Raw genomic sequence first — 55,708 nt, 5'->3', positions numbered from 1 at the left:
CTGGGTCATCCGCAGCCTCACGGCGATGAAGATCGGCCAGCCCATCCGCAGCTACGGCGTGCAGCAGCACCTGGCCAAGAGCGGCACGCCCACGATGGGCGGCGTGCTCATCCTGATCGGCATCGGCGTGTCCACGCTGCTGTGGTTCGACTGGAGCAACCGCTTCGTCTGGGTCGTCATGCTCGTGACCATGGGCTTTGGCGCCGTGGGCTGGGTGGACGACTGGCGCAAGGTCGTCGACAAGAACCCCGAAGGCATGCGCAGCCGCGAGAAGTTCTTCTGGCAGTCGCTGATCGGCCTGTTCGCCGCGCTGTACCTCGCGTTCAGCGTGTCGGAGACGTCGTTCCTCGGCGTCGTGCAGCTGTTCTTCCGCTGGGTGTCCAGCGGCTTCTCGACCGAGCTGCCGCCCAAGGCCGACCTGCTGATCCCCTTCTTCAAGACCATCTCCATGCCGCTGGGCGTGTGGGGCTTCGTGGCACTCGCCTTCTTCGTCATGGTGGGCACCAGCAACGCGGTGAACTTCACCGACGGGCTGGACGGCCTGGCCATCATGCCGGTGGTGCTGGTGGGCTCGGCGCTGGGCCTGTTCGCCTACCTGACCGGCTCGTCGGTGTTCGCCAAGTACCTGCTGCTGCCCTACATCCCGGGCGCCGGCGAGCTGCTGATCTTCTGCGCCGCGATGGCCGGCGCGGGCCTGGCCTTCCTGTGGTTCAACGCGCACCCGGCGCAGGTGTTCATGGGCGACGTCGGCGCGCTGGCACTGGGCGGCGGCCTGGGCACCATTGCCGTCATCACGCGCCAGGAAATCGTGCTGGGCATCATGGGCGGCATCTTCGTGGCCGAAGTGCTCAGCGTGATGCTGCAGGTCAGCTGGTTCAAGTTCACGAAGAAGCGCTTCGGCGAAGGCCGGCGCATCTTCAAGATGGCGCCGCTGCACCACCACTTCGAGAAGAGCGGCTGGAACGAGACGCAGGTCGTCATCCGGTTCTGGATCATCACGATGCTGCTGTGCCTCATCGGCCTGTCCAGCCTGAAGCTGCGGTAAGCCGACATGAAGCTGGACCTGCCGCAACTCCTGGATCAGCGCGTGCTGGTGCTTGGCCTCGGGGACTCCGGTCTCGCGATGGCCCGCTGGTGCGCGCGATTCGGTGCACAGGTCACCGTGTGGGACTCGCGCGCGCAGCCGCCGCAGCTTGCAGCGCTGGGCGACACGGCGCAGTTCATCACCGGTGAACTGACGGCCGAGATCGTCGCCGGCTTCAACGCGGTGCTGAAGAGCCCGGGCCTGTCGCCGCTGGATGCGCGCCTGAAGGCGGTCTACGAACACGGCCCGGCCGTGCGTGGCGAGCTGGACCTGTTTGCCGACGCGCTCGCGGCCTTGAAGGCGCAGCACGGCTACGCGCCGGCCGTGCTGGCCATCACCGGCACCAACGGCAAGACGACCACCACCTGCATGACCGGCCTGCTCGTCGAGTGTGCCGGCCGGCGCGTGGCCATCGCCGGCAACATCGGCCCGACGCTGATGGACACGCTGACCGACGCACTGGCGAAGGAGCCCGATCCCGATCCCGCGCCGGCGCTGACGCCGCAAGAGGTCGTGGCGGCCGAGATCGAAGACGTGCCCGTCGCGGAAGCCGCCGCCGCGGAAGAAGCGGCGCCCGCCGTGCTGCCCGACGAGGACACGCCGCTGCCCATTGACCCGCCACCGCCGCGCGGCCCGGTGTTCCAGACGCTGCCCGAGGTCTGGGTGCTGGAGCTGTCCAGCTTCCAGCTCGACGGCGTGGCGGGCTTCGAGCCCACCGCGGGCGCCATCCTGAATCTGACGCAGGACCACCTGGACTGGCATGGCGACATGGCGTCCTACGGCCGCGCCAAGGCGCGCATCTTCGGCCGCGGCATGGACAGCCCGACGGTCATCGTGTCCAACCGCGACGACGCCGAGGTCGAAGGCCTGGTGCCGCAGCCCGTGTTCGTGAAGGGCACGCGCGGCAAGCCCGGCCGCACGGTGTCGCGCCGCGTCGTGCGCTTCGGCCTGAACCCGCCGACCGCGCCGGGCGACTTCGGCCTGACGGAAGAGGGCGGCCTGGCCTGGCTGGTGCGCGCCCGCGAGCTGGACCCGACGATCAAGAAGCGCAAGGGCGACGATGACGAGCCGCTGTCCATCCAGCGCCTGATGCCCGCCGACGCGCTGCGCGTGCGTGGCCGCCACAACGCCGCGAATGCGTTGGCGGCGCTGGCGCTGGCGACGGCCGCCGGCTGCGAGCTGGCGCCCATGCTGCACGGCCTGCGCGAGTACCGCGGCGAGCCGCACCGCGTGGAGCCGGTGGGCAGCATCGACGGCGTCGAGTTCTATGACGACAGCAAGGGCACCAACGTCGGCGCCACGGTCGCCGCCATCTCCGGCCTGGGTGCGGACCGCGCGCCGGCCAAGCTGGTGCTCATCCTCGGCGGCGATGGCAAGGGCCAGGACTTCTCCCCGCTGGCCGATGGCGTGCAGCGCCACGCGCGTGCCGTCGCGCTGATCGGCCGTGACGCGCCGCAGATCGAGGCCGCGCTCGCGCACACGGGCGTGCCCCAGCAGCACCACGACACGCTCGAAGCCGCCACCGCCTGGTGCCTGGCGCAGGCCCAGAGCGGCGACAGCGTGCTGCTGAGCCCGGCCTGCGCGAGCCTGGACATGTTCAGGAACTACGCCCACCGCGCCGAGGTCTTCGTCGCGACGGTCCAGCAGCTTGCCGACGACCGCGGGGTGACGTTGTGAGCGCAGCGCGAAGGGTGCATCAATGAACGCGGTGCTCAACGGCTTCACCGCCAGGCTGCAATCGTTGTGGAAGCGCAGCGACGCCGAGTCCGCCGGCCCGGTGCCGGTGCGCGACTGGGTGGCCACGTCCGCCGGCCGGCCCACGCAGCTGCAGGGCTTCGACATCACGCTGGTCTGGGTGGTGCTGGCGCTGATGGCGCTGGGCCTGCTGATGGTCTATTCGGCGTCCATCGCGATGCCGGACAACCCGCGCTTTTCCAAGTACCAGCCCACGCACTTCCTGACGCGGCACATGGTGGCCATCGGGTTCGGGCTGGTCGCCGGGCTGGTCACGGTGCAGATCCCCGTGTCGCTGTGGGAACGCTATGCGCCGTGGGTGTTCATCGCGGCGCTGGTGCTGCTGGTGGCCGTGCTGGTGCCGGGCGTCGGCAAGGTTGTCTACGGCGCGCGGCGCTGGATTCCGCTGGGCGTCATGAACTTCCAGCCCAGCGAGCTGGCCAAGTTCGGCATCGCGCTGTACGCGGCCAACTACATGATGCGCAAGATGGACGCGCGGGAGAACTTCTTCCGCGCCGTCACGCCGATGGCGATCTCGCTGGCCTTCGTCGGCCTGCTGCTGCTGGCCGAGCCGGACATGGGTGCCTTCATGGTCATCGCGTGCATCGCGATGGGCATCCTGTTCCTGGGTGGTGTCAACGGCCGCATGTTCTTCCTGATCGTCGCGGTGCTGCTGGGCGCCTTCGTGCTGATGATCACATTCAGCGAGTTCCGCCGCGAGCGCATCTTTGCCTACCTCAACCCCTGGGACGAGAAGTACGCGCAGGGCAAGGCCTACCAGCTGACGCACAGCCTGATCGCGTTCGGCCGCGGCGAGTGGCTGGGCCAGGGCCTGGGCGGCAGCGTCGAGAAGCTGCACTACCTGCCCGAGGCGCACACCGATTTCCTGCTGGCCGTCATCGGCGAGGAGCTGGGCTTTGCCGGCGTCGCCGTCGTCATCCTGGCCTTCTTCTGGCTCACGCGGCGCTGCTTCCTGATCGGCCGCCAGGCCATCGCGCTGGACCGCGTGTTTGCCGGCCTGTACGCGCAAGGCATAGGCATCTGGATGGGCGGCCAGGCCTTCATCAACATGGGCGTGAACCTCGGCGCGCTGCCGACCAAGGGGCTGACGCTGCCGCTGATGAGCTTCGGCGGCTCGGCGATCCTGATGAACTGCGTGGCGCTGGCCGTGGTGTTGCGCATCGACCTCGAGAACCGGCAGATGATGAGAGGAGGGCGCTCGTGAGCGATCGTCATCTCGTCGTGATGGCCGCCGGCACGGGCGGCCACGTCATTCCCGGGCTGGCCGTGGCCGAGGAAATGCAGCGCCGCGGCTGGACCGTGTCTTGGATAGGCACGCCGCATGGCATGGAGAACCGGCTGGTGCCGGCACGCGGCATCGAGCTGGACGCGCTGCCGTTCGCCGGCCTGCGCGGCAAGGGACTGAAGCACACGCTGCGCGGCATCGTCGGCTTCTTCAAGTCGCTGGGCGAAGCCCGGCGCGTCTACGCGAAGCGCCACGCGACGGCCGTGCTGGGCATGGGCGGCTATGTCTGCGTGCCGGCCGGCCTGTCGGCCGCGCTGACCGGCCGGCCCCTGATGCTGGTGAATGCCGACGCAGCCATGCTGAAGAGCAACTTTGCGCTGAAGCCGTTCGCCAAGCGCATCGCCTTCGGTTTCGACGGCGCCGCTGCCGCGTCCACCCGTGGGGCCATCGTCAGCGGCAACCCGGTGCGCGCCGAGATCGAGGCACTGCCGTCGCCTGCTGAGCGCATGGCCGATCCGAATCGCGTGCAGGGCCCGCTGCGCCTGCTGGTGCTGGGCGGCTCGCTGGGTGCCCGCGCGCTGAACCAGGCGCTGCCGAAGGCGCTGGCGCTGTGGCCCGCCGAGCAGCGCCCGCAGGTGCTGCACCAGGCGGGGCAGGATCACCTCGGCGCCGTCTGGCAGGCCTACACCGATGCCGGGCTGTCCGCCGAGGTGCGGCCGTTCATCGACGACATGGCCGCCGCGCTGGCCTGGGCCGATGTCGTCGTCTGCCGCGCCGGCGCCATCACCGTCAGCGAGCTGTGCGCGGCCGGCTGCGCGGCGGTGCTGGTGCCGCTGGTCGTCAGTACGACGTCGCACCAGCGTGACAACGCCATCTTCATGACGCAGCACGGCGCGGCCATCCACCTGCCGCAGACGGAACTGACGCCCGAGAAGCTGCACGAACTGCTGGCCGGCCTGGACCGTGGCGCGCTGCTGGCCATGGGCGAGAAGGCCCGCTCGCTGGCCCGCCCCCGCGCCGCCGCGCGCGTGGCCGATGAAATCGAGGGGATGTTGAGATGAGCCTTGGTGAAGGCCGTAGTGCATGGCGGGCCGAGCGCCGGGCCGCTCCCAAGCCGGCCCGCATCCCCTCGGGGGATCGGCCGACGTACTCGTCGGACGAGGGGCTGACATGAAGCACGCGGTTCAACGACTGCATTTCGTGGGCATCGGCGGCGCCGGCATGAGCGGCATCGCCGAGATCCTGCACAACCTGGGCTTCACGGTCAGCGGGTCGGACGCGGCCGAGAGCGCGACGACCGAGCGGCTGCGCTCGCTGGGTCTGCGCGTGGAAATCGGCCATGCGGCGCCGCACATCGGCGACGCGCAGGCGCTGGTGACCAGCACGGCCGTGGCGGCGGACAACCCCGAGGTCGTCGCCGCCCGTGCACGCCACACGCCCGTCGTGCCGCGCGCCGTGATGCTGGCCGAGCTGATGCGGCTGCGCCGCGGCATCGCCATCGCCGGCACGCACGGCAAGACGACGACGACCTCGCTGGTCACGGCCATCCTCGTCGAAGCCGGGCTGGACCCGACCTTCGTCATCGGCGGCAAGCTCAATGCCGCCGGCGCGAACTCGCGCCTGGGCCGCGGCGAGTTCATCGTCGTCGAGGCGGACGAGAGCGACGCCTCCTTCCTGAAGCTGAGCCCGGTGCTGTCGGTCGTCACGAACATCGACGAAGACCACATGGACACCTACGGGCACTCGGTCGAGAAGCTGCACGCGGCCTTCATCGAGTTCCTGCACCGCATGCCGTTCTACGGCGCGGCCGTGGTCTGCGCCGACGATGCCGGCGTGCAGGCCATCCTGGGGCGCATCGAGCGTCCGGTCGTCAGCTACGGATTGAACGAAGGCGCCAGCGTGCGGGCCGTCAACGTGCAGGCACTCGCCGGCGCGCAGATGCGCTTCACCTGCCAGCGCGAGGACGCCGCCGACCTGGACGTGCTGCTGAACCTGGCCGGCGAGCACAACGTGCGCAATGCGCTGGCTGCCATCGCCATTGCGATGGAACTGGGCTGTGACGACGTCTCCATCCAGAAAGCGCTGGCCGGCTTCTCCGGCGTGGGCCGCCGCTTCGAGAAGCACGGCGAATGGCCCGCCGCCGACGGTGGCCGCTTCACGCTGATCGACGACTACGGCCACCACCCGGTCGAGATGGCCGCCGTGCTGGCCGCCGCGCGGGGGGCCTACCCCGGCCGTCGCCTGGTGCTGGCCTTCCAGCCGCACCGCTACACGCGCACGCGGGACTGCTTCGCCGACTTCGTCCACGTGATGAAACGTGCCGATGTGGTGCTGCTGACCGAGGTCTATTCGGCTGGCGAGGCGCCGATCGATGGCGCCACCGGCAGCGCGCTCGCGCAGGCCGTCGGCACGCCCCACTTCGTTGCGACGGTGGCCGACATGCCCGCCGCACTCGCGACGCTGACGCGCGATGGCGATGTCGTCATCGGCATGGGTGCCGGTTCCATGAGCGCGCTGCCGCGCGGGGTGGCCGCCCATTTCAAGGGAGACGCCGCATGACCGCTCCTATCGACCTGAACATCGATGCCCGGGCCCTGGGCAAGGTGGCCGTGCTGTTCGGCGGCACGAGCGCCGAGCGGCCCGTGTCGCTGATGAGCGGCAACGGCGTCATAGCGGCGCTGCGGTCCGTCGGCGTCGACGCCCATGCCTTCGACCCCGCCGAGCGCCCCTTGCAGGCGCTGCAGGACGAAGGCTTCGATCGCGCCTTCATCGCGCTGCATGGTCGCGGCGGTGAAGACGGCACGCTGCAAGGCGCGCTGGAGTGGCTGGGCATCCCGTACACCGGCTCCGGCGTGACCGCCTCCGGCGTCGCGATGGACAAGACCATGACCAAGCGTGTCTGGGGTACCGAAGGCCTGCCGTCGCCGCAGTACGTGGCGCTCGCCCGCGCGGAGCTGACGCGTGAGCGCATCCGCCAGATCCCCGACGAACTGGGCCTGCCCGTCGTCGTCAAGCCGCCGCACGAGGGCAGCAGCATCGGCATCACGAAGGCCATGGGCTACTCCGACATGCAGGGCGCCGTCGACCTGGCGCTGGGCTTCGACGACGAGTTGCTGTTTGAGCAATGCATCGAAGGCCCCGAGGTCACCTGCGCCGTGCTGGGCCAGGGCGAGTCGGCCGTGGCACTGCCGGTCGTCGAGATCCGCGCCGAGGGCGGCGACTACAGCTACGAGAACAAGTACGTGTCCAACGACACCAAGTATCTGTTCGGCACGCTGCCCGCGGCGCTCGAAGCCGAGATCCAGCAACTGGTGCTGAAGGCCTACCGGCTGCTGGGCTGCCGCGGCTGGGGCCGTGCCGACCTGATGCTGCGCAAGGCCGACATGAAGCCCTTCCTGCTGGAGATGAACACCAGCCCGGGCATGACGTCGCACTCGCTGGTGCCCAAGGCGGCGCAGGCGGTGGGCATCGCCTATCCGCAGCTGTGCCTGTGGCTGCTGTCCCAGGCCCGGCTCGACAGGAAGTGAAGCGCGCTTGAACTCCGCCCTCGCCACCGCCGCATTGCCGCCCGACGTTCGCTTGATGAACGCGGTGTCGGCGCTGCTCGTCGCTGCCCTGCTGGGTACGGCGGCGTGGACGGCGGTGCGTTGGGTGGTGCGCCTGCCAGTGTTCAACTTCCGCGCCATCCAGGTGGAGGGCGATGTCACGCGCAACAGCGTCGCGTCGCTGCGCGCCAATGCGCTGCCGCGTCTGCACGGCTCGTTTCTCAGCATGAACCTGGCCGCAGGCCGGGCCGCGTTCGAGGCCGTGCCCTGGGTCAGGCATGCCCAGTTGCAGCGCGTGTGGCCCATGCGTCTCAAGGTCAGCCTGGAAGAGCACCGCGCGGCCGCCTACTGGGAGGCGCGCACCGACGGCGCCGACGCCGCCACCGAGGCCACGGCCGAGCGCGCGCTGGTCAACAGCTTCGGCGAAGTCTTCCAGGCCAACCTCGGCGACGTCGAGGACGAAAACCTGCCCGTGCTGGCAGGTCCCGCCCACGCGGCCGGCGCCATGCTGCAGATGTGGCGGGCACTGTCGCCGGCGGCCGAGAAGCTGGGCGAGGGCATCGAGCGCCTGGACCTGTCCGGCCGCGGCTCCTGGCGCGCCACGCTGGGTACCGGCGCCGTCATCGAACTGGGGCGCGGCAGCGAAGCCGAGGTCGTCGAGCGCTTCGGCCGCTTCGCCCATTCCATCACGCAGGTCACGGCGACCTACCGCAGCCCGCTGCTGTCCGCCGACCTGCGCCACGCCGACGGCTACGCGGTCAGGCTGCGCGGCGTGACGACCCAGACTCCGGGGAAACCCGTAAATAGAAAACGTTGAGGACGCACATGGCCAAGGAATACAAGGATTTGGTCGTCGGGCTGGATATCGGAACCGCGAAGATCATGGCCGTGGTGGCCGAGGTGCTGCCGGGCGGTGAATTGCGCATCGCCGGCCTGGGGGTGGCACCTTCGCACGGCTTGAAGCGCGGCGTCGTCGTCAATATCGACGCGACGGTGCAGTCCATCCAGCAGGCCTTGAAAGAGGCCGAAATGATGGCCGACTGCAAAATCTCCCGGGTTTATACGGGGATCACCGGCAGCCATATCCGCGGCCAGAACTCCACCGGCATGGTCATCGTGCGCGACAAGGAGGTCACGCCCGTCGACGTGACCCGCGTCGTCGAAACCGCCAAGGCCATCAATATTCCCAACGATCAGCGCTTGCTGCTGGTCGAACCGCAGGAATTCGTCATCGACGGCCATGAGGTCAAGGAACCCATCGGCATGAGCGGTGGCCGGCTGGAGGTCAAGGTCCATATCGTGACCGGCGCCCAAAGTGCCGCCGAAAACATCGTCAAGTGCGTGCGCCGCTGCGGTTTGGAGGTCGACCAGCTGGTTTTGAACCCGAGCGCCTCCAGCCATGCCGCGCTGACCGCGGACGAGCGCGACCTGGGCGTGGCGCTGGTGGATATCGGCGCCGGCACCACCGATGTCGCGATATTCACGGGCGGTTCCATCCGCCATACCGCGGTCATTCCGATTGCCGGCGACCTGATCACGTCCGATATCGCGATGGCGCTGCGCACGCCGACCAAGGACGCCGAGGAAATCAAGGTCGAATATGGCGTCGCCAAGCAGCTGCTGGCCGACCCGTCCGACCAGGTCGAGGTGCCCGGCCTGGGGGACCGCAGCCCGCGCATGCTGTCCAAGCAGGCGCTGGCCGGCGTCATCGAGCCGCGCGTCGAGGAAATCTTTTCACTCGTGCACCAGGTCATCCGCGAGAGCGGGTATGAGGAATTGCTGTCATCCGGGATTGTGCTGACCGGCGGCTCGGCGGTCATGCCCGGCATGGTGGAACTGGCCGAGGATATTTTTCTGAAACCTGTCCGGCGTGGCCTGCCCACGTATTCGGGGGCGCTTTACGACATGGTCGCCAACCCGCGGTCGGCGACGGTCATGGGGTTGTTGGAGGAGGCCCGGCTGTCGCGCAGCCGAGGTTTCAAGGCGGCACAGCAGGCGGGCTCGGTGCAAACCCTGCTCGGCCGCATCAAGGATTGGTTCATGGGGAATTTTTGACCCCCCAAAACCACGGTCTGCCACGAAAAAGTTGTTTCAGCAACTAGTCATTCATTCTGTGCCACGGCACAATTGCACCAGTTAGGAGGTTTCATATGCCCATCGAGATGATCGAAGAGTTTGACCAAGGCACCCAAATCAAGGTGATCGGGGTTGGTGGCGGCGGCGGCAACGCCGTGGACCACATGATCGCCCAGGGCGTCCAGGGCGTCGAATTCATCTGCGCCAATACCGATGCACAGGCATTGAACCGCTCCAAGGCCGACCAATTGCTGCAACTCGGCTCCACCGGCCTGGGCGCCGGCGCCAAACCCGAAATGGGCAAGTCGGCGGCCGAGGAAGCCGAATCCCGCATTCGCGAATCCATCGCCGGCGCCAATATGCTGTTCATCACCGCCGGCATGGGCGGCGGTACCGGCACGGGCGCGGCACCGGTGATTGCGCGCATCGCCAAGGAAATGGGCATCCTGACGGTGGGCGTCGTCACCAAGCCGTTCGAATTCGAAGGCGGCCGCCGCCTGAAGGCCGCCGACGCCGGCCTGGCCGAGCTGGAAGCCAATGTCGACTCGCTGATCGTCGTGCTGAACGACAAGCTGCTGGACGTGCTGGGCGACGACGTCACGCAGGATCAGGCCTTCGCGCACGCCAATGACGTGCTGAAGAACGCCGTTGGCGGCATTTCCGACATCATCCACATCCCTGGCCTGGTCAACGTCGACTTCGAGGACGTCAAGACGGTGATGAGCGAACCCGGCAAGGCCATGATGGGTACGGCGCAAGCTACCGGCCCTGACCGTGCCGCCAAGGCCGCTGAAGCCGCCGTCGCCTGCCCGCTGCTGGAAGGCATCGACCTGTCCGGCGCGCGTGGCGTGCTGGTGCTGATCGCTGCCGGCCGCAGCAACTTCAAGCTCAGCGAGTCCAAGAACGCGATGAACGCCATCAAGCGTTACGCGTCCGACGACGCCCACATCATCTACGGCACCGCCTACGACGAAAGCCTGGGCGACGCGCTGCGCGTGACCGTCATCGCCACGGGCCTGACCGCCGGCCGCGCGCGCCAGCAGGCGCCGCTGCAGGTCGTGCAGACCCAGCAGGTCGTGCGCAACGGCACCGACGGCATGGCCATGCCGGTGCTGACGCAGGCCGTCGCGATGCAGGCCGCCACGCCGACGGCGGCGCAGGCCAACGTCGGCCTGGGCCTGGGCGACTTTGCGAATGCCAACGTGCCCAGCGTGTGGCGCCACGGCCGTTCGGGCAGCGCCGCCGCCAAGGTGGAGGCGCTGTCCTCCAACGGCATGGACGAGATCGAGATCCCGGCCTTCCTGCGCAAGCAGGCCGACTGAGATCACGAGCTGGAACCAGCAAGGGCGGGCCGACGGGCCCGCCCTTTTTTGCTTTCAGGAGGCGCTAACGACGGCTGTGGGTCTGCCCCAGCCCGAGAGCAGGGCCAGCACGCCGCCGCCGGCGAGCACGGCGGCCAGCGCATCCATGCGGGCCATCGGCAGCGTCGCGGCCACCGTCGTCAACAGCGCCGCTGCTGCCATCTGCACAAAGCCCAGCAGCGCCGAGGCTTGCCCGGCCTGCGACGCGAACGGCGTCAGCGCCAGCGCCGTGCCGGTGGGCGACACCAGGCCCATGCCGAACAGGAACACGCAGCCCGCCACGGCGAAGCCGGGCAGGCCGGTCCCAGGGCTCGCGAGCATGGCCAGCCCGCCGGCAACGGCCATCGCGGCGCCCAGCCGCAGCACGGCGGGCGCACCCCAGCGGGCTGTCCAGCGCGGCGCCGTGCTGCCGGCCGCGAAGACGATGAACACCGTCGCGGCAAAGAACAGGCCCACCTGCAGCGCCGAGAAGCCGAAGTCGCCGGCCAGTACCAGCGGTGTGGTGCCGAAGAACGCGAACAGCGCACCGAGGATGGCCGCCGTGGCCAGCGCGGGCCGCATGAAGCGGGCGTCGCTCAGCAGCGTCAGGTAGCCGCGCGCCAGTGCGGCCACGGGCTGGCGGCGGCGGCGCTCGACCGGCAGCGTCTCGCCAACGATGCGCGCGTAAGCCAGCGCCAGCGCCACGCCCGTGACCACCAGCACGCCGAACAGCGCGCGCCAGCCCCACGCGGCCTGCACCAGCCCGCCCAGCAGCGGCGAGAAGCCCGGCGCGGCGGCCATGACGACCATGATGCGGCCCAGCAGCGCGGCGAGCTGAGGGCCTTCGAACCGGTCCCGCGCGGCGGCGCGCGCCAGCACCGACGCCGCGGCCACGCCCACGGCCTGCAGCACGCGGCCCGCGAGCAGCGCCGGCAGCGTCGGCGCCAGCGCACCGAGGATGCTTCCCGCGACGAACACGGCCAGCCCGCCCAGCACGACCGGCCGGCGGCCGAGGCGGTCCGCCAACGGCCCGACGACCAGCTGTGCCAGCGCGAACGCCGCCAGGAACATGCCCAGCGCCGCCGCCGTCAGCCGTGCCTCGTCGACGGCCAGCGACCGTGCAATGACCGGCAGCGACGGCAGCAGGATGTTGGTGGACAGCGTGCCCATCGCCGACAGCGCGGCCAGCGTCAGCAGCCAGGGGCGCGGCACGGCGCTCATGGGCGCAGCCCTTCGGCGACGAAGGCCACGCTGCGCGCAATGACGCCGGCATCGGTGAGCAGCCGTCGGTGGCCCAGGCCCGACACGGGCTCCAAGCGCGAGCCCGTCCAGGCCGCGTGCAGCGCTTCGGACGCGGCGAACGGCACGGTGCGGTCCTCGGGGTCGTGCACGATGAGGCCGGGGTGGCGCAGGCCGTGCTGCAGTCGTTCCAGGTCGACACTCGCGATGGGCGTGCCGATGAAGCGCTCCACCCAGCCGGCGAACGCGGCCGCGTCGGCCGGCCCCAGGCCCTGTGCGCGGGCCAGCCCCTTGACCATGGGCGTCAGCGACGATGGCCCCGCCAGGTGCACGCTGCGCCGCACCGCCAGCCCGTGTGCAAAGGCCAGCAGCGCTGCCGCCGAGCCCATCGAGTGACCGATGACGCCGTGCACCTCGCCGAGGTCCGCCACCACGGCACGCAGCGCCCGGCCCGCGTGCACGACGCTGGCCGCGTGGCCGCCGGAGTCGCCGTGGCCGGGCAGGTCGAACAGCGTCACCGAGAAGCCGGCAGCCACCAGGGGCTGCGCGAAACCCAGCAGGTGCGAGCCGCGGCTGTTCCATCCGTGCACGAGCACGACTCGCGGCCCGCTGCCCAGCGTCCAGCGCGCAAGCTTGTGGCCTTCATGGCGCAGCGGCGCCTGCTCGGCGGCGGCCAGCGCGGCGCGCTCATCGGCCGTCGGCGCGATGCGCTCGGGGGTCGAGAAGGCATGGCGTGCGGCGGCGAGGTGGCCGTCGGCATGGGCGTCTTGCGGCGGGCCCAAGGCGGTGGGCGGGGTCATGGGCGCCTCCGAAGAGAGTCAGGCGTAGGCCGGTGCGGCGCCGGACAGGCTTTGCTTGACCTGGCGGCTGATGTCGTCGGCCAGCACCTCGATGGCGCCGGCTTCGACGCCCTGGAGTGCCAGGCGCGCCACGTCGGCCGGCGCGGACTTGGGCGCGTCCAGGCCGCGCGTCATGTCGGTGTCCATGTAGCCCACGTGCAGGCTGGTGACCTGCGTGCCCTGGGCCTTCAACTCGGCGCGCAGGCCGTTGCTCAGCGCCCAGGCAGCGGACTTGCTGGCGCTGTACGGCGCCAGGCCCGGCAGCGTCAGCCAGCTCAGCACCGACAGCACGTTCAGCACCGCACCGCCTCCGTTGGCCTGCAGCACCGGCGCGAAGGCCTGCGTCAGCGCCCAGACGCCGAACACGTTGGTTTCGAAGTGATGGCGTGCCGTGGCGATGGCGTCGGCGGCCAGCACGCCCGAGGCTTGGGACACGCCCGCGTTGTTGATGAGCAGCGTCACGTCGCTGCACCGTGCGGCCGCGGCGGCGACCTGGCCGGAGTCGGTCACGTCCAGCGCGACGGGCACGACGCCGGGCAGCGTGATGGTGGCCGGGTCGCGCGCGGCGGCGTACACCTTGGCGGCACCGGCGGCCAGCGCCGCCTCGGCGAAGGCGCGGCCCAGGCCGCGGTTGGCACCGGTGATGAAGACGATGGCGTTCTTGAGCTGCATGGCGATTCCTTCTTGATCGGCTTATTCATGTCGATTGACATGATTGAGATAAATGTCGTCCAACATATAAAATGTGTCAACCGCAAACCGAAAGACCCCGCAAGGAGGCTGCGATGAAGGTCACCCGCGCCCAGGCCGAAGAAAACCGTGAACGCATCCTCGACAACGCCGCGCAGCTGTTCCGCGAACGCGGCTTCGACGGCATCGGCCTGAACGACCTGATGCAGGCCGCCGGCCTGACGCGCGGCGGCTTCTACGGCCACTTCGAGTCCAAGGACGACCTCGCTGCCCAGGCCACGCAACGCGCGCTGCAGGCCAACCGCACGCAGTGGAAGCAGCAGACCGAGCGCAGCCTGCCGGCCTGGGTGAAGACCTACCTGTCCGACGCCCATCGCGACCACCCCGGCGCCGGCTGCGGCCTGGCGGCGTTGGCCGGCGATGCCGCGCGCGGCGGAGCGGCGGTGAAGGGCGTGTTCGCAGAGGGCGTCGAGAGCCTGGTGGCAACGCTGCAGGGCCAGATGCCGGCGGCTGATGAGGGTGGCCGGCGCGAGCAGGCGCTGGCCATGCTGTCCACGCTGGTGGGGGCGCTGCTGCTGTCGCGTGCCGTGGGCGACGGCGCGCTGTCGCGCGAGCTGCGCGAGGCCGCGCGCAGCCAGCTGCCGGCCGGCGGCTGAACGGTCACCCGCCGGGGGCGGGCGGCGCGTGCGGCGGAACCCCCTGTGGCATGCTCGCGCCCCATGTTGACGCCTAGAAGACTTTGCAGGCATGCCTGAGGTGGGGCCGCTGCTGCGCCGCTGGCTGATGCTCCTGCTGCTGCTCGGCACCTGCGCGCTGGCGCAGGCCCAGCGGCTGCCTCAGCCCACGCCCCGGCATGCTGGCGACGACGCCGCGCCCGCCGAGCTCGCCACCACGGCGTGGCGGCGCGACCAGCTGGACGCCTGGTGGAGCGCGCTGCGCCGCCAGTCCCTGGCTGCGAGCGACCAGCTCGCGCTGCCCGCCGACCTGTTGCCGCCCGAGGACGCCACGGCCTGGCGGCCGGTGACCATGCCCGATGTGCGCGCCCGCCCCGGCGCGGCCGTCGTGAACGACGCGCGCGGTTATGAGATGCGCTGGTACCGGCTGCAGCTGCCGGCTGGCGTCGACGAACCGCAGGCGCTGTACCTGCCGCGGCTGGTGACGCTGTCGGCCGCCGTGCTGGCGCGCCACCCCGGCGGCGGCTGGCGACTGCTGCTGGACAACCAGCACGCCGAGCGGGAGCAATGGGCGCAGCCGCTGTGGCTGCCGCTGCACGCCACCGGCACCGAGGGGCTGGAGCTGGTGGTGGCACTGCCGGTGCCGGCGGGCAGCTTCCATGCGGTGTCGCGCATCTGGGTGGGCCCGCGCGACGTGCTGGAGAAGCGCTGGCAGTGGCGCGTGCGCATGCAGGCCGGCCTGCCGCAGGCCGTCAGCCTGACGCTGGCCGTGCTGGGCCTGTTCGCGCTGACGCTGTGGCTGCGCCGGCCCGACGAGGCCATCTACGGCCTGTTCGCCGCCGCGGCGGCCGCCTGGATGGTGCGCAACCTGCATTACTACGTCAGCCTGCCGGCGTCGCCTGTGGCGCAGGACTGGTTCTGGTGGGCCACGCACGCGTCCATGGCCTGGGTCATGGTGACGGCGTTGCTGTTCGCGCTGCGCTTCGCGCGCCGGCGCGCGCGCTGGCTGGAGCGCGGTCTCATCGCCGCGGTGGTCGTCGTCAGTGTCGTCAGCATGCCGATGTGGCTGCGGCAGATCGACATGGTGGTGCTGCAGTACGGCGTGACGGCTGCGGTCGCCGCCGTCGGCACGCTGTGGCTGACGCTGCTGGCCTGGCGCGAGCGCTGCACCGAGCTGCGCGTGATGGCGCTGGCACTGCTCATCGGCGTGGCCATCGGCGCCCACGACCTGGCGGTGCTGGCCGGCTGGGCCTGGCCTGAGCACTTCTTCTGGATGCCGTTCGCGACGCTGACCGTCATGCTCAGCTTCCTGCACGCCGTGCAGCGCCGCTACGTCGGCGCTGTCGAGCAGGTGCAGGCCGAGAACAGCCAACTGCAGGAAGACCTGGACGAGCAGGTCTCGGTGCTGCAGGCGCAGAACGCGCAGCTGCGCGAGGTCGAGCGCCAGCAGGCGCTGCTGCTGGAGCGCCAGCGCATCATGGCCGACATGCATGACGGCCTGGGCTCGTCGCTGCTGTCGGCGCTGGTGGCGATGGAGCAGGGCAGCATGTCGCACGAGCAATGCGTGGAGGTGCTGCGCGAATGCGTGGACGACCTGCGCCTGGTCATCGACTCGTTGGAGCCCGTGGGCCACGACCTCGTGTCCCTGCTGGCGACGATGCGCTATCGCCTGGGCAAGCGGCTGCAGACCGGCGGCCTCAAGCTCGACTGGGACGTGCAGGACCTGCCGCCGCTGGCCTGGCTGGAGCCGCCCGATGCGCTGCACGTGCTGCGGCTGATGCAGGAGGCGCTCAACAACGTGCTCAAGCATGCCGGCGCCAGCCGCGTGCGCATGGTCACGCGCCACCATGGCAGCTACATCGAGATCCGCGTCGAGGACGACGGTGCGGGCTTCGATCTGCAGAGCATCCAGCACGGCCGGGGACTGAAGAGCCAGATCAAGCGGGCCCAGCGCCTGGGCGGCAAGCTGCGCATCGACTCCTCGCCAGGACATGGCACCAGGCTATCGCTGCGATTGCCCGTGGAGCGCAAGAACCCGGGCTGATTCCCGGACAATCCGGGTTATGAACCAGCCTCCACGCTCGCTTCGCTCACTGTCCCCCGCGGGGGCGCGTCAGTGCCTTCGGGCGGCCGGGCGCCACTGACATGGTCAAGCAACGCACCCTGAAGTCCATCACGCGCGCCGTCGGCGTGGGCATCCACAGCGGCCAGAAGGTCGAGCTGACGCTGCGCCCGGCGCCCATGGACACGGGCATCGTCTTCCGTCGCGTGGACCTGTGCCCGCCGGTGGACATCCCGGTCGGCGTCCATTCGGTCAGCGACACGCGCATGGCCACCACCATCAGCCCCGGTGGCGACCCCGGTGCGCCGAAGGTGCAGACCATCGAGCACCTGCTGTCGGCCTGCGCCGGGCTGGGGCTGGACAACCTCTACGTCGACATCAACGCCGACGAGGTGCCCGTGCTGGACGGCTCGGCCGCCAGCTTCGTGTTCCTGCTGCAGTCGGCCGGCATCGCGATGCAGGACGGCGCCAAGCGCTTCCTGAAGGTCAAGAAGCCTGTCGAGGTGCGCCAGGGCGAAGGCAAGAAGCTGATGTGGGCCCGGCTGACGCCGTACCACGGCTACACGCTGAGCTTCGAGATCGAGTTCGACAACCCGGCCGTGGCGGCCACCGGCAGCCAGTACGTGTTCGACATGGGCTCAGGCGCCTACAAGAAGGACATCGCGCGCGCACGGACCTTCGGCATGACGGCCGACATCGACCTGATGCGCTCACGCGGCCTGACGCTGGGCGGCTCGATGGACAACGCCATCGTCGTGGACGACTACAAGGTGCTGAACGCCGATGGCCTGCGCTATGACGACGAGTTCGTGAAGCACAAGATCCTGGACGCCATCGGCGACATGCAGGTGGCCGGCATGCCGCTGCTGGCGGCCTACACGTCGTTCAAGGGTGGCCACGCGCTGAACAACAAGCTGCTGCGCGCGCTGCTGGCGGACAAGGAGGCCTATGAAGTGGTCGTCTTTGAGGATGACCGGGACGCGCCCAAGGGGTTCGCGGAGCTGGCGCCAGCCTGGTAACCCATGCTCATCGCCCGCCTCGTCATCGGCCTGCTGCTGTTCGCGGCCATCGTCTGTTTCGCGCTCTCCATCGCCACGGGCCAGCCGCGCTGGCGGCGGCTTGGTGTCGTCATCGTCAAGTGGACGCTGGTGGCGGGCCTGGGCTTTTTCGCCGTGCTGATCCTGGAGCGGCTCGCGTTGATGCTGTGACGCCGTTCACACGCCGGGCGGGCCACCCCTGGGCTTGCGGGGATGCCGTCGCGCGCCGAGGTGCTCAGAATGGCGTCACGGTCGCTGAACGAGTTGCGGCGGCCGAGCCTGGCAGACAACAATACGCCGGGCGCCACGCGCGGAGATGGCCGGGGGGCCGGGGAAGCGCGATGGATGGAAGAGAGATCGTTCGAACCGAACTTGGGCCGCTCCGCTGAGCGGCCCTATTTTTTAGCTGTCGCGAAGCTGTCTCAGGCGTAGCGGGAGCGCAGGTGGGCTTCGAAGTGCGCCGGGTTCAGTGCCTCACCGCTGGCGCGCCTGACGAGTTCCGGCGTCTCCCAGCGGCTGGCGGCCTGCCACACATGCGTGCGCAGCCAGTCGAACACGCCGCCCAGCTCGCCCCGCGCGATGCGCTCGTCCAGGTCGGGCTGTTGCGCGCGCATCGTCGCGAACCATTGCGCCGCGTACATCGCGCCCAGCGTGTAGCAGGGGAAGTAGCCGAACAGGCCGGCCGGCCAGTGCACGTCCTGCATCGCGCCGTCCTTGAAATTGCCGCGCGTGTCCAGGCCCAGCAGTTCGGCCATCTTCGCGTCCCACAGCGTGGGGATGTCGTCCACCTCGGCGTCGCCCTCGATGAGGGCGCGTTCGATGTCGAAGCGCAGCAGGATGTGGGCGGGGTAGGTCACCTCGTCGGCGTCCACGCGGATGAAGCCCGGCTGCACGCGCGTCAGCAGCTTGTGCAGGTTGCCGGGCTCGAACGCGGGCTGGCCGCCGAAATGCTTCACCAGCAGCGGCGCGAGCAGGCCCGCGAAGGCCGGGTGGCTGCCGAGCTGCATCTCGAAGCTCAGGCTCTGGCTCTCGTGGATGCCCATGGAGCGCGCACGCGCAATGGGCTGGCCCAGCAGTTCGCGCGGCAGACCCTGCTCGTAGCGGCCGTGGCCGGTCTCGTGGATGGTGCCCATCAGGCTGGGCAGGAAGTTGTCCTCGCGGTAGCGTGTCGTCATGCGCACGTCCTCGGGCACGCCGCCGCAGAACGGGTGTGTGCTCTCGTCCAGCCGGCCGGCGTCGAAGTCGAAGTCCATCAGCCGCATCGCGTCCAGCCCCAGCGCCTTCTGCGCCGCGGTGGGGAAGGGGCCGACGGGCTCGATGACAGCCTCGTTGGACTGCTTCGCCGTGACGTCGCGGATCAGCCCCGGCAGCCACTGGCGCAGCGGTGCGAAGGCCTGATCCACGTCCGCGCTGCGCATGCCGGGTTCGTACAGGTCCAGCAGTGCGTCGTACTTGCTCAGCCCCGCGCTCTGCGACAGCAGCTCGGCCTCCTGGCGCGCGATCTTCAGTACCTCGCGCAGGTTGGGCGCAAAGCCCGCCCAGTCGTTGGCCGGGCGCTGCGTGCGCCAGGCGTGCTCGCAGCGGTTGTTGGCCAGGCTCTTGGCCTCCACCAACGCCTGCGGCAGCGCGTTGGCGGCACGCCAGGCGCGGCGGATCTCGCGCAGGTTGGCGCGTTGCGTGTCATCCAGCGGCTCGGCGGCGGCGGCGTCCAGCAGGCCGGGCAGTGCGGGGTCGGTGGCCAGCTGGTGCAGCAGGCCGTCCATCTCGGCCAGTGCCAGGCTGCGCGCCTCGTTGCCCTTGGCGGGCATGTTGGCGGCCTGGTCCCATTGGGCGATGGACTGCAGGTGGGCCAGGCGGTGCAGGCGCTGCTGGCGCGAGGCCAGGTCTTGGTAGGCGGGTGTGTTCATTGCATCCATGACATCCAGGATTCGGGAATCAGCCACAGCAGGGCGGCCGTGAAGCAGAGGAAGCGCAGGCCCTTGCCCAGCGCCATCCAGCCCACGCAGGGCCAGAACGGCAGTCGAAGCCAGCCGGCCACGGCGCACAGCGGGTCGCCGACGATGGGCAGCCAGCTCAGCACGCAGGCCCTGGGGCCGAAGCGCTTGAGCCAGGCCAGCGCGCGCGGGTTGGGTGGCTCGCGGTGGCGCACGGCCTCGACGGCCTTCTCGGCGCCGTAGCCCATCCACCAACTGACCGCGCCGCCCAGCGTGTTGCCGACGGTGGCCACCGCGATGACGGGCCAGAACATCGCCGGATCGGCCTTGACGACGACGAAGACCGCCGGCTCCGACCCCAGCGGCAGCAGCGTGGCCGACACGAACGTGATGACGAACACCGCCATCAGCCCCACCTGCGGCAGCGCCAGCGCCGCCAGCATGTCGTGGATGAATTGCGCGAGCCAGGCTTCCATGCCGGCATTGTCAGCGCGACCGGAAAGGCCGGATGGCTACAATCTCGCCTCTTTTTTGAGCAGACTTCGTGCAAATCGGCCCCCACTCCCTCCCCAACCGGCTCTTCGTGGCGCCGATGGCGGGGGTGACGGACCGGCCCTTCCGCCAGCTCTGCCGTCGTCTCGGTGCGGGCTACGCGGTCAGCGAGATGGTCACGTCGCGCAAGGAGCTGTGGGGCAGCCTGAAGACCTCGCGCCGCGCCGACCACGCCGGCGAGCCCGGGCCCATCGCCGTGCAGATCGCCGGCACCGACGCGGCCATGATGGCCGAGGCCGCGGGCTACAACATCGACCGCGGCGCGCAGATCATCGACATCAACATGGGCTGCCCGGCCAAGAAGGTCTGCAACAAGTGGGCCGGCTCGGCGTTGATGCGCAACGAGGCGCTGGCGCTGGAGATCGTCGAGGCCGTCGTGGCCGTGTGCGCGCCGCGTGGCGTGCCCGTCACACTGAAGATGCGCACCGGCTGGAGCGCCGACGAACGCAACGCGCTGCGCCTGGCGACGCTGTTCGAGGCCGCCGGCATCGCGATGCTGACCATCCACGGCCGCACGCGCGAGCAGGGCTACAAGGGCCTGGCCGAGTACGACACCATCGCTGCCGTGAAGGCCGCACTGGGCATTCCCGTCGTTGCCAACGGCGATGTCGACTCGCCCGAAAAGGCCCGCGACGTGCTGGCCTACACCGGCGCTGATGCGGTCATGATCGGCCGCGCCGCGCAGGGGCGGCCGTGGATCTTTCGCGAGGTGTCGCATTTTCTGGCGACGGGTGAACACCTGCCCGCGCCCACCGTCACCGAGGCGCGCGACGTGCTCACCGAGCACCTGCACGACCACTACGGCCTGTACGGCGAACTCAGCGGCGTGCGCAGCGCCCGCAAGCACATCGGCTGGGCCGTGCGCGGCCTGCCCGGCGGGGAAGCCTTCCGTCAGCACATGAACACCCTGGAGCGCTGCGAAGAGCAGTTGCAGGCGCTCCGCGACTGGTTCGACGAACTCGGCCAGACCCACCACCGCCTGCCACCCGCAGCGGTTCCTGCAGCCAATGACGACGAGGCCGACGACATGGCCTGCGCCGCCGCCTGAGAGATTCCACTCGCATGAGTGCCCAGAAGAACACCCCGCCCAACCCCATCGACGCCTGCGTGCGCGACAACCTCGAAGCCTTCTTCCGTGACCTCGACGGCCAGGAGCCGCACTCGATGCACGAGATGCTGATCAAGCTGGTGGAGAAGCCGCTGTTCGAGATCGTCATGCGCGAAGCCGGCGGCAACCAGAGCAAGGCCGCGCAATGGCTGGGCATCAACCGCAACACCTTGCGCCGCAAACTCACTGATCACAACCTTGGCTGACCCCACCATGGCACTCACCGCACTCCTCTCCGTCTCCGACAAGACCGGCATCCTCGAATTCGCCAAGGCGCTGCACGCTCTGGGCACCAAGCTGCTGTCCACCGGCGGCACCGCCAAGCTGCTGGCCGACGCCGGCCTGCCCGTCACGGAAGTGGCCGAGCACACCGGCTTCCCGGAAATGATGGACGGCCGCGTGAAGACGCTGCACCCCAAGATCCACGGCGGGCTGCTGGCTCGTGGTGACACGGCCGAGCACGTGGCCGCGATGGAGAAGCACGGCATCACGCGCATCGACATCCTGGCCGTCAACCTCTACCCGTTCGAGGCGACCGTCGCCAAGCCCGGCTGCACGCTGGAAGACGCCATCGAGAACATCGACATCGGCGGCCCGGCCATGGTGCGCAGCGCGGCCAAGAACTGGAAAGACGTGACGGTGCTGACGGACGCGGCCCAGTACGCCGCCGTGCTCGAAGAGCTGAAGGCCCACGGCAAGACCAGCGACAAGACCCGCTTCGCCTGCAGCGTGGCCGCGTTCAACCGCATCGCGCAGTACGACGCCGCCATCAGCAACTACCTGTCGGCCCTGCAGGACGACGGCGCAAAGGCTGAGTACCCCGCGCAGATGAACTCGACGTTCGTGAAGGTGCAGGACCTGCGCTACGGCGAGAACTCGCACCAGACCGCCGCGCTCTACCGCGACCTGTTCCCCGCGCCCGGCTCGCTGGTGACGGCTAAGCAGCTGCAAGGCAAGGAGCTGTCGTACAACAACATCGCCGACGCCGATGCGGCCTGGGAATGCGTGAAGAGCTTCGACACGCCGGCCTGCGTCATCGTCAAGCATGCCAACCCCTGCGGCGTGGCCGTGGGCGTTAACCCGGCCGAGGCCTACAGCAAGGCCTTCAAGACCGACCCGACCAGCGCCTTCGGCGGCATCATCGCCTTCAACCGCGAGCTGGACGGCGCCGCGGCACAGCTGGTGGTCAAGCAGTTCGTCGAAGTGCTGATGGCCCCGAGCTTCAGCGCCGAGGCGCTGGAAGTGTTCAAGGGCAAGGTCAACGTGCGCCTGCTGCAGATCGCGCTGCCGGCGGGTGGCTCGCGCCCGTGGGACCAGGGTCGCAACGCGCAGGACGTCAAGCGCGTCGGCTCGGGCCTGCTGGTGCAGACGGCCGACAACCACTTCCTCAAGCGTGAAGACCTCAAGGTCGTCACGACGCTGAAGCCCACCGAACAGCAGCTGGACGACCTGATGTTCGCGTGGACCGTGGCCCAGTACGTGAAGAGCAACGCCATCGTCTTCTGCGGCGGCGGCATGACGCTGGGCGTCGGCGCCGGCCAGATGAGCCGCCTGGACTCGGCCCGCATCGCCTCCATCAAGGCCGGCCACGCGGGCCTGACGCTGGCGGGTTCGGCCGTCGCCAGCGACGCCTTCTTCCCGTTCCGCGACGGCCTGGACGTGCTGGCCGATGCGGGCGCGACCTGCGTCATCCAGCCGGGTGGCTCCATGCGTGACGACGAGGTCATCGCCGCCGCGAACGAGCGCGGCATCGCGATGGTGCTTACTGGCGTGCGGCACTTCCGGCACTGACGTGCCGTGTCAGGTGCCGAGGCGTTCTTTGTTGCGCTGATTGGCTTGATGCTGGCGGTCGGTTTCATGCGCAGCGTTTTGCACATACTGCGGCGGCGCGCCGCGGTGATGCCAGCCAACACAGCTCTTGGCGACTCGGACAAAGCATGGCAGGCGACGACGCCTCAGGAACTGCGAGACCTCAGGCATGAGGCGTCGCAGATGTCCCTGCCTGACGCCACGTTCGCCGTGGCGAATTTCAAACCCTGGAGTGGCGGCCAGGAGCCGCTTGTTCTGCTTCGGGAGGTGTTTCCGTCTGCCGATCCTGCGGCGTTGGAACTCCTCCTTGCCGAAGCCCGGCGGCTGCGCGCCGAAGCGAGAGCGGTGGCTCTAGAGCACCACGGCTGGAACAAGGCTCGGCTGATGAGCGAGTTCCCGATGTTTGGGGAGCGCAGCATCCAGCGCGCTATCAGTCTTGCCTGCTTCGAGAACCGCTGACGCTGAGCTTCTAGACGCAGCCCTCTAGTCCAGGGCCGCCCCTGTTGGGTCGCCCACCACTTGCGGTTAGCCTCACCGGATTCGATCCAGAACCGGAGACAAGCCCATGGACACCGCGCTGCAGGAACGCCTGCACCTGGCGCTGACGGCGCAGCGCCGCGCGTTCGACGCCGAGCGCATGCCGTCCTACGCCGTGCGCCGCGACCGCCTGGAGCGGCTGCTCAACATGACGCGCCAGCACGGCGAAGCGCTGGCCGCCGCGATGGCGCAGGACTTCGGGCACCGTGCGCGCCAGGAGTCGCTGCTGGCCGACATCTTCACCGTCGAGGCCGGCGCGCGCCACGCGCTCAAGCACCTGCGCGCGTGGATGAAGCCGCGCCGCGTGGCCACGCCGCTGCACTTCCTGCCCGGCCGCAACGTGCTGATGCGCCAGCCGCTGGGCGTCGTCGGCGTCGTCGCGCCCTGGAACTATCCGTACTACCTGGCCATGGAGCCCGCCGTCGCCGCGCTGGCGGCCGGCAACCGCGTGCTGATCAAGCCGTCGGAGCTGACGCCGGCCACGTCCGAGCTGATGGCGCGCCTCGTCGCCGAGCACTTCAAGCCCGAGGAGATGCTCGTCATCACCGGCGACGCCGAGGTCGGCAAGGCCTTCACGCAGCTGCCGTTCGACCATCTGTTCTTCACCGGCTCCACCGCCGTGGGCCGCCATGTCGCCCAGGCCGCGGCGAAGAACCTGACGCCCGTGACGCTGGAGCTGGGCGGCAAGTCGCCCGCCATCGTCGACCGCAGCTGCGACCTGGCGCTGACCGCGTCGCGGCTGGCCTTCGGCAAGCTCTTCAACGCCGGCCAGACCTGCGTGGCGCCGGACTACCTGCTGGTGCCGCGCGAGCTGGTGGAGCCGCTCGCCCAGCAGATCCTGGCCGAGATGCGCCGCATGTACCCGCGCATTGCCGGCAATGCCGACTACACCAGCATCGCCACGCCGCGCCACCACGCGCGGCTGCAAGGCCTGATCGCTGACGCGGCCCAGCGCGGCGCGCGCGTGCTGCGCACGCATGACGAGCAGCCTGACGACCGCCGCCTCGTGCCGGCGCTGCTGCTGGACGTGCCGGCGGACGCCACCGTCATGCAGGAAGAGATCTTCGGCCCGCTGCTGCCCGTCGTCGGCTACGACAAGGTGGACGACGCGTTGGCCCACATCAACGCCGGCGACCGGCCGCTGGCGCTGTACTGGTTCGGCCAGGACAGTGCCGCGCGCGACCACGTGATGGCCCAGACCCATGCCGGCGGCGTGACCGTCAACGACTGCCTGTGGCACCTGGGCCAGGAAGACCAGCCTTTCGGTGGCGTCGGCGCCAGCGGCATGGGCTCGTACCACGGCGAGTGGGGCTTCCGCACCTTCAGCAAGGAGAAGCCGCTGTTCATCCAGTCGCGCTTCGCCGGCACCAAGCTGTTCCAGCCGCCGTACGGCCCCACCTTCGAGCGCCTGCTCGGCCTGTTGAAGAAGATCGTGTGATGCAGCGCCGCGGATTCCTGAAGTTGGGCGTGGGCGCCGCCGTCGTCATCGGCGTGGCCGGGGCGGGCGTGGCGCTCATCAAGCCGGGCCTGGTGGACGGCAAGCTGGGCCCCGGTGCGCGCGACGTGATGCGCGCCGCCGCGCAGGCCGTGCTGTACGACCTGCTGCCGCCGCCTGGCGCCGCGCGCGACGCGGCGCTGGCGCTGCAGCTGGACCGGCTGGACGCCTTCATCGCCAGCCTGCCCGCGCCCACGCGCAAGGAGCTGTCCGACGCGCTGGGCCTGCTGGCCACGGCCGCGGGCCGCTTTGCGCTGGTGGGACTGTCCCGCCCCTGGGCGGAGGCCACCGTCTATGAAGTCCACGAGGCGCTCAACGCCATGCGCGTCTCCACGTCCAACACCAGGCAGCAGATCTATCACGCGCTGCGCGACCTGAACGTGGTCGCCTTCTTCAACTCGCCGGACAACTGGCGCAGCGTGGGCTACCCCGGCCCGGTGCAAATCCCATGAGCGCCGCGCCGGACCGCTCCAAGCAAGCTCGCTCCCGCCTGGCGGGACAGGCCGCAGGCCGAAGGGTGCACCCATGAGCTCCATTCCCGACCCCATCGTCGACGGCCTGCAGCGCGGCTGGAAGGTGCATGGCGGCCCGCACGCCGCGCTGCCCGCCGCGCTGGACTGCGACGTCGCCATCATCGGCAGCGGTGCCGGCGCCGGCATCACGGCCGAGATGCTGGCCCGCGCCGGGCTGAAGATCGTCATCGTCGAGGAAGGCCCGCTGCGCTCCAGCCACCAGTTCAAGCAGCGCGAGATCGATGCCTACGGCCAGCTCTACCAGGAAGGCGGCGGCCGCAAGACCAAGGACCAGGTCGTCAACATCCTGCAGGGCCGCTGCGTGGGCGGCTCCACGACCGTCAACTGGACCGGCTCCTTCCGCACGCCGCCCGATGCGCTGGCCTACTGGGGCGACAAGTTCGGCCTCACGGACTTCAACGAGGCGGCCATGGCGCCGTGGTTCGAGCAGGCCGAGCGCCGCCTGAACATCGCTGACTGGCAGACCGCGCCCAACGAGAACAACGACGTGCTGCGCCGCGGCGCCGAGAAGCTGGGCATCCCCACCAAGGTCGTGCGCCGCAACGTCAGGGGCTGCTGGAACCTGGGCTCCTGCGGCATGGGCTGCCCGACGAATGCCAAGCAGTCCATGCTGGTCAGCACGCTGCCGGTGGCGCTGGACCATGGCGCCACGCTGCTGGTGCAGACGCGCGCCGCAAGGTTCGAGCTGCAGGGCGACCGCGTCAGCGCGCTGGTGGCCGAGCCGGTCGCGCTGGACGGCGCCGTTACCGGCGCGCCGGTGCGCATCACCGCCAAGCACTACGTCGTGGCCGGTGGCGCCATCAATTCGCCCGCGCTGCTGCTGCGCTCCAACGCGCCGGACCCTCACGGCCTGCTGGGCAAGCGCACCTTCCTGCACCCGACGGCCGGCGGCTCGGCGCTGTTTAACCACGACGTCGCCGGCTGGGCCGGTGCGCCGCTGTCGGTGTTCTGCGACCACTTCCTGCACACCGGCCCGGTCGACGGCCCGGTGGGCTACAAGCTGGAGGTGGCGCCCGTGCACCCGACGTTCGCGATGGGCAATGGCGGCGGTATCGGCGTCGAGCTGGCCCAGCGCGCCAAGGACATGCCGCGCACGCAGCTGATGATCGCGCTGCTGCGTGACGGCTTCCATGCCGACGCGGCCGGCGGCGCCGTCAAGCTGCGCAGCGACGGCTCGCCGGTGCTGGACTACGCGGTGACCGACTACCTGCTCGACGGCGTGCGCCGCGCCTACCTGACGATGGCCGAGATCCAGTTCGCGGCCGGCGCCCAGGCCGTGCGCCCCGTGCACGAGCAGGCCGCCAACTACGCGACGCTGGCGGAGGCCAAGGCCGGCATCGCGGGGCTGGCGATGAAGCCCTTCCTCGCCACCGTCGGCAGCGCGCATGTGATGGGCGGCTGCACGATGGCCGCCGATGCGGCCCGCGGCGTCGTGCGGCCGGACGGCCAGCACTGGCAGCTCGCCAACCTGTCGGTGCACGACGGCTCGCTGTTCCCCACCAGCCTGGGCGCCAACCCGCAGCTGACGGTCTACGGCCTCGCGACACGGCTGACGCACGGGCTGCTGCAGCGCCTGGGCGCCAAGCCCCTGATACTGGCCTGATGCCTCTGCCGCTTTTCCGCCTGGCGCCGGTCCTGCTGGCCGGCGTTGCCCTGTTCTCCCACGCCCAGCCACCGGCCGCTGCCGAGCCCGCGGCGTCCGCCGCGTCGGCGCCGGCCGCATCGCGCGTTGCCCGGCTGCGGGCCCAGTCGCTGCGCCCCGGTGGCACGGTCTACCCCGTCGAGCTGGCCGGGCAGGGCGTGCAGGGCACGGCCGACGTGTTCGTGAAGATCGCGCCCGACGGCACGCCGGCCGAGGTCAGCCTGCATGCGTCGTCGCGCTCCCCGGCGCTGGACGAACTGGCGCTGGCCTTCGTGCGCGGCCTGCGCTTCGGCGCCAAGGCCGGCGGCAGCGGGGCGCCGCTGCCCGACGTCATCGTGCCGGTGGAGTTCATGCGCGACACGGTCGAAGGCCTGGCGGCCAAGACCTGCGCCGAGTTCAACACCGACACGGCCTACTTCAGGGCCACCTTCCCCGAGACCGACCCGTCGCACATGCCGGTGGTGCGCATGACGACGGGCATGCTGCTGCTGGCCGGCATGCCGCGCCAGAGCGGCGAGGCGCTGGTGGCGCAGGCGAAGCAGCTCAACGCGGCCGCGGCGGGCATCGCGGCGGCCTGCGAGGCGGCGCCCGACGCGCTGTATTCGAAGGTGTTCGTCGAGCTGGTCAAGAAGGCCCGCTGAGCGCTGCGCCCGCGCGGCGGACGAGAATCGTCCGCATGCCCCTGCCACCTGCCATCACCCCGGCCACCGCGGCCGATGCCGACGCGCTCGCCGCCTTCGCCGCCCAGGCCTTCACCGACACCTACCGCGGCCTGGACGACGCGCAGGAGATTGCCGACTACGTCGCCGAGCACTTCACGACCGACGTCATGGCCGGCGTCATCCGGGACCCGGCCTGCACGACGCTGCTGGCCCGCATAGCCGGCCAGCTGGCCGGCTACGCCGTGCTGCGTGACAAGCCGGCGGCGGGCTGCGTGGCCGGGCCGGCGCCGCTGCAGCTGTGGCGGCTGTACCTGGGCCAGGGCTTCATCGGCCAGGGCCTGGGCGCGCGTCTGATGGGCGAGGTGCAGGCCCGGGCGCGCCAGCGCGGCGCGCGCACGCTGTGGCTGGGTGTCTACGATCGCAACGTGCGGGCCGTCGAGTTCTACCGGCGCTTCGGCTTCGCGCAGGTGGGCACCGACGAGTTCCTTTTCGGCGGGCGCCTCTACACCGACCCCATCTACGCCATGCCGGTCACGGAGATCCCATGATCCAGGGTTCCTGCCTGTGCGGCCGCGTGAGCTGGCGCTTCGACGGCCAGCCCGACGGCGCCACCGCCTGCAACTGCACCGCCTGCCGCCGCTACGGCACGCTGTGGGCCTACGACTACGTGGACGAAGGCATCCACGTGACCGGCCCCACGCAGGCCTATGTGCGCGGCACGGCGCTGGAGTTCCACTTCTGCCCCAGCTGCGGCTGCGTGACGCACTGGCGCGGCCTGCGGCTGGACGAGCAGGGCCGCCGGCGCGTTGCCGTCAACCTGCGGCTGGCCGAGCCGGCCGCCGTGGCGGACATCCCCATCGACCATTTCGACGGCTTCGACACCTTCGACGACCTGCCGCGCGACGGGCGCTGCGTGAAGGACTACTGGTTCTAGAGGGCGCCTCCTCCTACAGGTAAAGCCTTGAAACCGGACAGCCCGGCGCCAGATCCGCGACGCACACTGCCAACCTGGCTTGAGGAGTCTGCGATGAAGTTCACCCGCTTGCTGCTGACGTGCGTGGCGCTGCTGTCCACGCTGTGGCTGGGCGCGGCGCATGCGCTGCCCACGGTCGACCAGGTGCAGGCCGCCACCCAGCGCGGCGATTACGCGGGCGCCGAGAAGATGATGCGCGAGGTCGTCGCGGCCAAGCCCGACAGCGCCCGCGCCCACTACGTGCTGGCCGAGCTGCTGGCCCACCAGCGCCAGTTCAAGGAGGCCGCCGAGCACACCCGACGCGCCCGCGCGCTGGACCCGGCGCTGAAGTTCACCGACCCGGCCCGCTTCACGGCCTTCGAGCAGCTGCTGCAGCGCGAGCAGGTGGCCGAGGCCCGGCCCACCGCGCCGGCTTCGCTGGAGCCGCTGCCAGCGCCGCCGGCCGCCGCACCCGTGGAGCGCACCGAGCGTGCCGGGTCATTCGGCGGCGTGCCCGTGTGGCTGCTGGTGGCGGGCGTCATCCTGTTCATCGGCCTGGCGATGCGCTTCATGCGCGGGCGCACCTCGCAGCCTGTCCAGCCGGCGTATGGCGGTGGCTTCAGCCCGGGGCCCAACATAGGCTACGGCGGCGGCATGCCACAGGCACCTTCCAATGGCCCGGGCCTGATGGGCGTGGGCCTGGGCGTGGCGGGCGGCGTGGCGGCCGGCATGCTGGCCGAGCGGCTGCTGCACGGCGGGCATGACGAGCGCAGCCTGCCCAGCAGCGCCGGCGCCGGCGCGCCGGGCGGCCTCATGCCCGGCAGCTTTGGCGGTGGCGACTTCGGCGCTGCCGACGAGCTGACCCGCCGCGACATCGACTTCGGCAGCGGTGATGGCTGGGGCGGCGGCGACGCGGGCGGTGGCAGCGACGGCGGCGGTGACTGGTAACCGCTGAAGCCGGCGGTGAGGGCGGCCCGATAATCCCGCCCCATGACGCCAGCCGCCTTCACCGGCCAGTTGCTTGCCTTCATCGCCCGACTCATCACGGGCGCACAAGGCCACTGGAAGGGCTGCCCGCCAAAAGCCGAGCAGCGCATCTACATCGCCAATCACCAGAGTCACTTCGACCTGGTCCTGATCTGGGCGGCCTTTCCGCATGAGCTGCGGGCGCAGACCCGCGCCATCGCCGCGCGCGACTACTGGACGAAAAGCGCCTTCCGGCGCTGGCTGACGACCGAGGTCTTCAACGCCATCTACGTCAGCCGCACCCGCGCGAACCCCGACGAAGACCCGCTGGAGCCGCTGGTCGAGGCGCTGTCCAACGGCGACTCGCTGGTCATCTTCCCGGAGGGCACCCGCTCCAACAAGGGCAACCCGCAGCCGTTCAAGAGCGGCATCTACCACCTGGCCCAGCAGTTCCCGCACGTGCAGCTCATTCCCACCTGGATCGACAACGTGCAGCGCGTCATGCCCAAGGGCGAGGTCGTGCCGGTGCCCATCCTGTGCACCGTCACGTTCGGCGAGCCCATCCAGCTGCACGACGGCGAGAGCAAGGCCGACTTCCTGTGCCGCGCCCGCGAGGCCGTCATGGAGCAGCGCCCCGACCCCGACTGGGTTCCGCAGCCTGAGGACGACAACTGATGCGCTGGCTCAAATCCCTGGATGCCAGCGAGCAGGTGGCGCTGCTGTTCGTCGTGCTGTTCGGCTTCCTGCTGCTGCTGACGCTGGGCCTGTTCCTGAACTCGCTGCGCGAGCGCGAGGACGAGGACGCGCGCCGCAAGTCCGAGCTGACCTGGGCCCGCGTGCGCCGCGACCTCCGCGCGGCCTGGATTGGCGGCTGCATGTTCTGGGTCGCGTGGATCTCCGGCCCGCTGGGCGCGACGCTGCTGTTCGCGCTGTTCTCGTTCCTGGCGCTGCGCGAGTTCATCACTCTCGTGCACACGCAGCGCAGTGACCACCGCACGCTCATCGTCGCGTTCTTCGTGCTGGTGCCGGTGCAGTACATGCTGTGCGGCACGCGCTTCTTCGACCTGTTCACCGTGTTCCTGCCGGTCTACGGCTTTCTGCTGCTGCCCATCGTCAGCGCGCTGGCCGACGACCCCAGCCGCTTCCTGGAGCGCAACGCCAAGATCCAGTGGGGCGTGATGGTCTGCGTCTACGGCCTGTCGCACGCGCCGGCGCTGCTGCTGCTGGACTTCCCCGGGTTCACGGGCCGCGGCGCGTTCCTGCTGTTCTTCCTCGTCATGGTGGTGGCCGCCTCGCAGATCGCGCAGGAAATCGCCACGCGCACGCTGCGCCGCCGGCCCGTGGCGCGGCGCATCAGCCGCAGCTTCTCCATGCGTGCCTGGTGGATAGGCACGCTGACCGGCTCGCTTGCCGGCCTGGGTCTGTTCTGGATCACGCCGTTCAAGGCCGGCCAGGCGCTGGCGATGGCCTTCGTGACGGCCGCCGCCGCGGGTTTTGGCGGCCTGGTCATGAAGGCGCTGAAGAAGGATGCCGGCGTGCGCTACTGGGGCAACCGCAGCTCCATCACCGGCGCCGTGGGCCTGCTGGACCGCATCGCCGTGCTGTGCTTTGCCGCGCCGGTGTTCTTCCACTCGGCGCGCTGGTACTTCCAGCTGCCCCTCGGGGCGCGCTGATGCGCATCCTCGGTATCGACCCGGGCCTGCAGACGACGGGCTTCGGTGTCATCGACGCGGACGGCCCGCGCCTGGCCTACGTGGCCAGCGGCACCATCAAGACCAGCGGCGTCGCGGTGGGCGACCTGCCGGCGCGGCTGAAGATCCTGTTCGACGGCATCCGCGAAGTGTCAGCCCGCTACCAGCCGCAGTGCGCTGCGGTGGAGATCGTGTTCGTCAACGTGAACCCGCAGTCCACGCTGCTGCTGGGCCAGGCGCGCGGCGCGGCGCTGGCGGCGCTGGTGTCGGGCGACCTGCCCGTCAGCGAGTACACCGCCGTGCAGATGAAGAAGGCCATCGCCGGCCATGGCCAGGCCAAGAAGGAGCAGATCCAGGCCATGGTGCAGCGGCTGCTGAACCTGCCCGGCGTGCCGGGCAAGGACGCCGCCGACGCGCTGGGCCTGGCCATCATGCACGCCCATGCGCGCATCACCTTCGACGCGATGAGCCGCAGCACGACGCTGCAGCGGCGGCAGCATGCGCAGTTCAAGGGAAGCCGGACGTATTGAGGCCCCTCGTCCGGTCTTGCCGCGCTGAACGCGGGCAAGCCCAGCCTGTCCCCCGAGCACATCGCCAGGCGGGCCGGCTTGGGAGTGGAGTCGGACACAAGCAGTCCCTGCGGACTGCTTGTGCCTACGGAACGCCTTGGGCCTCTGGCCCAAGGCAGGTCCGGCGCTCGGCCCGAATGCAGAAAGGGTGATACGCCGCAGATGAACCAAGGTTGTAACAGCGGACGGTTCGCGGGCTAGCTCCTGCCAAAAGTGGGGGTTCGAGGTCGCTGTACGAGGCTATGGTCGCCTCCAACCTCAACTTCCAAGTCCGTAGCACCCCTGCCTACCTCCGCGGTCTCGTCGACAACCGAGCCCGCGCGGACGGCCAAGTCCGGCGCCTGACCGAATTGCTTGCCGACCTCCAGACCGAATTGGCCAAGGCTCACAGGCATCGCGATGCCTGTGATGCGATGCTGCAGGCGCACAACGCCGACTTGGCACGTGAAAGCATTGCGCCCATCCACGGAACCTTGGGCGCCTACGGCCAGCATGGCGGGCTCCAGGCAGGTATCCGGGAGTGCTTGACGGTAGCTGGCACGGTGGGGGTGACCGTGACGGAGATTGCTGCCTATCTCGAAGAGGTACACCAGCTCAAGTTCGTGTCGGCAAAGGCTCGGTCGCGCTGGGCGACAAATTTGGTGAACCCACGGTTGCGTGAGTTCCTCGCCCGCGGCGAAGCGGAGCGGATTGGCGATGCGCTGGGGCGGTCATCCCAGGGTAAGCGCTGGCGGTGGAAGGCAAGCGAGCCTCAGACCGTCGATGCACTGGCCACAAGAGCTGCGGCCCACGGTGTGAAGGTCAGCTACGTCGAAGACGACTTGCCGGGGGGCTGATGACGCGCCCCACCGAAAAGATGCTGAGAGTGCCCAGCTACCTCAAGGGCCTCGTTGAGACAAGGGCACGCGCCGATGCGTCCGTCTGCCGGCTTCAGGCGCTCATCGACGAGGCGCAACAAAACTTGGAGCGAGCCAAGGCTGAACGCGATGCTGCCGACGTTCTGATTCAGACCTACAACCCAAACTTGGACCCAACCACCATCGTCCCGGTGCGTGCATGGCGTGGTCGGTACGGCAAGCGTGGCGAGAAGGCTGCGGTCATACGCGCTTTCGTGCAGGCGGCGTATCCGCAGGCGGTGTCGACCGTCGAAGTGTTCTGGCACGTCGCGATGACCTTCCAATTGGACTTCCCATCGGCAGGTGCCAGAGAGGAGTTCAAGAAATCAGCCATACGGAACCCACTCCGCGAGATGGCGAAGCGCGGCGAGGTGGAACGACTCGATTTGTTCGAGCTGAACGGCCAGGCAAGCTCAACTTGGCGTTGGGCGGCCGACCTGCCGGCAGCAGGGGCCTCCGCCCCTCGTTGAGCCCATCCTGGGCCAGCCATTGCGGCTATCTCGGCGGTCGACCGTCCATTTCGGAGCCCGGCTCTCGGGGTGCGGGTCCGCTGCTTGAGCCCACCGGAAGTTGTTCTGGGACCAGCAGCTCGTGCTTTCGGTTCTTTCCGTGGGTGTACCCGCGCCAGTAGTGAGACCGTCCGACGTTGAGCGCCCAGAACAACAGCTTTGCCGTCCGCACCGGGGCCGGCACGCGACGGTGGTCTTCGCGGAAGGCTGTTTCACAGGCGTAGTCCATCAGGTACTTGGGCTCGACGTTCAGATAGATGCCGGCCTCCGCGCGGTCCTGCCGTGCAGTGAACGACTCTGCAAGATTGTTGTGCTCGCCATCAGGCCCCACCAGCGTTTCGCCGTGATTCACGGTCTGATGCAGCCTGAACTGCTTTCCAAGCTTCTTGAATGCAACTCCCTCGTCGGTTGCCAGCACAGATTCGGGAATCAGCACATGCCGAGTGGCCAAATGCTCAACGACTTCAGGTGTCTCGGCCATGCCAACGCCCACCTTAGTCCAGACGGAGCCATCGCCCGGGTTGCCGGACCGTCGGCGCAAGGTGATGACCATTCGCCGGTTGAGCGGCAGTACCTGGCCGGTGTTCGGGTCCCGTACAGCACCTTGGTCTCTCAGTTCCACCTGTTCGGTCTTGGCAGCTTTCTTCTGCTCAGCCGACAGGTTCCGTTTGGCCTGCTTCGCGTTGAACGCGTCAACTATCGCCTTTGCTTTGGCATCAGCCTCTTCCACGGTCTTCGGTTGTTGCTGGCGCAGTGGGCGGCCCCGTTTACCCGCAGCATCGTGACCCGAAGCGTGTGCGCCGTCGATTTCGACGACGCCAGCGATGAGCCCCGTGTTTTGCCCACGCACCAGCCCCTCGCGCAAACGGGCGGTCAGAGAGAACGCGGTGTTGTAGCTGACGGTGCCGACCATCTCGCGCAGCGTCAATGCAGGGATGCCGGCGCTGCCGCAGGACCACAGCAGCGTCTGCACGTACACCGACTGGAGACTACGCTTGCAGCTGTCCAGGAGGGTGTTGGTGGTGACATCAAAGTACTTCCTGCAGAACACGCAACGCCAGTCCTCCCGTGCGGCCGTCCACGTGTGCTCGTCGATGGTTCCACAGTGAGGGCACGGCATCTCGGTGTGGCTGCCCCAGCGTAGGCGAGCGAACTCGCGCCGGACGCGGTCCTCGTCCCATCTGTAGACGGTCGCCAGATAGTTCTCCTCGATGCTGCGCTTCGAGGCCCGGTACCGCGCTCCCGCAGACGGCGGCCGATGAACAGACGTGCGCCGTGGCCGACTCGCGGGCAAAGCCGCGGCGTTCAAGGTCGCGGTCCCTGCTTCGCCGCTCATAGCACCTTGCTCATGAACCGGTTGTACAAGTCTTCCGGGACGATGCCGCTTGGCGCATTGGCGGGACGTGCCACTGCTATGCCCTCTCGCGCCAGCCAACGTTCCAGACCGCTGCGCGCCGGGTCTGGGACTTTGCTGAGGCCGACGTAGCGTTTGCCCATCTCCTCGAACGGCTTTGGCACACGCAGGGTGGGCCGCTCGGGCAGCTGCCAACTCTTTGAGTAGGTCCACGACACCGCCCGCGCAAGCAGGTCCCAATGCTGCAGCACTTCGGGCGCATGGCGAAACACTGCAGAGGTCCGTGTTCCCAAGAGGTCGTCGGATAGCTGGCAGACGTAGTCGCATGCGCGACCTTGGGAAGTCAGCTGCGCCCAACCGACACGAGCCCGACGGGTCTCTTCAAGCTCGCTCCAATGCTCGATGACAGCGCACATCCGCGTCGCGGAAGCGCCCCTCGGGGATGCTGGCTCATGCGGCATCTCCGGCAGGGCCTCCTTCACGTACAGCCCGACTGCCACCAATCTCGCGACGAGGTCCCAGATGGTCGCCGACCACCGCGGATAGTCCTTCAGTTCTCTAATGCCGTGGGAGCCAACGCCACAACTGAAAAGCTCGCTTTTGTAGTCAGCGACGATGTCGAGCTTGGAGTATCCGAAGTCCAGTCGCCCGAGCATGTTGTGCAGCGACGCATCCTTGAGCAGGCCTGTGTGCAGAGTGACTGTGAACATCAGGTGCACTCCACATCCCAGGTCTGGTAGTACTGCAAGTCCTCGACCACCTCCATGCCGGTGACCCGCAGGTTCTTGCCCTTCCAGTACAGAACCCGTGCGTCAATCAGCGGTGGCAAGACCTGACCCTGCTGACCGTCGATGGCACTGACGAGTTCTGCTTGAACGAATGCGCGGCCAAGCTGGTTGTTCCGCTCTTCTCGCATGCGAATGACGCCGACGTACTCTTGGGTCGCCTTCCGCTCGCTTGAACGCAAGGGACGGCCTCGGACATTGATGGGGCGGACAGTGGCTCTCATGGGGGTCTTTCGATGGGCGTTTTAGCGAAGCGACCGGATTGCAGCCGGCGCTTCACGGCGCGATGTGCACATTGTTTTAGGCTTTAGAGGGACTGAAAAATGGGTTTGTGCGCCCACGCACAAACGTAAAGTGCAATTGCCAATGACCGTGCGGAAGTCACAGGTGGGAATTCCGGCCGGAGGCGGCGAGTTGCAGAGATTTGAGGGGTCATGGCTTGTCAGCCTCGACGTCGATGACCAGCTCCTCGATGGTCTGTTCGGCCAGCAGCACAAGCTCGAGGGCGCTGCGCTCAACGCAGTCGGCATACAGCCGTCCTAGGCGTTGCGCCACGAGCTGCAGATGAACTGCCTCCCAGCCAGCACGCGCGGCCTCTGCATCGTCCCGCAGGCTCTTCAACTGGGCCGGCGTCGCCGACCGATGTCGCGCTGCATGCTGGAACCTGCGGGCCGTTGTGACCATCTGCACCGTGAGCCAGCGATACCCCCGAATCAGCGGCGCGTCGCGAGGCAGTTCCCAGTCGACGTGCGGCAGCGCATTCAGCAGCGTGCTGGCGTACTCCCGCAGGATGCGTTCTTCCAGCATCGCTGCATCTTCAAACACCCAACGGTCAGCTGGCGCCGTCATGGCGTACCTCGCTAGCGCCCCTGCTGCAATGCGCCTGCTGTGTGACGTCCCGCAGCACCGCAGCGCTCCACAGTCGCAGCCATTGCTGCCAGGCACGAACTGCGTCTTCGACCATGCCAGGCGGCCCGCTGAGACGGTAGGTGCGCTCATGGCCGGTGATGAGCGGGACGCCCTGCAGCAGGCTCGACTCATCGACGGGGGAGCTCACATGGCCAATCCCGGCCACAGCGCCGGACACATGAAACGTTGGCCGAGATAGCCGCGGAATGAGGACCTCAAACGCGCCCCAATGGGCCAGGACAACGGGTGGGGCAGATACGGTGCGGTATGGCCAAGCAGACATGGCGACTCCTTGCGCCCAGTTGGGCAGCAACACGGAAAGACAAAGCTCCGCCATGCACGGCATAGGCCGCGCCGGAGCGCTAGCGGGGGGGATGCGGCACTAGCCGCTAGGGAGGGGCTTCAGCGTTGTCACCTCCGGTGCTTGAAGGTGCGGAAGGAGCCCACCACTAGACCCAGAATCTCCAGGTCCGTGCGAGGACGGATGACCTCGAAGGCAGGGTTTGCGGGCTCGAGGTAGAACCCGGACGCATCGCGGCGCAGCGTCTTGACGGTCAGTTCGCCATCAACAGCCGCAACCACGATGTCGCCCGGCTCGGCCAGCGAGTGCGTCTCCACGACAACCACGTCGCCGTCGAGCAGGCCCGCGTCGCGCATCGAATCGCCGCGAACGTGGCACATCGCCGTTTTGTTGGGCTCCCGGATGAGCAGGTCCTCAACCGAGATGTGGTCGAAAGCGCCATCTTGGCTGGCGGGTTGAGGCAGACCAGCGCGAACGGTGCCGAGCACGGGGTAGGCGAAGAACGACGGCCCGGGAGCGAGCCGACCGCTTGTCCTCGACAAGTAGCCCGCAGCCTCCATGCGGCCTACCAGCTCGAATGCCGACCCAGTCGATGACATGCCCAGCAGGTCAGCGACCTTCGCCAGGGAGGGGAACGCCTTGTTCTCCCTCCAGTAGGTTCGAAGGGTCGCGAGGTGCTTGGTGTCTTGCTGCTGCGCCATGTCTGCCGAATGTTCGTTCGGCACAACTGTATGGAAGAACAGCCTTCCGCGCAATATCAATCTGAGTGTGGACCGGCTCAACAACTGGCTTAGGACAGCGGCCAACTTAAGGCAGATGGTTAATGCACAAGAAAGTCGCCTCAATCAAAGGCGCAAACCTAGGCTGAATAGCTATACATGCCCGTCTGTTCACTCAAATCCACCAATGCAATCAAAACTTCTAAAGCTCAGCGCAGCCACGGCTTTAGCACTTGCTCTAGTTACGTCAATCGCAGCGACCCCGGCCACTCCTACAGGCAGCCCTCTTGAACGAGGTGAAAGACTTCTTACCCTCCTTCAACCGTTACTCCATGGCGAACTATTTCCAAAGATGGATGTCGTCCAATCGGCTCTCGGTATTTCCTTTAAGGATGCGCATGTGAGCATTGCCAGCGGCAACCGAGAGGTCTCTGGCAACGCAACCCTAGCGGCAATGGATTGGCCCGGCTACGCTGACACGTCGGCAGAAGCTACGCAAGCGATGACTCGCAACGTCATCACACTCATGCCCGAGAAAACAAAATGCGCGAGCCCGGCGCCTCTTAAATCAAGCCTCAAAATGGCCCGTATTTATAGGGAAGGGACGGATGGCTGGGAGCCGATGGGAAGCGAACCCGAGTACGCTGGCGAAAACAAGTCGTACTTCTGGAATATTTCACTGTCCGAAATTAACGGATGCATCGCGCGCATCAGCCTTGTTTTTACAAAGAAAGAATAAATGCCTTCGCCCAGTCTTGACTATCCCGTTGTTAATGAAAACAACGTCGCACTGAAACAATTCCTCCGAAGCTGGTTCGACAATGGCGCTTTAACGCCATCAGCCACGACTACCCAGTTCCTCGCCATTGTCAATGCCTCCCCAACGATGCGGGAGCTTCTAGGTCGAGCTGCACTCGACAAAGTGGACATCTGGGCCTTCGAACAAGCGACAGACGCAGCGTATTACTTGTCGGCGAATGGGACCAGTCGTGCAAAGATTCGTTTTTCCACTTCGATGGTTGATGCTGCAAAGCGCGACCTACAGGGGCTCACAGACTTTGTTTATTCATTGGCGCATGAGCTTGGGCATGCCTATGGAAATAACGGCTCGGGTGTGGATGCGCCAGCGCCAACCGGCACCATTCCAACGATGTCAGCTGACACTTATGCTTGGAATGAGATTTACTGGTCGGAAGGCGCGGGCGCCACATACATGGTGCAGGTCGCCCTCGAGATAAAGCTGAACGCTCCAAATCTGGTAGCGAACAACGTAGAACTGCGGGGGCTCCCTCCAGGCTCATATGGCGTCCTTGCCGCCAAGTACGATACTCATGCCAAACTCGCACCAACGTCTTTCGAGGTTGACATTCGTACTAGGACGCAGAAGTATCTGTATGAGGAGAGAAGTGCAACCGTCGGCGGCGGCGGTACTCAAAACTACTGGGACAAGTTCGTAAAAAAATACATTGCTGCACAAATGGGGTTTGCCAAGTGCAATTTTCCCGGACGAAATATCCAAATATATTCCAAAGCACCGGACTACATGCGCGGCACCGACTGGTGGGCGGACGTGAAGCTATCGCCTAACTCACCCATCACGTATCGCTACAACGCACAGGACCCAAGTCGTCTACAAGTATTCAATCTGGGCCGCGAACAAGGATACAAGCAGCTTTTCAGCACTAAGAGTTGCCAACTCACCGACATTCCTCAGTTGCCAAGCTCAACTGTCGCGTATCAGTACATGAATTCAGACGGCAATTTGGTACTGGGCGACCGTCTCACGAACGCGGCCGAGACTGGCGAGTTCGGGGACGCGGGTGAGGAGCTGGACGCTGGGACCGCGTGGGCGATTGAGAGCCCAGACGACTGGCTCGAGTACAACGTCTACGACGGCGACAACGGCATTTCCATCAAGCTCGCGGAAGGCGGCAAGCTGGTCTTCGACGAGGCATCCAGCTCGAAGGCGTTCTACGTCAAGCGCCCCAGTGAAGCGCAGCCGAATGTGGAGTTGGGCGCAGTTGGCGGTGCCGCAGTGGGCGTCGGCTCTGACGACTACACCAGCATCATCGTCAGCAGGCCCGGCATCGGCGAACTGCCCCTTGGCACATTGCTCGCAAACGACGACACCCAGGCCAGCTTCTTTGCTGCTGCCAACGGTGGAGAACTGCGCGGCTTGGTCGACGTGACGAACACCATCCACGGCTATGGCGGCAACGACACCCTCTTTGGCGGAGCCAAGGCGGATGTGCTGTATGGCAGCCTAGGCAATGACACGTTGGACGGCGGTGCCGGCGCCGACCACATGGAAGGTGGACTGGATGACGACACCTACTTTGTCGATGACGTTGGCGACCAAGTCGATGAGCTTGCCAATCAGGGCTACGACACGGTCAAAGTGCATCAGGGCGCTTTGTCGAGCGGGAGCTACCTGCTCCAAGCCAACATCGAGGCGGGCGAGCTGCTCGCCGACGCAGGCAATGCCAAACTCTACGGCAATGAGCTGGACAACCAGCTCAAAGGCAACGCGGGCAACAACTGGCTTGATGGTGGCGCCGGCGCCGACCGCATGGAAGGTGGGGCCGGAGACGACTACTACGTCGTGGGCAACACAGGCGACCAAGTCATCGAGCTCGGTTCCGAGGGCTACGACACGGTCCAGGCCTATGTCGATAGCTACGTCATGTCCGAGAACGTGGAGAAGCTGCAACTCTTCGGCACCGGAGCGCCTCGAACAACGGTGACTGGTCGAGGGAACAACCAGGCCAACAATATGGTCGCCATGGGCCTGCAGTACGCGTACCTGTATGGCGAGGGCGGCAACGACTCGCTCTACGCGGGTGCAGGAGCAGGCGCACTTCTGAACGGCGGAGCGGGCAACGACAAGCTCTTTGGCAGCAGCGGTCGTGACTACATAGACGGTCGTGACGGTGGCGAGTTCGACGAGCTCTACGGCGGCGACAACATTGACACCATCCTTGCTGACGGCGACTTTGTAAAGGGTGGGGCGGGTGACGACACAATCACCTGCTCGTACTCCGCTGGCTCGACTATCGAGTGGGGTCTCGGAGATGGCAGAGACACCGTGCGGGCCAGCAACCTCGACACGGTCAAGTTCACCGGTTCGGGCTACTCGCTCACTGCAACCCTCAGTGGAACCGACTTGATTCTCACCACCGACGGCCGCAACGGCATGGTTCTTAAGAACTGGGTATATGAGTTAAAGCCCACGGTGGAGCTGCCGGATGGTCGGCGCATTACCGCGGCTCAGATGGACCAGTTCATTCACCCCGCCGTGACGGGTTGGCAGTATTCAGGCGGAACTTTCGGCGGCAGCGCTCAAAACCTCTACAACGTCGCCGTATCGTACAGCGGGCTGTTTGCAGACGCTGAGGCGTTCTGGACCCCCCTCCTCGGACAGTCGATGTTCGTGGAGCAGTGGCAAAACGCATTGGTGAACGGCAACTACACCGGGCGATTCCAGGGTACGAGCGAAATTCACTCCTCGTCTGTTAGCGCGAGTTTCTCATACCCCGGCTACAACGGAAACGACCCGTACGCTTTCGGCTGGGCCATCATGAACTACGACTTCTGGCTGAACGGAAGCGGTGGGTACGAGGTTGCAATCACCTCTATTTCTGCCGGCTATGGCGGGCAGGTCTCCTTTGAGGTAGACCCTTCAACCGGGGAGAACGTCGGACATCAGATTCCGCGGTACGTTCAAGTCAGTGCCGGTTATGGGTACAGCCAAGTGGTGCTGGACCCGGCCGTGACTTCGGCGGTCCTGTACTCCCCAACCGCCGGGGCAATGGCCTCACAAATGGGCGAGGCTGCAGCGCTGTACCTGAATTCGCCCGAAGCGCTGAACCTGGTGGCTGCACCGGCTCGGTCGTTTGAATACTACGACGCGGCGGTCAGCACTCAAGACCTGGCACTCACTGGCGGACCCGACGGTCCCCAGCTGGACTTCTACTACGGCAACGCATCGCTGCACTTCGGAAGACCGTCGAGCAGTCCGGACGTTGTCTCCGCAGCGAACGAGGCAACCAACGCCGACTCCTTCGGACGCGAGACCCGAGTCAGCGTCATGCCGGTTCCAGTCAATGATTTCAGGCTCGTTGCCTGACGCAAATCAACGGGGCTTCGGCCCCGTTTTCTCGGTCAACCCTGCAAACAATCCTTTTCCTTAGGCGCTTAAAGGCAAGGATTGTTGACATTACGGCTGGTCTGCCCGCCCTCAGGCAGCTAGCCAGCGCCGCAGGGCGTCGATGACACCCGGCGTCGTCAGCCCGCGCTTCGACTCGCACACGATGAGTTCCGCTGGTGGCTCGGTGCCGAATTCATCCGGCGCGTCGTCAAGGATGCGATGGGATACGACGGCACGGTTCATCTGGAGGAACCAGGTGATGGCTTCGCTTCTCGGGCCTCGCGGCACGGCGACTACCGGCCGCTTGCCCAACGACGCCAACAACTCTTGAAGCTCATCCAGCGTGTGGTCGTACCGCCAGGTCGAATGAACTGCGATGACGACGTCCGGATGCGGGGCAAGCACTTCTGCAAGCAGGGGTAGCCAGATGAACCTGGGTCCGGTGTCCTGGCTGCCATCACCGGCAGGGTGGAATACGCCATCTATGTCGATGAACAGCACGCGCATCGCGACCAGCTTTCATTAGAAAAATCAGTCTGATGGCGTCTAATGAAGGCGCCATAACGCCATGTCTCAGCAGCCTGAGAAGGCTTCCGCCGCCATCCGCACCCGCTCAAAATCTCCGTCCTTCAGCGCCTGCAGCGGCGTCCTTGGCACGCCGGACTCGGTCATCACGCCGCGGCGAATCTCACCTGCAGTGGCAAGGCTGCCTCGTGCCGTCGTGAAGAACATGAACTTGCTGCCGCCCGACAAGTCGCCCAACTGCTTGGACACAGCCTCAACCTGCGTTCGTTCGAGCTCCGGGTCCAGGAAGAACGCCGGATACCCCCGTTGGCCGCCGTGCTCGAGATAGAACAGTCGCCGCGCGGCAACGGCTTTGCTCACCGCCTGTCGCGTCACACCGGCGCGTCGCTGGAGTTCCGCGCTATCTATAAGATGCCCCTCAGCTACGAGGCGCAGGAACGTCTCGCCAATGGTGTCTGGCTTGTCCGACAGTGAGCACGCGTCAATCTGCTCCCGCCACGCCGTCAGCAGGCCGCTGATGCGGCCGAGCGAGTCCATGGCACGACCGAGTTCCTGCTGAAAGCCGCGCAGCTCAGCGGCTGCGGTTGGCGGGACCAACGTTGGAGCCTCCGCGACCGCGTGCTCTGCGACCGAAAGCTGGTCGGCGACAGCGCGCAGCTTCAGCACGGCCGGCGCGCGGTTAGGTGAAGCGGTTGGCATGGCAAACATTCTACGCCGATGTCAACCATGTCAACCGCTGTCTGGGCGGCCGGGTCAGTTGCGGGGCTCCACCCAATCGCCAAACTCGTTGTAGTGAACCGAGCCTTCGAGGCCCGCCGCCTGCCATACCAAGTCGAACACGGGTTTGAGCGCGCGGCCAGCAGGTTGGGCGGCAGGGGCGAGGACGTCAGGCAACACCACCGTCTTGCGGTCGAAGAACGTCTGGTGGTCCTCGAGGAAGAAGTTGTCCGTCGCCACGCCAAGCTGAAGCCGGTCGGCACCCAGTAGCGACAGCATCACAGAAACCTCAGGTTCGATTCCGAGGTGGGTCAGTTCACGGCGAAACGATTGGAGCAGCGCGATGGTGTACTGCTCGTAGCTCAAGCTGGCAAGACGCGCTCTGCCGGTGTCGGCGCGCGCGGGCAGCACGTAGGTCGACTCGAAGAATCCGTTGCGGAAGAACTGGGAGTAGCCGTGCGTCCCTTCGGCACCGGCATTGCGGACAGCCAACGCACCGTCGACGTTGATGCGGCAGCTGCCTGGGGTCGTTGTGCCCAGCACCGGAATGCGCCGGTCGTTGGCGTATGGCACAGGGTCAACCTGCACCAGGCCCAGCGCGGCCTGCGTCGGCACGAGGTGGATGACCAACAGGGGTCCCGGGACAAGCCGGTGGGGGGCTTCGCCCGACAGAATTTTGCCCAGTCGGTCGGTGCGAAAGTCCCTGACGCGCTGTGCCTGGTTCTCTGAGCGCAGGAACAGCCCACGGATTTCCGGAACGTCCAACTGCCGATTGCGCAGCCCATCGCGCACGTAGAAGTGAAGGTTCGGCTTGGACCGATGGGGCCCCGCCCAGCTCTGGGGCACGCGCACGATGACAGCATGCCCCGTGACATCGCCGACCGTCACGGGTACCGCGTGGACCTGCGGTCCCGGAAGCCGCGGCTCTGCCAAATTGAGGATGAAGTCCTGGATGCGGCGCACCTCCTCGTCGGCGCTGGCCAGCGTTTGCGGCACCACCGCACTGGCCTGGGCGTCGTCATCCTCATCGATGCCGAACACGATGTCCCCGCCAGCTGCGTTCGCGAAGGCGGTGACGTCAGCCATAAACTTGACCTTCGAGCGGTCGTCCCACGCGGCAGGCAGGTCACGCTTGAAATCAAGGTGCGGCCCCTCCTGCGCGCGTGCTGCGATGAGCTGGTCGAGATGGGCTTGCGTTGTTTCTAGGAGGTTCGAAGGAAGCATCTGAGTTGCGTAGTGACCGGCTAAACGTCCTGGCTACAGCTGACACTGCGTAGCCACGCGCCATGTCCAATTTGTATGTCCTTTTTTTCGCCCAAGCAGGTCCGTGAGCACAAATATCTGACTTTCGTCATCGGCCCGTACGAGGACGGTCGGCCGGTCAAACCAATAGTCAGGGACATTGCAGACAAGGACTTCATGGGGGACATCTACCATCCGGGCAAGGAAGACCCTCATGCCTACAAGCCCGGAAACGAACTAGCGAGCGAGTACACGAGACTGCGGGTGTTGTGGACCAACTTCGCGACGCTCTATGAGAAGGCCAAGCAGGAGTCGGACAGCTACACGCGCAAGCTAACGCTGAAATTCGCAGTCGTTGAACTCCGCAGCTTTGTGGATGCGCTACCGCACATCGGCACGCTGATAGAGCGCTTGCCATCGCACGATGGGAAGTTCCCCCGCGCATTCGTCTGTCTGACCAGCGAAGAGCGCGAAAGCTTTCGCAAGAAGGCCAAGGCGCTCCAAAAAGCAAAAAAGGAGCTGGTCAAGCTTTCGGAGATGCGGAATGCCGTGGGAGCGCATATGAGCAAGCCAAAGCTGCACGGAGCCGCCATCTCGAACCCCAAAGAGGAAGTGCGATGGGCAGAGATAGAAGAACTGTGGCAACGCCTAGAGCCCCGCATGTTCGTGGACATCGCGCATGCGGGTACGGCTTTCTTGACCTGCGTCCAGCATTTGCCGGTGCATGAGTTCTACCGCTTCGAGTCTCCTTCCCGCATCCGCTGCCATGTCCCAATGATTGCGGAGCAGCGGGGCTTGGAGCTGCATCTCAACGCGCTCAGTCCGTCGATGGTTCAGCAGATAGAGAAAGTCGACGCTTCCTATGTTGCAGGAACCACCATCGTCCTTCAACTTAGCGTATTTTTCGACAAAGCTTAGCTATAGAGCTTGAAGCGCTTTTGCTTCGCTATGGAACCTATCTTTGAAGACCCTTCTAGCCATCCTGGCAGCAGCAACCCTTGCGTTGGGCTGCTCGCAGCAAACCTCAGATGCAGGAAAAGACCTTCTCGCGATTCACAAGGCCTACACCAAGGCTGATGAGCGATATCAAGCCCTTCGACAGCTCGGCGGCGCTGCCGTTGCAGCGAATCTGATTTTCCACTGCGTAACGAGCCCGAATCGCCAAGCAGACTGCGCCAAGGCCAGCCAGGTGTTGTGGCTAACGCTACGGGACACAGCAGGGCCCAACAGCGCCGAAGCCAATGCAGGCTGTCTTTTAGCCAAGACGACCCGACTGTTGTTCGTCACGAAAGTAAAAGCTGACATAGCGTTCGAGCGTGGCGCAACGACTTATCAGGGCGACATGTCTCGTGAAGCGTGGTTTGCTGAGACCGAGGAAGCGCTGCAGAAATTAGTCGATGAGACCAACGGGTGGTGCGCTTAGGCCCCGCTGTACTGAATCGAAATCGGGCCTCGGGCCCGATTTTTCTAATCAGCTCGCGACACTCACCGGACGTGAGTGCTGACGATTGCGTGGAACCTTTCAACTCAGAAACTCAGCTCGGTTGCCTACTTGGTCATCGGCGCCAGCAACTGAACGACGTTCTCCAGTTTCACGAACACGCCGTGGGCACGCCGCGGCGCTTCACCAGGCAGCCGGACGAGCATGTCGCCCTGACCCAGCAGGTTCTCCGCACCCTTCTCGTCGAGGATGATGTTCGATTCGGTCCCCTTCTGAACCGTGAGCGCCACGCGGCCAGGCACGTTGCTGCGAATCAGCCCGCTGAACGTCTCCGCGTCGGGCCGCTGGGTCGCCAGCACCAAGTGGATGCCAGCCGCGCGCGCCTTCTGTGCCAAGCGAGCAATCAGGGGCTCAATGTTGTCGTCCTGCATGACCAGGTCAGCCATCTCTTCGATGAAGACCGCGATGGACGGCAGCTTCTGGCCCTTTTTGCGGGCCTCAGAGATGTTGGAGACACCCAGACGGTTGAAGACGGAGTAGCGCGCGTCCATCTCGGCAACCAGCTCAGTCAGCATCTCGCGCGCGGGCGGGACCTCGGTGGCGATTTCGCCGCGGTAGAGGTACGGCAACTTCGCGTATGGCTTGAACTCGACCTGCTTGGGGTCAATCAGCGCCAGCTGCAGCGTATCCGGCTTGTGGCGGAGCAGCAGCGACAGCAAGAAAGAGTGGAGGCAGACGCTCTTGCCCGAACCAGTCGTGCCGCCCACAAGCAGGTGGGGTGCCGTCGCCAGGTCAAAGACGACGTCCTCACCCGTCACCGATACGCCGGCGTACAGCAGGAGCTGATTCGTGTCCTTCGAAGCGGTGTGCGCCCAGTCACGCAGGCGGTCGACGCCGACAGGTGTCCACGATGCCTTCGCACGCGGCAGGTCGATGAAGACCGTCTTGGGTTCGTCGCCGTTGGACACGGTGGCAGCGGCTTGACCCAGACTCATGGCCAAGCCCAGCTGTGCAACGCTACGGTTCAACTTGCCCAGGTCGGCCAAGTTCACCAGCAGGACGCGATAGCGCGTCAGACGCGGTCCTTGGATGACGTCCTTGACCTGCACCTTGATACCGAGTTCCGCCAGCGCCTTGGTCAGCTGAGCAGAAGCGTCCTGTGCGGCGGTCGGCGCCTTGGTGTCGTCGGCATCGCCGCCGGCGACGTCGTCCGCCAGCTGCTCCGCAAAATCGGGCATCTCTGAGCGCCTCACGAGGGTCTCGATGAAGCGGTCGTAGTCCCGGTCGGAGGACGTCCAGTCGCCCCAAAGGGCCACCGCACCACGATGCCAGTGAGCTCGTATCGCCGCACGCAGGCTGTCCTGGGACGACACCTGTTCGGAGCCAGTCGCGCGGGCGTGCGTGACGAGAAGACCCACCCACGCGCCGATGTTCTCGGCGGTGAACAGCGAACTTGCCGGGATGTCCATGCCCTTGGAATCGACCTGACCGTCGGGCAGGCGGCCCATGGCCAGCGAGCGTCCGATGGCCAAACGTGCAACCTGCGCCTTGGTGGCCAGTGCCAGCGTGCGATGCAGCTGCTCGGTGTACTTGTCGGCTTCCTGGCTGGTTCGGTACCGCGAGCTGAGAACTTGCTGGAGGTCGAGGTCGCTCATCGGTTGGCTCCGAAATACTTGTCGCGCTTGGCGGTCGTGCGGCCGATGCCGTCGCCAACGTCGGTGTGGTCAAGCAGGTAGGTGGCCGACACGTTGTCCTTGATGCGCTTGTAGAAGTCGGTGTCGATTTCCTTGTCCTGGGACAGCAGGATGACCTGACGGTTTGAGTCGCTGGTCCAGAACTGGAAGATGTTTGCGCGGTGGCGGCTGTCGAGGCGGCCTAGTGGCGTGTCGACAACCAGCGGCGCCTTGACGCCGGAGACCTGGGCCAGCCCGGCGATGAGTGCCGTGGCAAAAATCTGGTTCTCCCCGGCCGAGCGGTCAAAGACGATGTCCTTGCCGGTCTTGCCCAAGATGCGCGTCGTGCCATCGTTGTCGATGACGATTTTTGCGACCTGGTCCTTGTGCGCAAGCTGCTTGTAGACCTTGGTCATCGCGGTTGCCAGCGCCTGCACCTTCAGCGGGAACAGCAGCGGCACCACTTCTTCGATGACGGCGCGCACACGCTCGGACTTGTTCAGCAGGCTACGCGTTGGACTGGTGTCGTCCATGCGCTTCTTTTCTTGCAGATAGCGCGACTTGGTGTTGTTGACCGCGACTTCGAGGCTTGCCACCTCTCGGTCTTCCGACCGGATGTGGTTCTCGAGCGTTTCAATCTCGTCGGAAACGCGCTTCAGGTCTGCCTTCAGCGTGGCCAACGTGCCGTCGCGGTCGATGCCTTCGACGCGAGAAATCTTGCGTCCAAGTTCGTCGATTTGCTCCACTAGGCTGCGTTGCTGGGACAGCAGGTCGTGCACGTCTTGCTGGCCGACTGAGAGCGAACCCAGGAACGACAGCGCACGCTCACGCAATTCGTCGTGCAGGTAGCCATGCACAACTGTCTCCGCGCAATTTGTCGGCGGCGGGTGGAACAGCGAGGCCCATGCGGTCTCGATGCGGGCTTTCACGACGGCCAACTGCTCCGGCGACAGGCCGGGCTGGAACTCGGGCGTGCTGGCGCCGAGGAACGCCCACTCGAATTTGTCGCGCTTTGGCTGCAGCGAACGGCATTCAGCCTCCCAGGACGCCAGCGCGATTTCGCTCTCTAGCTGGGTCTTGAACTCGGTCAGCAGCGCGCGCGGCATCAGGTGGAACGGCAGCTTGTCCGCCAGGATGCGCTCTAGCTGCTTCTGGACGTCACGCTGATTGCTGCGCAGACCTTCTCGCTCTTCGACGAGGTCCTTCACCGTGGCGATGTCACCGCCGCCACCGCCGGCAGCAGTGATGCGCTCGATGAACGACTCGCGCTCACCCTTCAGTTGGGCCAGCCGCTCTGAACTTTCAGATGAGTCGCGCTGCAGTTCCGTCAGTCGGGCTTGGTCGGCTGTCAGCGAATCCAGCATGCGCTGGATGTTCTCTTCGTCGACGCTGGACACCGTGGAGCGCTTGCCAGCCTCGAAGTCCCGCAGGCGGTCAGCAAGCTGTCGCAGCAGAACGATGCCGAGAAGACCTTCCAGGCCTTGCTTGACCTGCTCGATGCGCGCTTGGTCAGCGAGCTTCTTGACTTCTTCACCGTCGAAGAAGAAGAACGGCGCGATATGCGCGGGGACGAAGTGGTCGTCCAGCAGGTCTGACAGCAAGAAACCGTTCTTGCCGTCCTTCTTGGGAGTGTCCGGAACGTCCCGGAAGACTTCGCGTACGACCGCTTCCTCGTCGCGAGTCCAAGTGCCGGTCACGCTCTTGAAGTACCAGCGCCGGCGGATGTCGATGGCTTTGGTCTTGGTGCGGTTGATGACCACGCGCACCGACATCGAGTCCTGGCCGTCGCGCTTCGCCTCGCCATTGAAGGCGCGTTCAAGGAACGTGGGGTAGCCCTTGATGTCGTCGGTCTTCAGGCCTGCACGCGCCAAGTGAATGATGGCGTCCTTGCCGTACAGCGCCAGATACAGCGCTTCAAGGATGGAGGTCTTGCCGTACCCGTTCATCCCGCCGATGAGCACGATGTTCTTGCCATCGGTCGGCTCGGGGAAATCCAGCTCGGCGTGCGGGTAGCTCTTGAAGTTGGTCAGCTCAATCTTTGAAATCCACAAGGTGCGTCTCCCTCAGTCCATCCGTCCAAGGATTTCTTCGAAGCGCATGAAGATGCCATGCGCTCGCTCCTGGTGCTGACGCTCGCGTTGCAGCGACACCAGCTCGGTAAGGACATCAAGGGGAACCTTGTGCTTTTCGCAGACCACCGACAGCCGGATGTTGGCGTCGGCGTCCGACCATAGCGGCAGGTCCGCGACGCTGGCTTCTTCTTGAACCGTCTCAGACATTGGCTAGACCCTCCTCTGTTTGCAAGTCTTCTGCCCACAGCTTGTGGATGAGGTCCACCTCGTCCTTGCTGATGAGCTCTGCTCCGAATTCTTCTTGCACTTGCAGCAACCGCTCAAGAATCTCTCGGCGTGCCTGGATTGTGAACGGACCTGGGATGTGTTTCCCGGTGACGTCGAACGTTAGACGCCCGTTGCGGCGAATGGCGCTCCGGCGAGTCGGGTCGTTACGGATGTCGACCAGCCAATCGCGGAAGGCGACCAGCGGCTTGTAGGCGTGCTGGCCAGAGTCGATGAAGCCCTGCAGGCTCTTGTCCTTCTCGACCACCGTGCAGGTCCAGCAGCCGAAGCGGCTGTTCTTCGTGCCGCAGCCGGGCGCTTCCTCTTTGCTCAGCACGACGGGGCACTCGCCGCCTTCGGCGTCGCGATACAGCTGGAACAGCTTCCGGTGCGAACCGCCCCAGGGGGCGGGGAAGGAGCCGAGGATTTCCCAGACGTCGTCGGTCGACAACTCGACGATGGGCCGGTAGATGAGCGCGCCCGTCACGCTGGCATGCTCATTCAGGTTGGTGCCGCGGACGTTCTCGTACTTGTTGATGGTCTGCATGCGCCGGATGCTCTCCGTGCGCCGGACACCGAGCACGACGATGGCCGCGCCGAACTTGGAGACGTTGTCCCGGATGTACGTGCTGGTCGGCTGAATCTTCAGTCGGTCAGTGCACCAACGCATCTGGGAGTTGGGGCTTGGATACCCCTTGCCGATGAGCAGCACCCAGAACGTCTTGTCTAGGTCAGGCTTGGTGCGCGCCACGGTGATGGGCAGCTCGAGACTGTCGACAGCGCCTTCGATGAGCCGCGACACGTCGTCGAGATGGGCCATGACCAGCGGGCTCTCAACCATCGTGTCGTTCGAGACGATGTGAACGGGGCGGGTGCGGCGCGAGGGTGGGATTGCCAGCAGCGCTTCGAAGACCGCGTGGGCGACCACGGTCGAGTCCTTGCCACCCGAAAATCCGACAATCCAGGGGTACTCTTGGGTCTCGGAGAGGTACTCCTCCTTGACGTTGCGGACGATGTCTCGCCACCGGTCGCTAACAGGGCGGCCGTCTTCTTGCTCAAATGACACTACGGGTTCCAAGTCGCCAAAGGAAGGCCAGCGCGCAGCCCGTGCACGTCGCAGGTCATGGCGGACCCTCCCCAGAAAGAAAAGTGCGGCCCCCTTGGGTCCGCATCTATTTAAGTTTAAATAGATGCGCGGTAGGCGGCAAGGCGACCCACCTGAAAGTCCCCGCAATGCGACATTGGATGTTTCACGGACTTGGGCAGCAGACAGCTTCTTCCAGGCGCACTGCTAGTGGTGACAAGGACTTGCGTGTGGTGGACGGACATCGGTCACGGCGCCTATCGGTCGAACGGCCTGATGTTTCACGCGCTTAGCGCCGCTTGTGGCGAATTTGATAACGGCGATTACGGAATCGCCCTGGTGCCTGAGGGCACGTGAGCTCGGCTGCGACCGCGTCGAAGCCCTGGGCATGGCTGAGCCTCTGCGGGCCCGCCAGGCCAAGGCGTTGGCTATACGTGCCGACAATCACCTCGGCCGACCATGCGCAAACTTTCGTGGCAATCTGTCCTCTTCTGCACGGGCGTGCTGGTGGCGCTTGGCGTCGCCATCCTGTTCGGCTTCCAGCTATACCGAGACAGCCAGCAAGAAGCGCAGTTCGCCCGGACGCGAGACCTAGAGCTTCAAGCAGCGAAGTGCCTCGACGAGCACCTGTCGCCAGCGGGCGCTCAGCGAGTTGCAGACCTGCTAGACCGCATCCCCACACTGTTTGAACCATCTGTTAAGAACGCCGCCGAGGCAAGACGCCTCGCAATGCGAGTTGTCGGGACAAGATGCCCGCGTCTGTTTCAGGAGTTGTACACCCTGCAAGACTCGTCCGTTACCGAACCCACCGAAATTTCCATGTTCTGGCAAGCTGCGCTTGCGGCCTCTTACAAGGTTGACTCACTCCGTAAGGCTGCCGCAGCGGATGCAGCTCTGTCGGTGGCGAAGAAGTCAGCTGATGCTCAGGAAAATGGCATCACACGCGAGTTGGAGCGGCGTGGGGATGAATCCTGGCTAACCAGGTAGCGCGTCGAGCCGTCGTCCGGGGCGGCGATAGGCAGCGTCGATGAAGAGGCGCCGCCGCCGGGGGCGGCATGCGCCCATGAAAAGACGTCCTCATAGAAAAAATCAAAGTCGCGCTGAACCCTGTACAGACTCAGAGCACCTGTTTTCTTAGATGTGACAGGGACTTAGGGCCCGTTCTGGTTCATTTGCGGCGTATCACCCTGCAGAAATACAAACGGCCCGCAGAGCGGGCCGTTGAAGCGGAGCGCGCGTGCGCTCAGGCGGCCTTGCGGCGGCGTGCCATCCAGCCCACCAGGCCCAGGCCGCCCAGCATCAGGGCGTAGCTTTCGGGTTCGGGCACAGCACTGATCGTCAGCGTGCCGCCGTGATCGGCACCGCCCGCGAAATGATTGAAGTTGCTGGTGCTGAAGACTGACGTCAAGTCGAGTGTTCCGCCGGTTGCCGTCACGAAGTGAGCGTTGGGGCCGGTCAGCGTGCCGTTTTCGAACTGCACATAAGGGTCCACCGCCTGGGCCAGCGTGTAGATCTGGCCCTGGAAGCTGAAGGTCAGCGCGGTCAGGCTGAACGTGCCATCGAAGCCTCCGTTGGCGACCACGGCATCGTCGAAGGAGAAGGTGCCTGTCAGTACATTGACGCTGGGGTCAGCGTCGAAGCTGCCGGTCAGCGAGAAGGTGCCCGCCTGGGCGGAGCAGGCCAGCGTCAGTGCGGCGAGGGTGAGAGCAGTTTTGCGGATCATGTTTTTCTTCCTCAGAACTTGAAGATCGATGCGGTGACAGCCGAGCAGGTCAGGCCCTTGAGTTGCAGCAGCGGTTTGGCTTTGATCGGGCCGGCGCTGCCATCGACGTCGATGTTGACGATGGCGCCTGCAGTGTTGGCCGTGCAGGTGACGTGGCCGGTGGCCAGCGGGTCGGCGCTGACGATGCCGTTCGAGGCCAGCAGCTTGGTCAGAACGAGCGTGTCCTTGCCTGGCACGAAGTCGGTGATGACGTCACCGGCGTCGCCCATGCTGCCGTAGACGAACTGGTTGTTGCCGCCGCCGCCGGTCAGCGTGTCGGCGCCCGCGCCGCCTTCGATGACGTCGTCACCAGCCGTGCCGACGATGGTGTCGCGGCCGCTCGTACCGAGCACGGACTTCACCAGGTTCAGGCCCATGACCATGGGGTCATGGTCCGACGAGCGGTACGGCTTGTCGGTGTACAGGTCCGGGCTGCCGGTCGTGCTGCTACCGTAGACCTTGAACTCGGTGTTGTAGTCGATGAAGCTGGGCTCGTCGGCGTTGATGTGCCACGACGTCGCGTACACCAGCTTGGACAGCAGGCCGGCGCTCACCAGCCCGTGGTCCAGGCGGCCGGCGCCGCCGTCGAACACGTAGGAGTAGTCCAGCGGCTCGAACGTGCCGACGGCGTCGATGATGCTGCCGTCGCCGGTCAGCGCGAGGATGGGGTCTTCCTTGGCGTAGGAGTTGAAGTCGCCCAGCAGCACGACGTTGTCGGTGCCGGCGGCGGACTTCACGCTGCCGACGAAGCTCTTCAGGCGGTTGGCCTGGGCCACGCGGCGCGCGTTCCAGCAGCCCTGCAGACCGTCGTCGACGTTGCCGTCGGCATCGGCATCACCCGCGCCGGGGCAGGAGCCCTTGGACTTCAGGTGGTTCACGACGACGGCGAACTTCTCGCCGTTGGCCAGCGTGAAGCCCTGGGCCAGCGTCGGGCGGTTGTTGATGGCGTCGCCGTCCGACAGCGTGGCGCCGTTCAGCGTCAGCTTGCCCGGCTTGTAGATCATGGCCACGCGGATGGCGTCGGTGCCCGTCAGCGCCGGCATCGGCACGCTGGCGTAGACGTTGCCGCCCAGCTTGGCGTTCAGCCGGTTGACCAGGTAGTCCACCGTCGTGTTGCCGTTGTTCTGGATCTCCATCAGGCCGACGACGTCGGCATTCAGCGCGGCCAGCTCGTTCAGCGTCTTGGCGATCTGGCGGTCGAACTCGGCCTGGTTGTTGGCGCCGCGGCAGTTGGCGTTGGACGTGCTGCCGCCCAGCTTGCAGCCGGGCGATGCGCCCGAGCCCGTGGCGACGCTGCCGTTGGCCAGGCTGGTGAAGAAGTTCAACACGTTGGCGCTGGCGATGCGCACGTTGCCACCGCTGACCTGCGGCGTCGCGACGCGCGGGTTGGTGCGGTCGAACACGACGCCCGCCACGTCCAGCGGATGGATCTTGTACATGCCGAACTCGGTGTTCGTCGCCGTGGCCAGGCCGTAGTCGATGACGCCGGTGATGCTGGCGGTCGTGTCGCCGGCGCGCAGCGTGTTGTCGGCGCCGATGTAGGGAGCCGGGTTCACGTTCTGCGCGGTGGTGCCGTCGTCCAGCAGGATGCTGCGGCGGGCGTTGTCGGCCTGCAGCGCCAGCGCGTCGGGGCCTGCGGGGTGCACGTTGGTGGGGGTGTAGACGCGGCCGCCGGCAGCCAGCGTGACCTGGCCGAAGCGGCCCAGGAAGTAGTTCTGCTGCGCCATCAACGGGCCGCGCAGCGTGACCACCATGCCCTCATAGGCCTCCAGGCCGCCCGCCGGCAGCGTGGCGAGGTCCACCTCGACGGGTGTCACGGAGCCGGTGCCGGTCACGGTGATGCCCGACACGCTGGTCAGTTCGGTGACGGTGTGGGCCAGCGTGTCGGCATTGCCGGCGGCGCCGGTGTTGAACTCGGTGACGGTGCCCGACAGGCGCACGGCCTGGCCGACGCTGACCGTCGGCGCGGTGCTGGTGAACACGAAGATGCCGTCCGACGTCATCGGGTCACCGTCGCCCACCGGGTCCTGCAGGTAGAAGCCGTTGCTCATCAGCCGGGTGACGACGCCGCTGGTCGTCACCGTCGAGCCCTGCAGCGGGCTCTTGGTGCCCGAGCCCTGGATGGCCGGGATGCTGACGAGGCCGCTGACGTTGATGTTGAACGTGCACGAGGCGGTCTGGCCATCGTCGTTCTTCCACTTCAGCGTCGCGGGGTGGCTGCCGACCGCCAGGCTGCTGGCGATGTCGAGCGACTGGGTGGCCGTGTCGCCGATGGCCAGGGCCGGCGAGAACGAGCCCAGCGTGACGCCGGCCGGCAGCGTGGTGCCTTCCGCGAGGATGCCGTTGACGCGGCTGTCCTGGTCGGTGGCGGTCACGCTGTGGGTGGCGGAGCTGCCGACGACGAGGTTGGCGTCGGTGCAGGTCGGCACGATGGGCTTGGCAGCCACCGCGCACAGGCTGACCGGCGAAGCCGTGTTGCGCGGGGCGGCGGCGGCGGCGGCGAAGTCGGCGCTGTTGACGTTGGTGTCCGTGCAGCCATTGGCGGCGCGGAAGATGGCATTTGCCGCGCTGGGCGCGGGCGCGGCGCCGGCGCCTTCGAAGAAGTTGGCGCTGCCGAAGCCCACGAGGTCGGCGACCTTGGCCATCTGGTCGGTGGAGCAAGGCGACGCGGCGTTGCCGTTGCAGCCCAGCGGGTCGGTCTGCTTGACCAGCGCCACCTTGCCGCCGCCGGCGGCCATGTTGATGTTGTCCGGGGCCAGGTCGGCCGCGGGCAGGGCGGCGCCGACGTTGCCGCCGGAGCCCAGGCGGATCAGGAAGAACTGGCCTGGCTGCACCTTGCCGGACAACGTGGCGATCTGGCTGCTGGTGGCCCCGAAGCCGCCGGTGCCGCTGGCGCTGGCATATTGCAGCGACCAACCGGCCAGGTTGACCTCGGCGTCGCCGCGGTTGTGCAACTCGACATAGTCGTTGCGGTAGACGGCGTTGGCGTTGCCGCCGGCGCTGTAGACCTGGCTGATGACGACTTCGCCGGCGGCCAGCGCAGCGGGAGCGGCAAACGCCGCGGCAATGAGAGCTACCAGGGGTCGGAGTTGCATGACTGATTAGTAAAAATTGCCCAAAACGGGGCGCATCGTATTGATGCTTCGTGACGATTTGATCCACCACATTCGAGGGGGTGCCGCCGGCACCCGCCGGCCGCCATGCCGCATGCACTGCTTTTGATCGGGGTTCTCACTTATTTCGCCGGGCTGCTGGTGCTGGCGAGGTGCGTCTCGCACGGCGCTGGTGCTGC

Annotated in this window: 53 protein-coding genes and 1 pseudogene (2 of these 54 only partly in view); 35 read left to right on the top strand and 19 right to left on the bottom strand. The window is 66.8% G+C overall.

The window, feature by feature from the left end:
* The 9 genes from mraY to ftsZ form a co-directional block, all read left to right on the top strand.
* Positions 1 to 1,045, top strand: partial view of a phospho-N-acetylmuramoyl-pentapeptide-transferase gene (gene mraY / locus ACG04Q_RS19470; RefSeq protein ID WP_394512943.1) — the 3' portion only. It extends 134 nt beyond the left edge of the window; only the last 1,045 of its 1,179 coding nucleotides appear in the window; the start codon falls outside the window, past its left edge; the stop codon is at positions 1,043 to 1,045.
* 6 nt (positions 1,046 to 1,051) lie between these two features.
* Entirely contained in the window at positions 1,052 to 2,761 is a 1,710-nt protein-coding gene (gene murD, locus ACG04Q_RS19465; RefSeq protein WP_394512942.1) for a UDP-N-acetylmuramoyl-L-alanine--D-glutamate ligase, read from the top strand.
* Between the two features lie 22 nt (positions 2,762 to 2,783).
* Positions 2,784 to 4,043 carry a putative lipid II flippase FtsW gene (gene ftsW, locus ACG04Q_RS19460; protein ID WP_394512941.1) on the top strand — a complete coding sequence of 420 codons (1,260 nt, stop codon included), beginning with the start codon at positions 2,784 to 2,786 and terminating at the stop codon, positions 4,041 to 4,043.
* Entirely contained in the window at positions 4,040 to 5,125 is a 1,086-nt protein-coding gene (gene murG / locus ACG04Q_RS19455; RefSeq protein WP_394512939.1) for an undecaprenyldiphospho-muramoylpentapeptide beta-N-acetylglucosaminyltransferase, read from the top strand. Before ftsW ends, murG begins: the two co-directional genes overlap by 4 nt.
* Positions 5,126 to 5,234: 109 nt before the next feature.
* The gene (murC, locus tag ACG04Q_RS19450) at positions 5,235 to 6,623 is read left to right on the top strand and encodes a UDP-N-acetylmuramate--L-alanine ligase (protein ID WP_394512938.1); all 1,389 of its coding nucleotides are present in this window, start codon (positions 5,235 to 5,237) and stop codon (positions 6,621 to 6,623) included.
* Positions 6,620 to 7,591: a D-alanine--D-alanine ligase gene (locus ACG04Q_RS19445; protein ID WP_394512937.1), complete on the top strand. Its 972-nt coding sequence runs from the start codon at positions 6,620 to 6,622 to the stop codon at positions 7,589 to 7,591. The genes murC and ACG04Q_RS19445 overlap by 4 nt, the downstream gene beginning before the upstream one ends.
* A gap of 7 nt (positions 7,592 to 7,598) precedes the next feature.
* The gene (locus ACG04Q_RS19440) at positions 7,599 to 8,426 is read left to right on the top strand and encodes a cell division protein FtsQ/DivIB (RefSeq protein ID WP_394512936.1); all 828 of its coding nucleotides are present in this window, start codon (positions 7,599 to 7,601) and stop codon (positions 8,424 to 8,426) included.
* 8 nt (positions 8,427 to 8,434) lie between these two features.
* On the top strand, positions 8,435 to 9,664 hold the full coding sequence (ftsA, locus tag ACG04Q_RS19435; protein WP_394512934.1) for a cell division protein FtsA: 1,230 nt from the start codon (positions 8,435 to 8,437) through the stop codon (positions 9,662 to 9,664).
* 95 nt (positions 9,665 to 9,759) lie between these two features.
* On the top strand, positions 9,760 to 11,007 hold the full coding sequence (gene ftsZ, locus ACG04Q_RS19430) for a cell division protein FtsZ (protein WP_394512933.1): 1,248 nt from the start codon (positions 9,760 to 9,762) through the stop codon (positions 11,005 to 11,007).
* 54 nt (positions 11,008 to 11,061) lie between these two features.
* Here ftsZ and ACG04Q_RS19425 read toward each other — a convergent pair whose 3' ends face one another.
* The 3 genes from ACG04Q_RS19425 to ACG04Q_RS19415 are packed head-to-tail and all read right to left on the bottom strand — an operon-like array spanning position 11,062 to position 13,775.
* Positions 11,062 to 12,246, bottom strand: a complete 1,185-nt coding sequence (locus tag ACG04Q_RS19425; RefSeq protein WP_394512932.1) for a Bcr/CflA family efflux MFS transporter — start codon at positions 12,244 to 12,246, stop codon at positions 11,062 to 11,064.
* Positions 12,243 to 13,064 carry an alpha/beta fold hydrolase gene (locus tag ACG04Q_RS19420; RefSeq protein WP_394512931.1) on the bottom strand — a complete coding sequence of 274 codons (822 nt, stop codon included), beginning with the start codon at positions 13,062 to 13,064 and terminating at the stop codon, positions 12,243 to 12,245. The genes ACG04Q_RS19425 and ACG04Q_RS19420 overlap by 4 nt, the downstream gene beginning before the upstream one ends.
* A gap of 18 nt (positions 13,065 to 13,082) precedes the next feature.
* Positions 13,083 to 13,775, bottom strand: a complete 693-nt coding sequence (locus ACG04Q_RS19415; RefSeq protein ID WP_394512930.1) for an SDR family oxidoreductase — start codon at positions 13,773 to 13,775, stop codon at positions 13,083 to 13,085.
* A 113-nt stretch (positions 13,776 to 13,888) separates the two neighbouring features.
* Between ACG04Q_RS19415 and ACG04Q_RS19410 the strand changes: the two genes are divergently transcribed.
* The 4 genes from ACG04Q_RS19410 to ACG04Q_RS19395 all read left to right on the top strand — a co-directional run bounded on the left by ACG04Q_RS19410 (position 13,889) and on the right by ACG04Q_RS19395 (position 17,737).
* Positions 13,889 to 14,449, top strand: coding sequence for a TetR/AcrR family transcriptional regulator (locus tag ACG04Q_RS19410; protein WP_394512929.1), 561 nt, complete (start codon positions 13,889 to 13,891; stop codon positions 14,447 to 14,449).
* Positions 14,450 to 14,540: 91 nt separating this feature from the next.
* A complete protein-coding gene (locus tag ACG04Q_RS19405; RefSeq protein WP_394512928.1) occupies positions 14,541 to 16,511 on the top strand; it encodes a sensor histidine kinase in 1,971 nt (656 codons plus the stop codon).
* A 101-nt stretch (positions 16,512 to 16,612) separates the two neighbouring features.
* The gene (lpxC, locus tag ACG04Q_RS19400; RefSeq protein WP_394512926.1) at positions 16,613 to 17,548 is read left to right on the top strand and encodes a UDP-3-O-acyl-N-acetylglucosamine deacetylase; all 936 of its coding nucleotides are present in this window, start codon (positions 16,613 to 16,615) and stop codon (positions 17,546 to 17,548) included.
* Between the two features lie 3 nt (positions 17,549 to 17,551).
* A complete protein-coding gene (locus tag ACG04Q_RS19395; protein ID WP_394512925.1) occupies positions 17,552 to 17,737 on the top strand; it encodes a hypothetical protein in 186 nt (61 codons plus the stop codon).
* Positions 17,738 to 17,988: 251 nt separating this feature from the next.
* On the opposite strand, the gene ACG04Q_RS19390 is transcribed toward ACG04Q_RS19395, so the two are convergent.
* Positions 17,989 to 19,473 (bottom strand): carboxypeptidase M32, encoded by a 1,485-nt coding sequence (locus ACG04Q_RS19390; protein ID WP_394512924.1) that lies wholly within the window; start codon positions 19,471 to 19,473, stop codon positions 17,989 to 17,991.
* Entirely contained in the window at positions 19,470 to 19,976 is a 507-nt protein-coding gene (locus tag ACG04Q_RS19385; protein WP_394512923.1) for a YqaA family protein, read from the bottom strand. The genes ACG04Q_RS19390 and ACG04Q_RS19385 overlap by 4 nt, the downstream gene beginning before the upstream one ends.
* 68 nt (positions 19,977 to 20,044) lie before the next feature.
* Between ACG04Q_RS19385 and dusB the strand changes: the two genes are divergently transcribed.
* The 16 genes from dusB (at position 20,045) to ACG04Q_RS19305 (ending at position 33,382) form a co-directional block, all read left to right on the top strand.
* A complete protein-coding gene (gene dusB / locus ACG04Q_RS19380) occupies positions 20,045 to 21,100 on the top strand; it encodes a tRNA dihydrouridine synthase DusB (RefSeq protein ID WP_394512922.1) in 1,056 nt (351 codons plus the stop codon).
* A 14-nt stretch (positions 21,101 to 21,114) separates the two neighbouring features.
* Positions 21,115 to 21,366, top strand: a complete 252-nt coding sequence (locus ACG04Q_RS19375) for a helix-turn-helix domain-containing protein (RefSeq protein WP_394512920.1) — start codon at positions 21,115 to 21,117, stop codon at positions 21,364 to 21,366.
* A gap of 7 nt (positions 21,367 to 21,373) precedes the next feature.
* The gene (gene purH / locus ACG04Q_RS19370) at positions 21,374 to 22,951 is read left to right on the top strand and encodes a bifunctional phosphoribosylaminoimidazolecarboxamide formyltransferase/IMP cyclohydrolase (RefSeq protein WP_394512919.1); all 1,578 of its coding nucleotides are present in this window, start codon (positions 21,374 to 21,376) and stop codon (positions 22,949 to 22,951) included.
* Between the two features lie 6 nt (positions 22,952 to 22,957).
* The gene (locus ACG04Q_RS19365) at positions 22,958 to 23,428 is read left to right on the top strand and encodes a hypothetical protein (protein ID WP_394512918.1); all 471 of its coding nucleotides are present in this window, start codon (positions 22,958 to 22,960) and stop codon (positions 23,426 to 23,428) included.
* Positions 23,429 to 23,534: 106 nt separating this feature from the next.
* Entirely contained in the window at positions 23,535 to 24,944 is a 1,410-nt protein-coding gene (locus tag ACG04Q_RS19360) for a coniferyl aldehyde dehydrogenase (protein WP_394512917.1), read from the top strand.
* The gene (locus tag ACG04Q_RS19355) at positions 24,944 to 25,453 is read left to right on the top strand and encodes a hypothetical protein (protein ID WP_394512916.1); all 510 of its coding nucleotides are present in this window, start codon (positions 24,944 to 24,946) and stop codon (positions 25,451 to 25,453) included. The genes ACG04Q_RS19360 and ACG04Q_RS19355 overlap by 1 nt, the downstream gene beginning before the upstream one ends.
* Positions 25,454 to 25,526: 73 nt before the next feature.
* Entirely contained in the window at positions 25,527 to 27,137 is a 1,611-nt protein-coding gene (locus ACG04Q_RS19350; RefSeq protein ID WP_394512915.1) for a GMC family oxidoreductase N-terminal domain-containing protein, read from the top strand.
* On the top strand, positions 27,137 to 27,817 hold the full coding sequence (locus ACG04Q_RS19345; protein WP_394512914.1) for an energy transducer TonB: 681 nt from the start codon (positions 27,137 to 27,139) through the stop codon (positions 27,815 to 27,817). The genes ACG04Q_RS19350 and ACG04Q_RS19345 overlap by 1 nt, the downstream gene beginning before the upstream one ends.
* A 35-nt stretch (positions 27,818 to 27,852) precedes the next feature.
* Positions 27,853 to 28,386, top strand: a complete 534-nt coding sequence (locus ACG04Q_RS19340; RefSeq protein WP_394512913.1) for a GNAT family N-acetyltransferase — start codon at positions 27,853 to 27,855, stop codon at positions 28,384 to 28,386.
* Positions 28,383 to 28,772 (top strand): GFA family protein, encoded by a 390-nt coding sequence (locus ACG04Q_RS19335; protein ID WP_394512912.1) that lies wholly within the window; start codon positions 28,383 to 28,385, stop codon positions 28,770 to 28,772. The genes ACG04Q_RS19340 and ACG04Q_RS19335 overlap by 4 nt, the downstream gene beginning before the upstream one ends.
* Before the next feature lie 93 nt (positions 28,773 to 28,865).
* Positions 28,866 to 29,738: a tetratricopeptide repeat protein gene (locus tag ACG04Q_RS19330; protein ID WP_394512911.1), complete on the top strand. Its 873-nt coding sequence runs from the start codon at positions 28,866 to 28,868 to the stop codon at positions 29,736 to 29,738.
* Positions 29,739 to 29,780: 42 nt separating this feature from the next.
* Complete coding sequence (locus tag ACG04Q_RS19325) at positions 29,781 to 30,431, top strand: lysophospholipid acyltransferase family protein (protein WP_394512910.1); 651 nt, start codon at positions 29,781 to 29,783, stop codon at positions 30,429 to 30,431.
* Complete coding sequence (locus tag ACG04Q_RS19320) at positions 30,431 to 31,429, top strand: phosphatidate cytidylyltransferase (protein ID WP_394512909.1); 999 nt, start codon at positions 30,431 to 30,433, stop codon at positions 31,427 to 31,429. Before ACG04Q_RS19325 ends, ACG04Q_RS19320 begins: the two co-directional genes overlap by 1 nt.
* Positions 31,429 to 31,977 (top strand): crossover junction endodeoxyribonuclease RuvC, encoded by a 549-nt coding sequence (ruvC, locus tag ACG04Q_RS19315; protein ID WP_394512908.1) that lies wholly within the window; start codon positions 31,429 to 31,431, stop codon positions 31,975 to 31,977. The genes ACG04Q_RS19320 and ruvC overlap by 1 nt, the downstream gene beginning before the upstream one ends.
* A 281-nt stretch (positions 31,978 to 32,258) precedes the next feature.
* Positions 32,259 to 32,852, top strand: coding sequence for a hypothetical protein (locus ACG04Q_RS19310; protein ID WP_394512907.1), 594 nt, complete (start codon positions 32,259 to 32,261; stop codon positions 32,850 to 32,852).
* Entirely contained in the window at positions 32,852 to 33,382 is a 531-nt protein-coding gene (locus ACG04Q_RS19305; protein ID WP_394512906.1) for a hypothetical protein, read from the top strand. Before ACG04Q_RS19310 ends, ACG04Q_RS19305 begins: the two co-directional genes overlap by 1 nt.
* 25 nt (positions 33,383 to 33,407) lie before the next feature.
* On the opposite strand, the gene ACG04Q_RS19300 is transcribed toward ACG04Q_RS19305, so the two are convergent.
* The 5 genes from ACG04Q_RS19300 to ACG04Q_RS19280 all read right to left on the bottom strand — a co-directional run bounded on the left by ACG04Q_RS19300 (position 33,408) and on the right by ACG04Q_RS19280 (position 37,471).
* Positions 33,408 to 34,394 (bottom strand): transposase, encoded by a 987-nt coding sequence (locus tag ACG04Q_RS19300; protein WP_394512905.1) that lies wholly within the window; start codon positions 34,392 to 34,394, stop codon positions 33,408 to 33,410.
* Between the two features lie 359 nt (positions 34,395 to 34,753).
* Entirely contained in the window at positions 34,754 to 35,485 is a 732-nt protein-coding gene (locus tag ACG04Q_RS19295) for a hypothetical protein (RefSeq protein WP_394512904.1), read from the bottom strand.
* Positions 35,485 to 35,784, bottom strand: coding sequence for a hypothetical protein (locus ACG04Q_RS19290; RefSeq protein ID WP_394512903.1), 300 nt, complete (start codon positions 35,782 to 35,784; stop codon positions 35,485 to 35,487). The genes ACG04Q_RS19295 and ACG04Q_RS19290 overlap by 1 nt, the downstream gene beginning before the upstream one ends.
* Positions 35,785 to 35,992: 208 nt before the next feature.
* Positions 35,993 to 36,367 (bottom strand): hypothetical protein, encoded by a 375-nt coding sequence (locus ACG04Q_RS19285; RefSeq protein ID WP_394512902.1) that lies wholly within the window; start codon positions 36,365 to 36,367, stop codon positions 35,993 to 35,995.
* A gap of 513 nt (positions 36,368 to 36,880) precedes the next feature.
* Positions 36,881 to 37,471, bottom strand: coding sequence for a LexA family protein (locus ACG04Q_RS19280; protein WP_394512901.1), 591 nt, complete (start codon positions 37,469 to 37,471; stop codon positions 36,881 to 36,883).
* 370 nt (positions 37,472 to 37,841) lie between these two features.
* Here ACG04Q_RS19280 and ACG04Q_RS19275 point away from each other — a divergent pair, with 370 nt between their 5' ends.
* Together ACG04Q_RS19275 and ACG04Q_RS19270 are read left to right on the top strand one after the other, a co-directional pair.
* Positions 37,842 to 38,228 carry a hypothetical protein gene (locus ACG04Q_RS19275; protein WP_394512900.1) on the top strand — a complete coding sequence of 129 codons (387 nt, stop codon included), beginning with the start codon at positions 37,842 to 37,844 and terminating at the stop codon, positions 38,226 to 38,228.
* Positions 38,229 to 41,615, top strand: coding sequence for a hypothetical protein (locus ACG04Q_RS19270; protein WP_394512899.1), 3,387 nt, complete (start codon positions 38,229 to 38,231; stop codon positions 41,613 to 41,615).
* Between the two features lie 111 nt (positions 41,616 to 41,726).
* On the opposite strand, the gene ACG04Q_RS19265 is transcribed toward ACG04Q_RS19270, so the two are convergent.
* The 3 genes from ACG04Q_RS19265 to ACG04Q_RS19255 all read right to left on the bottom strand — a co-directional run bounded on the left by ACG04Q_RS19265 (position 41,727) and on the right by ACG04Q_RS19255 (position 44,102).
* Positions 41,727 to 42,143: an HAD domain-containing protein gene (locus ACG04Q_RS19265; RefSeq protein WP_394512898.1), complete on the bottom strand. Its 417-nt coding sequence runs from the start codon at positions 42,141 to 42,143 to the stop codon at positions 41,727 to 41,729.
* A 66-nt stretch (positions 42,144 to 42,209) separates the two neighbouring features.
* Positions 42,210 to 42,860 (bottom strand): hypothetical protein, encoded by a 651-nt coding sequence (locus ACG04Q_RS19260; RefSeq protein ID WP_394512897.1) that lies wholly within the window; start codon positions 42,858 to 42,860, stop codon positions 42,210 to 42,212.
* Between the two features lie 54 nt (positions 42,861 to 42,914).
* Positions 42,915 to 44,102 (bottom strand): AlbA family DNA-binding domain-containing protein, encoded by a 1,188-nt coding sequence (locus ACG04Q_RS19255; RefSeq protein ID WP_394512896.1) that lies wholly within the window; start codon positions 44,100 to 44,102, stop codon positions 42,915 to 42,917.
* Between the two features lie 75 nt (positions 44,103 to 44,177).
* Here ACG04Q_RS19255 and ACG04Q_RS19250 point away from each other — a divergent pair, with 75 nt between their 5' ends.
* Both ACG04Q_RS19250 and ACG04Q_RS19245 read left to right on the top strand, forming a co-directional pair.
* Entirely contained in the window at positions 44,178 to 45,038 is an 861-nt protein-coding gene (locus ACG04Q_RS19250; RefSeq protein ID WP_394512895.1) for a hypothetical protein, read from the top strand.
* Between the two features lie 43 nt (positions 45,039 to 45,081).
* Positions 45,082 to 45,543: a hypothetical protein gene (locus ACG04Q_RS19245; protein WP_394512894.1), complete on the top strand. Its 462-nt coding sequence runs from the start codon at positions 45,082 to 45,084 to the stop codon at positions 45,541 to 45,543.
* 125 nt (positions 45,544 to 45,668) lie between these two features.
* Here ACG04Q_RS19245 and ACG04Q_RS19240 read toward each other — a convergent pair whose 3' ends face one another.
* The 4 genes from ACG04Q_RS19240 to dndC are packed head-to-tail and all read right to left on the bottom strand — an operon-like array spanning position 45,669 to position 50,636.
* Positions 45,669 to 47,216 carry a DNA translocase FtsK gene (locus tag ACG04Q_RS19240; RefSeq protein ID WP_394512893.1) on the bottom strand — a complete coding sequence of 516 codons (1,548 nt, stop codon included), beginning with the start codon at positions 47,214 to 47,216 and terminating at the stop codon, positions 45,669 to 45,671.
* Positions 47,213 to 49,285, bottom strand: a complete 2,073-nt coding sequence (gene dndD, locus ACG04Q_RS19235) for a DNA sulfur modification protein DndD (protein ID WP_394512892.1) — start codon at positions 49,283 to 49,285, stop codon at positions 47,213 to 47,215. Before dndD ends, ACG04Q_RS19240 begins: the two co-directional genes overlap by 4 nt.
* A 12-nt stretch (positions 49,286 to 49,297) precedes the next feature.
* Entirely contained in the window at positions 49,298 to 49,513 is a 216-nt protein-coding gene (locus tag ACG04Q_RS19230) for a DNA modification system-associated small protein (protein WP_394512891.1), read from the bottom strand.
* Complete coding sequence (dndC, locus tag ACG04Q_RS19225; RefSeq protein ID WP_394512890.1) at positions 49,506 to 50,636, bottom strand: DNA phosphorothioation system sulfurtransferase DndC; 1,131 nt, start codon at positions 50,634 to 50,636, stop codon at positions 49,506 to 49,508. Before dndC ends, ACG04Q_RS19230 begins: the two co-directional genes overlap by 8 nt.
* Before the next feature lie 477 nt (positions 50,637 to 51,113).
* On the opposite strand from dndC, the gene ACG04Q_RS19220 reads away from it, so the two are divergent.
* Entirely contained in the window at positions 51,114 to 51,641 is a 528-nt protein-coding gene (locus ACG04Q_RS19220) for a hypothetical protein (protein ID WP_394512888.1), read from the top strand.
* A 256-nt stretch (positions 51,642 to 51,897) separates the two neighbouring features.
* Here the strand turns inward: ACG04Q_RS19220 and ACG04Q_RS19215 are convergent.
* Both ACG04Q_RS19215 and ACG04Q_RS19210 read right to left on the bottom strand, forming a co-directional pair.
* A pseudogene (locus ACG04Q_RS19215) lies at positions 51,898 to 52,344 on the bottom strand (PEP-CTERM sorting domain-containing protein); the annotation flags it as partial.
* 44 nt (positions 52,345 to 52,388) lie between these two features.
* The gene (locus ACG04Q_RS19210) at positions 52,389 to 55,511 is read right to left on the bottom strand and encodes an ExeM/NucH family extracellular endonuclease (RefSeq protein ID WP_394512887.1); all 3,123 of its coding nucleotides are present in this window, start codon (positions 55,509 to 55,511) and stop codon (positions 52,389 to 52,391) included.
* A gap of 105 nt (positions 55,512 to 55,616) precedes the next feature.
* Between ACG04Q_RS19210 and ACG04Q_RS19205 the strand changes: the two genes are divergently transcribed.
* Positions 55,617 to 55,708, top strand: partial view of a sodium:solute symporter gene (locus tag ACG04Q_RS19205; RefSeq protein WP_394512886.1) — the 5' end (the start) only. It continues 1,303 nt past the right edge of the window; only the first 92 of its 1,395 coding nucleotides appear in the window; the start codon lies at positions 55,617 to 55,619; the stop codon falls past the right edge of the window.

The organism is Pelomonas lactea (genome assembly GCF_043555885.1).
Lineage (GTDB): Bacteria > Pseudomonadota > Gammaproteobacteria > Burkholderiales > Burkholderiaceae_C > Pelomonas > Pelomonas lactea.
The sequence above is the reverse complement of the archived record's forward strand: the minus strand, read 5'-3'. Positions and strand labels throughout refer to the sequence as shown.

Coding starts and splice junctions, on each gene's coding strand:
- murD (WP_394512942.1), top strand. CDS start 1,052: ATGAAGCTGGACCTGCCGCAACTCCTGGATCAGCGCGTGCTGGTGCTT.
- ftsW (WP_394512941.1), top strand. CDS start 2,784: ATGAACGCGGTGCTCAACGGCTTCACCGCCAGGCTGCAATCGTTGTGG.
- murC (WP_394512938.1), top strand. CDS start 5,235: ATGAAGCACGCGGTTCAACGACTGCATTTCGTGGGCATCGGCGGCGCC.
- ACG04Q_RS19445 (WP_394512937.1), top strand. CDS start 6,620: ATGACCGCTCCTATCGACCTGAACATCGATGCCCGGGCCCTGGGCAAG.
- ftsA (WP_394512934.1), top strand. CDS start 8,435: ATGGCCAAGGAATACAAGGATTTGGTCGTCGGGCTGGATATCGGAACC.
- ftsZ (WP_394512933.1), top strand. CDS start 9,760: ATGCCCATCGAGATGATCGAAGAGTTTGACCAAGGCACCCAAATCAAG.
- ACG04Q_RS19425 (WP_394512932.1), bottom strand. CDS start 12,246: ATGAGCGCCGTGCCGCGCCCCTGGCTGCTGACGCTGGCCGCGCTGTCG.
- ACG04Q_RS19420 (WP_394512931.1), bottom strand. CDS start 13,064: ATGACCCCGCCCACCGCCTTGGGCCCGCCGCAAGACGCCCATGCCGAC.
- ACG04Q_RS19415 (WP_394512930.1), bottom strand. CDS start 13,775: ATGCAGCTCAAGAACGCCATCGTCTTCATCACCGGTGCCAACCGCGGC.
- ACG04Q_RS19410 (WP_394512929.1), top strand. CDS start 13,889: ATGAAGGTCACCCGCGCCCAGGCCGAAGAAAACCGTGAACGCATCCTC.
- ACG04Q_RS19405 (WP_394512928.1), top strand. CDS start 14,541: ATGCCTGAGGTGGGGCCGCTGCTGCGCCGCTGGCTGATGCTCCTGCTG.
- lpxC (WP_394512926.1), top strand. CDS start 16,613: ATGGTCAAGCAACGCACCCTGAAGTCCATCACGCGCGCCGTCGGCGTG.
- ACG04Q_RS19395 (WP_394512925.1), top strand. CDS start 17,552: ATGCTCATCGCCCGCCTCGTCATCGGCCTGCTGCTGTTCGCGGCCATC.
- ACG04Q_RS19390 (WP_394512924.1), bottom strand. CDS start 19,473: ATGAACACACCCGCCTACCAAGACCTGGCCTCGCGCCAGCAGCGCCTG.
- ACG04Q_RS19385 (WP_394512923.1), bottom strand. CDS start 19,976: ATGGAAGCCTGGCTCGCGCAATTCATCCACGACATGCTGGCGGCGCTG.
- ACG04Q_RS19375 (WP_394512920.1), top strand. CDS start 21,115: ATGAGTGCCCAGAAGAACACCCCGCCCAACCCCATCGACGCCTGCGTG.
- purH (WP_394512919.1), top strand. CDS start 21,374: ATGGCACTCACCGCACTCCTCTCCGTCTCCGACAAGACCGGCATCCTC.
- ACG04Q_RS19360 (WP_394512917.1), top strand. CDS start 23,535: ATGGACACCGCGCTGCAGGAACGCCTGCACCTGGCGCTGACGGCGCAG.
- ACG04Q_RS19355 (WP_394512916.1), top strand. CDS start 24,944: ATGCAGCGCCGCGGATTCCTGAAGTTGGGCGTGGGCGCCGCCGTCGTC.
- ACG04Q_RS19350 (WP_394512915.1), top strand. CDS start 25,527: ATGAGCTCCATTCCCGACCCCATCGTCGACGGCCTGCAGCGCGGCTGG.
- ACG04Q_RS19345 (WP_394512914.1), top strand. CDS start 27,137: ATGCCTCTGCCGCTTTTCCGCCTGGCGCCGGTCCTGCTGGCCGGCGTT.
- ACG04Q_RS19340 (WP_394512913.1), top strand. CDS start 27,853: ATGCCCCTGCCACCTGCCATCACCCCGGCCACCGCGGCCGATGCCGAC.
- ACG04Q_RS19335 (WP_394512912.1), top strand. CDS start 28,383: ATGATCCAGGGTTCCTGCCTGTGCGGCCGCGTGAGCTGGCGCTTCGAC.
- ACG04Q_RS19330 (WP_394512911.1), top strand. CDS start 28,866: ATGAAGTTCACCCGCTTGCTGCTGACGTGCGTGGCGCTGCTGTCCACG.
- ACG04Q_RS19325 (WP_394512910.1), top strand. CDS start 29,781: ATGACGCCAGCCGCCTTCACCGGCCAGTTGCTTGCCTTCATCGCCCGA.
- ACG04Q_RS19320 (WP_394512909.1), top strand. CDS start 30,431: ATGCGCTGGCTCAAATCCCTGGATGCCAGCGAGCAGGTGGCGCTGCTG.
- ruvC (WP_394512908.1), top strand. CDS start 31,429: ATGCGCATCCTCGGTATCGACCCGGGCCTGCAGACGACGGGCTTCGGT.
- ACG04Q_RS19310 (WP_394512907.1), top strand. CDS start 32,259: ATGGTCGCCTCCAACCTCAACTTCCAAGTCCGTAGCACCCCTGCCTAC.
- ACG04Q_RS19305 (WP_394512906.1), top strand. CDS start 32,852: ATGACGCGCCCCACCGAAAAGATGCTGAGAGTGCCCAGCTACCTCAAG.
- ACG04Q_RS19295 (WP_394512904.1), bottom strand. CDS start 35,485: ATGTTCACAGTCACTCTGCACACAGGCCTGCTCAAGGATGCGTCGCTG.
- ACG04Q_RS19290 (WP_394512903.1), bottom strand. CDS start 35,784: ATGAGAGCCACTGTCCGCCCCATCAATGTCCGAGGCCGTCCCTTGCGT.
- ACG04Q_RS19285 (WP_394512902.1), bottom strand. CDS start 36,367: ATGCTGGAAGAACGCATCCTGCGGGAGTACGCCAGCACGCTGCTGAAT.
- ACG04Q_RS19280 (WP_394512901.1), bottom strand. CDS start 37,471: ATGGCGCAGCAGCAAGACACCAAGCACCTCGCGACCCTTCGAACCTAC.
- ACG04Q_RS19275 (WP_394512900.1), top strand. CDS start 37,842: ATGGATGTCGTCCAATCGGCTCTCGGTATTTCCTTTAAGGATGCGCAT.
- ACG04Q_RS19270 (WP_394512899.1), top strand. CDS start 38,229: ATGCCTTCGCCCAGTCTTGACTATCCCGTTGTTAATGAAAACAACGTC.
- ACG04Q_RS19265 (WP_394512898.1), bottom strand. CDS start 42,143: ATGCGCGTGCTGTTCATCGACATAGATGGCGTATTCCACCCTGCCGGT.
- ACG04Q_RS19260 (WP_394512897.1), bottom strand. CDS start 42,860: ATGCCAACCGCTTCACCTAACCGCGCGCCGGCCGTGCTGAAGCTGCGC.
- ACG04Q_RS19255 (WP_394512896.1), bottom strand. CDS start 44,102: ATGCTTCCTTCGAACCTCCTAGAAACAACGCAAGCCCATCTCGACCAG.
- ACG04Q_RS19250 (WP_394512895.1), top strand. CDS start 44,178: ATGTCCTTTTTTTCGCCCAAGCAGGTCCGTGAGCACAAATATCTGACT.
- ACG04Q_RS19240 (WP_394512893.1), bottom strand. CDS start 47,216: ATGAGCGACCTCGACCTCCAGCAAGTTCTCAGCTCGCGGTACCGAACC.
- ACG04Q_RS19230 (WP_394512891.1), bottom strand. CDS start 49,513: ATGTCTGAGACGGTTCAAGAAGAAGCCAGCGTCGCGGACCTGCCGCTA.
- ACG04Q_RS19220 (WP_394512888.1), top strand. CDS start 51,114: ATGCGCAAACTTTCGTGGCAATCTGTCCTCTTCTGCACGGGCGTGCTG.
- ACG04Q_RS19210 (WP_394512887.1), bottom strand. CDS start 55,511: ATGCAACTCCGACCCCTGGTAGCTCTCATTGCCGCGGCGTTTGCCGCT.